The 57310-nt window shown below is 59.5% G+C and carries 49 protein-coding genes, 1 tRNA gene and 1 pseudogene (1 of these 51 cut by a window edge); 28 read left to right on the top strand and 23 right to left on the bottom strand.

Annotated elements, in window-relative coordinates:
* The 3 genes in view from ACR0JF_RS20905 to comE are tightly spaced (at most 51 nt apart) and all read left to right on the top strand, a layout consistent with a single transcriptional unit that may run on beyond the window.
* Positions 1-250 carry the 3' portion of a universal stress protein gene (locus ACR0JF_RS20905; protein ID WP_170662747.1) on the top strand. Its footprint begins 158 nt before the window's first position, so only the last 250 of its 408 coding nucleotides appear in the window; its start codon lies off the left edge, out of view; the stop codon is at positions 248-250.
* Positions 251-301: 51 nt separating this feature from the next.
* On the top strand, positions 302-808 hold the full coding sequence (locus ACR0JF_RS20900) for a sulfopyruvate decarboxylase subunit alpha (RefSeq protein WP_170468582.1): 507 nt from the start codon (positions 302-304) through the stop codon (positions 806-808).
* Positions 805-1359, top strand: coding sequence for a sulfopyruvate decarboxylase subunit beta (gene comE / locus ACR0JF_RS20895; protein WP_170662749.1), 555 nt, complete (start codon positions 805-807; stop codon positions 1357-1359). Before ACR0JF_RS20900 ends, comE begins: the two co-directional genes overlap by 4 nt.
* 68 nt (positions 1360-1427) lie before the next feature.
* Here the strand turns inward: comE and ACR0JF_RS20890 are convergent, their stop codons facing one another.
* Complete coding sequence (locus ACR0JF_RS20890) at positions 1428-2201, bottom strand: FadR/GntR family transcriptional regulator (RefSeq protein WP_170468578.1); 774 nt, start codon at positions 2199-2201, stop codon at positions 1428-1430.
* Positions 2202-2514: 313 nt separating this feature from the next.
* Between ACR0JF_RS20890 and ACR0JF_RS20885 the strand changes: the two genes are divergently transcribed.
* The 4 genes from ACR0JF_RS20885 to dld all read left to right on the top strand — a co-directional run bounded on the left by ACR0JF_RS20885 (position 2515) and on the right by dld (position 8611).
* Complete coding sequence (locus ACR0JF_RS20885; protein ID WP_170380531.1) at positions 2515-3564, top strand: TRAP transporter substrate-binding protein; 1050 nt, start codon at positions 2515-2517, stop codon at positions 3562-3564.
* A 114-nt stretch (positions 3565-3678) separates the two neighbouring features.
* On the top strand, positions 3679-5742 hold the full coding sequence (locus ACR0JF_RS20880; RefSeq protein ID WP_170662751.1) for a TRAP transporter large permease subunit: 2064 nt from the start codon (positions 3679-3681) through the stop codon (positions 5740-5742).
* Positions 5743-5754: 12 nt separating this feature from the next.
* Positions 5755-6906, top strand: coding sequence for an alpha-hydroxy acid oxidase (locus ACR0JF_RS20875; RefSeq protein WP_170662753.1), 1152 nt, complete (start codon positions 5755-5757; stop codon positions 6904-6906).
* Between the two features lie 16 nt (positions 6907-6922).
* On the top strand, positions 6923-8611 hold the full coding sequence (gene dld, locus ACR0JF_RS20870) for a D-lactate dehydrogenase (RefSeq protein ID WP_170662755.1): 1689 nt from the start codon (positions 6923-6925) through the stop codon (positions 8609-8611).
* A 342-nt stretch (positions 8612-8953) separates the two neighbouring features.
* Here the strand turns inward: dld and gph are convergent, their stop codons facing one another.
* The gene (gene gph, locus ACR0JF_RS20865) at positions 8954-9628 is read right to left on the bottom strand and encodes a phosphoglycolate phosphatase (RefSeq protein WP_170662757.1); all 675 of its coding nucleotides are present in this window, start codon (positions 9626-9628) and stop codon (positions 8954-8956) included.
* Positions 9629-9847: 219 nt separating this feature from the next.
* Here gph and hemP point away from each other — a divergent pair, with 219 nt between their 5' ends.
* Positions 9848-10015, top strand: coding sequence for a hemin uptake protein HemP (gene hemP, locus ACR0JF_RS20860; RefSeq protein WP_170468565.1), 168 nt, complete (start codon positions 9848-9850; stop codon positions 10013-10015).
* Positions 10012-10488 (top strand): hypothetical protein, encoded by a 477-nt coding sequence (locus tag ACR0JF_RS20855; protein WP_170662759.1) that lies wholly within the window; start codon positions 10012-10014, stop codon positions 10486-10488. The genes hemP and ACR0JF_RS20855 overlap by 4 nt, the downstream gene beginning before the upstream one ends.
* Positions 10489-10528: 40 nt before the next feature.
* On the opposite strand, the gene ACR0JF_RS20850 is transcribed toward ACR0JF_RS20855, so the two are convergent.
* The 5 genes and pseudogenes from ACR0JF_RS20850 to ACR0JF_RS20830 all read right to left on the bottom strand — a co-directional run bounded on the left by ACR0JF_RS20850 (position 10529) and on the right by ACR0JF_RS20830 (position 17765).
* A complete protein-coding gene (locus ACR0JF_RS20850; protein ID WP_170662829.1) occupies positions 10529-13594 on the bottom strand; it encodes an aminotransferase class III-fold pyridoxal phosphate-dependent enzyme in 3066 nt (1021 codons plus the stop codon).
* 101 nt (positions 13595-13695) lie between these two features.
* A pseudogene (locus ACR0JF_RS20845) lies at positions 13696-14634 on the bottom strand (NAD(P)-dependent oxidoreductase); the annotation flags it as partial.
* A gap of 24 nt (positions 14635-14658) precedes the next feature.
* Complete coding sequence (gene cueR / locus ACR0JF_RS20840) at positions 14659-15048, bottom strand: Cu(I)-responsive transcriptional regulator (RefSeq protein ID WP_170662764.1); 390 nt, start codon at positions 15046-15048, stop codon at positions 14659-14661.
* Positions 15045-17516, bottom strand: coding sequence for a heavy metal translocating P-type ATPase (locus ACR0JF_RS20835; protein WP_480669807.1), 2472 nt, complete (start codon positions 17514-17516; stop codon positions 15045-15047). The genes cueR and ACR0JF_RS20835 overlap by 4 nt, the downstream gene beginning before the upstream one ends.
* 78 nt (positions 17517-17594) lie before the next feature.
* On the bottom strand, positions 17595-17765 hold the full coding sequence (locus tag ACR0JF_RS20830; protein WP_170662768.1) for a hypothetical protein: 171 nt from the start codon (positions 17763-17765) through the stop codon (positions 17595-17597).
* 70 nt (positions 17766-17835) lie between these two features.
* Here ACR0JF_RS20830 and ACR0JF_RS20825 point away from each other — a divergent pair, with 70 nt between their 5' ends.
* The 3 genes from ACR0JF_RS20825 (at position 17836) to ACR0JF_RS20815 (ending at position 19878) form a co-directional block, all read left to right on the top strand.
* Complete coding sequence (locus ACR0JF_RS20825) at positions 17836-17991, top strand: hypothetical protein (protein WP_170747569.1); 156 nt, start codon at positions 17836-17838, stop codon at positions 17989-17991.
* Between the two features lie 64 nt (positions 17992-18055).
* Positions 18056-18640, top strand: a complete 585-nt coding sequence (locus ACR0JF_RS20820) for a TetR/AcrR family transcriptional regulator (protein WP_170662772.1) — start codon at positions 18056-18058, stop codon at positions 18638-18640.
* A gap of 80 nt (positions 18641-18720) precedes the next feature.
* Positions 18721-19878 carry an acyl-CoA dehydrogenase family protein gene (locus ACR0JF_RS20815; RefSeq protein ID WP_170662774.1) on the top strand — a complete coding sequence of 386 codons (1158 nt, stop codon included), beginning with the start codon at positions 18721-18723 and terminating at the stop codon, positions 19876-19878.
* An 88-nt stretch (positions 19879-19966) separates the two neighbouring features.
* On the opposite strand, the gene ACR0JF_RS20810 is transcribed toward ACR0JF_RS20815, so the two are convergent.
* On the bottom strand, positions 19967-20863 hold the full coding sequence (locus tag ACR0JF_RS20810) for a LysR substrate-binding domain-containing protein (RefSeq protein WP_170643889.1): 897 nt from the start codon (positions 20861-20863) through the stop codon (positions 19967-19969).
* Between the two features lie 144 nt (positions 20864-21007).
* Here ACR0JF_RS20810 and ACR0JF_RS20805 point away from each other — a divergent pair, with 144 nt between their 5' ends.
* Complete coding sequence (locus tag ACR0JF_RS20805; RefSeq protein ID WP_170662776.1) at positions 21008-23200, top strand: thiamine pyrophosphate-dependent enzyme; 2193 nt, start codon at positions 21008-21010, stop codon at positions 23198-23200.
* A complete protein-coding gene (locus ACR0JF_RS20800; RefSeq protein WP_170662777.1) occupies positions 23197-24231 on the top strand; it encodes an ACP S-malonyltransferase in 1035 nt (344 codons plus the stop codon). Before ACR0JF_RS20805 ends, ACR0JF_RS20800 begins: the two co-directional genes overlap by 4 nt.
* 8 nt (positions 24232-24239) lie before the next feature.
* Here the strand turns inward: ACR0JF_RS20800 and ACR0JF_RS20795 are convergent, their stop codons facing one another.
* The gene (locus ACR0JF_RS20795; RefSeq protein WP_170662780.1) at positions 24240-25148 is read right to left on the bottom strand and encodes a LysR family transcriptional regulator; all 909 of its coding nucleotides are present in this window, start codon (positions 25146-25148) and stop codon (positions 24240-24242) included.
* Positions 25149-25222: 74 nt separating this feature from the next.
* Here ACR0JF_RS20795 and ACR0JF_RS20790 point away from each other — a divergent pair, with 74 nt between their 5' ends.
* From ACR0JF_RS20790 to ACR0JF_RS20770, 5 genes are all read left to right on the top strand, one after another.
* Entirely contained in the window at positions 25223-28435 is a 3213-nt protein-coding gene (locus ACR0JF_RS20790; protein ID WP_170662782.1) for a 2Fe-2S iron-sulfur cluster-binding protein, read from the top strand.
* A 127-nt stretch (positions 28436-28562) separates the two neighbouring features.
* Positions 28563-29429: an FAD binding domain-containing protein gene (locus ACR0JF_RS20785; RefSeq protein WP_170662784.1), complete on the top strand. Its 867-nt coding sequence runs from the start codon at positions 28563-28565 to the stop codon at positions 29427-29429.
* The gene (locus ACR0JF_RS20780) at positions 29426-29905 is read left to right on the top strand and encodes a (2Fe-2S)-binding protein (RefSeq protein ID WP_170662786.1); all 480 of its coding nucleotides are present in this window, start codon (positions 29426-29428) and stop codon (positions 29903-29905) included. The genes ACR0JF_RS20785 and ACR0JF_RS20780 overlap by 4 nt, the downstream gene beginning before the upstream one ends.
* Positions 29905-32160, top strand: coding sequence for a xanthine dehydrogenase family protein molybdopterin-binding subunit (locus tag ACR0JF_RS20775; RefSeq protein ID WP_170662788.1), 2256 nt, complete (start codon positions 29905-29907; stop codon positions 32158-32160). Before ACR0JF_RS20780 ends, ACR0JF_RS20775 begins: the two co-directional genes overlap by 1 nt.
* A complete protein-coding gene (locus ACR0JF_RS20770) occupies positions 32153-32398 on the top strand; it encodes a MoaD/ThiS family protein (RefSeq protein WP_170468530.1) in 246 nt (81 codons plus the stop codon). Before ACR0JF_RS20775 ends, ACR0JF_RS20770 begins: the two co-directional genes overlap by 8 nt.
* Here ACR0JF_RS20770 and ACR0JF_RS20765 read toward each other — a convergent pair.
* Positions 32395-33102, bottom strand: a complete 708-nt coding sequence (locus tag ACR0JF_RS20765) for a DUF374 domain-containing protein (protein WP_170662790.1) — start codon at positions 33100-33102, stop codon at positions 32395-32397. The two genes, ACR0JF_RS20770 and ACR0JF_RS20765, sit on opposite strands and share 4 nt — an antisense overlap.
* Before the next feature lie 142 nt (positions 33103-33244).
* Between ACR0JF_RS20765 and ACR0JF_RS20760 the strand changes: the two genes are divergently transcribed.
* From ACR0JF_RS20760 to lptF, 3 genes are all read left to right on the top strand, one after another.
* Positions 33245-33320 (top strand) — tRNA-Trp (locus ACR0JF_RS20760).
* 744 nt (positions 33321-34064) lie between these two features.
* Complete coding sequence (locus ACR0JF_RS20755) at positions 34065-34910, top strand: FkbM family methyltransferase (RefSeq protein WP_170662792.1); 846 nt, start codon at positions 34065-34067, stop codon at positions 34908-34910.
* 99 nt (positions 34911-35009) lie between these two features.
* Positions 35010-36134 carry an LPS export ABC transporter permease LptF gene (lptF, locus tag ACR0JF_RS20750; RefSeq protein ID WP_170662794.1) on the top strand — a complete coding sequence of 375 codons (1125 nt, stop codon included), beginning with the start codon at positions 35010-35012 and terminating at the stop codon, positions 36132-36134.
* Here lptF and ACR0JF_RS20745 read toward each other — a convergent pair.
* Positions 36131-36964: a LysR family transcriptional regulator gene (locus ACR0JF_RS20745; protein WP_170662796.1), complete on the bottom strand. Its 834-nt coding sequence runs from the start codon at positions 36962-36964 to the stop codon at positions 36131-36133. The two genes, lptF and ACR0JF_RS20745, sit on opposite strands and share 4 nt — an antisense overlap.
* Positions 36965-37061: 97 nt before the next feature.
* On the opposite strand from ACR0JF_RS20745, the gene ACR0JF_RS20740 reads away from it, so the two are divergent.
* Positions 37062-37652 carry an HD domain-containing protein gene (locus ACR0JF_RS20740; protein ID WP_170556449.1) on the top strand — a complete coding sequence of 197 codons (591 nt, stop codon included), beginning with the start codon at positions 37062-37064 and terminating at the stop codon, positions 37650-37652.
* Here ACR0JF_RS20740 and speB read toward each other — a convergent pair.
* The 10 genes from speB to ACR0JF_RS20690 form a co-directional block, all read right to left on the bottom strand.
* The gene (gene speB, locus ACR0JF_RS20735) at positions 37649-38491 is read right to left on the bottom strand and encodes an agmatinase (protein WP_170662798.1); all 843 of its coding nucleotides are present in this window, start codon (positions 38489-38491) and stop codon (positions 37649-37651) included. The genes ACR0JF_RS20740 and speB overlap by 4 nt on opposite strands.
* On the bottom strand, positions 38488-39657 hold the full coding sequence (gene nspC, locus ACR0JF_RS20730) for a carboxynorspermidine decarboxylase (protein ID WP_170662800.1): 1170 nt from the start codon (positions 39655-39657) through the stop codon (positions 38488-38490). Before nspC ends, speB begins: the two co-directional genes overlap by 4 nt.
* An 84-nt stretch (positions 39658-39741) precedes the next feature.
* Positions 39742-40953: a saccharopine dehydrogenase family protein gene (locus tag ACR0JF_RS20725; RefSeq protein WP_170662802.1), complete on the bottom strand. Its 1212-nt coding sequence runs from the start codon at positions 40951-40953 to the stop codon at positions 39742-39744.
* 14 nt (positions 40954-40967) lie between these two features.
* Positions 40968-42857 carry a biosynthetic arginine decarboxylase gene (gene speA, locus ACR0JF_RS20720; RefSeq protein WP_170662804.1) on the bottom strand — a complete coding sequence of 630 codons (1890 nt, stop codon included), beginning with the start codon at positions 42855-42857 and terminating at the stop codon, positions 40968-40970.
* Positions 42858-42958: 101 nt separating this feature from the next.
* On the bottom strand, positions 42959-44044 hold the full coding sequence (locus ACR0JF_RS20715; RefSeq protein ID WP_170747567.1) for a DUF1513 domain-containing protein: 1086 nt from the start codon (positions 44042-44044) through the stop codon (positions 42959-42961).
* A 3-nt stretch (positions 44045-44047) separates the two neighbouring features.
* Entirely contained in the window at positions 44048-45058 is a 1011-nt protein-coding gene (locus ACR0JF_RS20710) for an imelysin family protein (RefSeq protein ID WP_170662808.1), read from the bottom strand.
* Between the two features lie 3 nt (positions 45059-45061).
* The gene (locus ACR0JF_RS20705) at positions 45062-46609 is read right to left on the bottom strand and encodes a di-heme oxidoredictase family protein (RefSeq protein WP_170662810.1); all 1548 of its coding nucleotides are present in this window, start codon (positions 46607-46609) and stop codon (positions 45062-45064) included.
* On the bottom strand, positions 46569-47054 hold the full coding sequence (gene bfr / locus ACR0JF_RS20700; protein WP_170642156.1) for a bacterioferritin: 486 nt from the start codon (positions 47052-47054) through the stop codon (positions 46569-46571). The genes ACR0JF_RS20705 and bfr overlap by 41 nt, the downstream gene beginning before the upstream one ends.
* Positions 47002-47295: a (2Fe-2S)-binding protein gene (locus ACR0JF_RS20695; protein ID WP_170468500.1), complete on the bottom strand. Its 294-nt coding sequence runs from the start codon at positions 47293-47295 to the stop codon at positions 47002-47004. The genes bfr and ACR0JF_RS20695 overlap by 53 nt, the downstream gene beginning before the upstream one ends.
* Positions 47296-47420: 125 nt before the next feature.
* Complete coding sequence (locus tag ACR0JF_RS20690; protein ID WP_170662831.1) at positions 47421-48692, bottom strand: imelysin family protein; 1272 nt, start codon at positions 48690-48692, stop codon at positions 47421-47423.
* A gap of 237 nt (positions 48693-48929) precedes the next feature.
* On the opposite strand from ACR0JF_RS20690, the gene ACR0JF_RS20685 reads away from it, so the two are divergent.
* On the top strand, positions 48930-49469 hold the full coding sequence (locus tag ACR0JF_RS20685) for a ZrgA family zinc uptake protein (RefSeq protein ID WP_170662812.1): 540 nt from the start codon (positions 48930-48932) through the stop codon (positions 49467-49469).
* Positions 49470-49847: 378 nt separating this feature from the next.
* On the opposite strand, the gene ACR0JF_RS20680 is transcribed toward ACR0JF_RS20685, so the two are convergent.
* Positions 49848-50798: a GlxA family transcriptional regulator gene (locus tag ACR0JF_RS20680; RefSeq protein ID WP_170662814.1), complete on the bottom strand. Its 951-nt coding sequence runs from the start codon at positions 50796-50798 to the stop codon at positions 49848-49850.
* 163 nt (positions 50799-50961) lie between these two features.
* Between ACR0JF_RS20680 and ACR0JF_RS20675 the strand changes: the two genes are divergently transcribed.
* Genes ACR0JF_RS20675 through ACR0JF_RS20660 form a run of 4 tightly spaced genes read left to right on the top strand, consistent with a single transcriptional unit; the run spans position 50962 to position 55446 of the window.
* Positions 50962-51672: a GntR family transcriptional regulator gene (locus ACR0JF_RS20675; RefSeq protein ID WP_170662816.1), complete on the top strand. Its 711-nt coding sequence runs from the start codon at positions 50962-50964 to the stop codon at positions 51670-51672.
* A gap of 7 nt (positions 51673-51679) precedes the next feature.
* A complete protein-coding gene (locus tag ACR0JF_RS20670) occupies positions 51680-52609 on the top strand; it encodes a dihydrodipicolinate synthase family protein (protein WP_170662818.1) in 930 nt (309 codons plus the stop codon).
* 3 nt (positions 52610-52612) lie between these two features.
* Positions 52613-54109, top strand: coding sequence for an aldehyde dehydrogenase (locus ACR0JF_RS20665; RefSeq protein WP_170662820.1), 1497 nt, complete (start codon positions 52613-52615; stop codon positions 54107-54109).
* Complete coding sequence (locus ACR0JF_RS20660) at positions 54106-55446, top strand: NAD(P)/FAD-dependent oxidoreductase (protein ID WP_170662822.1); 1341 nt, start codon at positions 54106-54108, stop codon at positions 55444-55446. The genes ACR0JF_RS20665 and ACR0JF_RS20660 overlap by 4 nt, the downstream gene beginning before the upstream one ends.
* A 135-nt stretch (positions 55447-55581) precedes the next feature.
* Here the strand turns inward: ACR0JF_RS20660 and ACR0JF_RS20655 are convergent, their stop codons facing one another.
* Positions 55582-57129: a trimethylamine methyltransferase family protein gene (locus ACR0JF_RS20655; RefSeq protein ID WP_480669795.1), complete on the bottom strand. Its 1548-nt coding sequence runs from the start codon at positions 57127-57129 to the stop codon at positions 55582-55584.
* Between the last annotated feature and the right edge of the window lie 181 nt (positions 57130-57310).

The following is a 57310-nucleotide window of genomic DNA, read 5'->3' as shown; positions in this document are numbered from 1 at the left end:
TCTGGTGGCAGAAGGATATCGCCGCGCCCGACTGGAACTGTCGCGCAAAGTCGAAGGGCTGGATGGGGTGAGTTCCGAACTCGTGAAGGGCCACACGGCGCGCACGATCATAGATTATGCGGCGGAGAACGGTGTCGATTGCATCGTCATCGGGTCTCACAAGCCCGATCTCAGCGACTATTTCCTGGGCTCAACCGCGTCGCGCGTTGTGCGTCATGCCCCTTGCGCGGTGCATGTGTACCGTAGGTGATAACCGTCAATCACGCCCTTGGGCGACAACAACAGGAATGACAGCCGGAAGATGAATATAGACAAGAAGATCACTGACGATCTGGTGGCGAATGACATTTCGTTCGTGACCACCGTCCCCTGCAAACAACTGGCTGGTGTCATTGATGAGATCGACCAGCGCGAAGGCATCTATCACATCCCTTCGAACAAAGAGGATGAGGGGATGGGCCTGTGCGCAGGCGCATGGATGGGCGGTAAGCGCCCGGCCATTATCATGCAGAACACAGCAATCGGGGTGACGATCAACACGTTGGCGACTCTGATCCAGTACTACCGGATGCCACTGCCGATGCTGATCTCGTATCGCGGTGAGTTGCGCGAGCCGATTGCATGTCAGGTTGAGATGGCGGTCCACACCAAAGCGTTGCTGGCGCAGCTCAATATCCCGACTTACCACTTTCACCATCAGGCGGATGTGGCTGAGCTGGATGCGATCCTGAAATACACATTCATGTGCAACAAGCCGGTTGCCATTCTGACCGATGCCAACTTCTGGGGAGGCTATGGCGACCAATGATCCGTTCTGAAATCCTTAAAGAAATCGCTCCGATCCTGCGGGATCAACTGGTGGTTTGTAACATCGGCATTCCGAGCCAAGAGCTGCACGCGTTTGATGACCAGCCAACGAATTTCTACATGCTGGGCACGATGGGGTTGGCTTCATCCATCGGTCTGGGGTTAGCTCTGTCCCAGCCCAAGCCGGTGATCGTGATTGATGGGGACGGCTCCGTTCTGACCAATCTTGGAACGCTGCCGACCATCGCGAACAACGTGACTGACAATTACATCCTGCTGATCGTCGACAATGGCTCATACGGGTCCACGGGGGATCAGCCGACCTATGCGGGTTTGAAGACGTCGCTGGCGAAAATGGCGGCTGCCGCAGGATGTGAGCGCGTGATTGAATGCGCCGCCGAAGATACAGGGCGTGTGTTGCAGGAGGCGTTGGACGCTCGACAGATGACCATCATTGTCAGCAAATGCGAAAGCGGCAACGCTAAGATGCCGCCGATCACGATGGACCCGGTGGTGATCCGAGATCGGTTTATGAAAGCTGTAGAGGCCTGAACACCTTTTCGGTTTTGCTGAATGCACTGATCAAAGTCGTCCTTGTGGGCGGCTTTGGCACTACATGTCTAGCGCGACAGAAGACGCCGCTTCTCGGCCATGACCTCGCGGCGTTGCTGTTCTATACCCGTCCGGAAGGAGCGCTCGACAAAGTCGATATGGTCCAGTGCGGCCTGTTCGGCGCGCTTTTCGTCTCCGTCAATCACCGCTTGACCCAGGGCAAGGTGCTGATCCAGCAGCTGTTTGCCCGAACCGTCAATCGATTTCAGAAAACTGCGATTGTAGAAAACGCCTCGCTTGGTCAGTTCGTAGATCGAGGCCATCATATGGATCAAAGTGGCGTTCTGGCTGGCGTCGACGATGGCAGCATGCAGGGCGAAATCCGCCTCGCGTGAGGCTTGCGCATCGTTCGCCTCCCACGCCCGCACATTCTCGTCGAGGATTTCGGCGATCCTCTCCTTGTCGGCCTTGGTGGACCTGCGGGCGGCGAGACGGGCGGCAAAGCCTTCTTGTTCGCGGCGGTATTCCAGGTGGTCGAAAAAGGCAGGCTCGTGCCGTTCGTAGAGCGCCAAAAGGGCCGGTAACATCGCTTGCCCAGTCAGGGCGGCGACAAAGGTCCCCTCACCATGCTGAGTGGTGACCAGCCCGCGTTCCTCCAGCACGGCCAGTGCTTCGCGCAGCTTCGGCCGTGAGACCCGAAGCATTTCCGCCAGATCCCGCTCGGACGGCAGCTTGCGCCCCTGTTTCAGAATACCCGACGCGATGAGGTCTTCGATCTGCGCCACCACGGCGTCGGCCAGCGATTCGTGTCCGACCGGTTCAAAAATCGCCTTGGTGTTCATGGGTTTTACCTAAGATAGATGCCGAAGTGAGATATATTGGTAAATAAATGTAACCATATTGGTGCGATTTTCAAGCATTCAGTTCCAGCATGGAAATGCAACTTAACGCGTTCAATAAAATAAGAATTATCGAAAATATTTAGCAATCTATCGAAACTGAGTGTGCCCAGTCAGGGACATTTTCGCAGATCCAGTGGTAAATAAAATTATTGACTGAGTAGCACTGGTAAAGTTAGTGAACCACTAGTGCAAACCCGCAAGGGTCTGCGTTTGTGTTTGAGGCAGATGCCCGACCCACCCAGGAGGAGACATTATGAAAAAGACCCTGACGAGCCTTGCCGTAGCCGCCAGCCTGATGGCCGCACCTGCGGTTGCTAAAGATAAGCTGCTGTTGAAAACCCCGATTGCGTTCTCGACCGAACTGCCTGGTCTTGGTTCGCCAATCCCGCGCGTTGCCGAGCAGTTGGACCTGATGTCGGGTGGTACGCTGAAGATGAAGGTATATGAGCCAGGCAAACTGGTTCCACCGTTCGAAATTCTAGACGCGGTTTCGACTGGCAAGATCAACTCGGGCTACACCACCGCTGGTTACTGGGCGGGTAAAATCCCGGCCGCTCCGCTGTTCTCGGCCGTTCCTTTCGGCCCTGAAGCGGGCGAGTACATGGCGTGGCTCTACTACGGCAACGGCATGACGCTGTACCAAGAGATGTATGATCAGGCCGGTTACAACGTCCACGTGATCCCTTGCGCTGTCATTGCCCCCGAGACCTCGGGCTGGTTCGCCACCGAGATCAACTCACCCGAAGACCTGAGCGGCCTGAAGATGCGTTTCTTCGGTCTGGGCGGCAAGGTTATGCAGAAACTGGGTGTTGCTACCTCTTTGCTGCCCGGTGGTGAGATCTTCCCGGCGCTGGAAAAGGGTGCGATCGACGCGACCGAGTTTTCGATGCCCGCCATCGACGCACGTCTGGGCTTCCACAAGCTGGTCAAGTTCAACTACTTCCCGGGCTGGCACCAGCAAGCGACAGTTTTCGAGCTGATGATCAACAAAGACGTCTGGGCAGAAACCAGCGAGCAGCACAAGGCGATCATCGAAAACGCCTGTAAGGCTTCGATGGCCGACAGCTTTGCCGAAGGTGAAGCGATCCAGCACGCGGCTCTGATCGACAACGTTGAAAACAACGGTGTCACCCTCAAGCAGTGGTCACCCGAGATGCTGGATACCTTCCGCAGCACTTGGGAAGAGGTCGCCGCCGAAGAGGCCGCAAATGACGCTTTCTTTGCCAAGGTACTGGCCGACATGACCGAGTTCCGTGACGGCTACAACCTCTGGAAGACCAACGCCTTCCTCCCACGTCAGTAACTTCCTCACTGACGTTTCTGGGGCAGCGGACACTGCTGCCCCAGTCGATTTCTGATCTTCGGATTTTCCAAACTTTTACCGCCCTTGCACAGGGCTGCCGGGCGAGGAATGACCATGAGCAATTCAAATACCACCAAAGATCCGGTTGAGGCCTATGAAGGCATCCTGGAGCATCCCGATACCGACCGTCAAAAAATCGCCGTTGCCATTGATACCAGCGTCAAAGCTGTCGGTCATGTCGTCATGTGGGCGAATGTGCTGCTGATGGCGGCGATTTTTTCGCAGGTCGCGCTGCGCTATCTGCTCAGCCAGAACTACCCCAAACTGGATGAGATTCAGTGGCACTTCTACGGCATCGTTACGATGATCGGCATCTCATATGCATTGATCACAGACAGCCACGTGCGCGTCGACGTTCTGCATATGCAACTGTCCCGCCGGGCGCAGCGGATCATCGAGGTGATCGGCATTCTGACCCTGCTGACCCCGTTCATCTATCTAATGATTGATCAGGGCTATGACTATTTCTACGAAAGCTTCCGCGTCAACGAACGCTCGGACAGCCCCACCGGTCTGCCTGCGCGTTGGGCCTTCAAGGCGGTCATTCCGATCAGTTTTGTTCTGTTGGCCCTGGCCGCTCTGGCGCGGCTGATCCATGACGGGCACGCACTGATGTACGGACCGGCTTCGGAACGAGAGGGCGCTCCGCTGCGTCGTATCCTGCTGGTGCTGACTGTGTTTGCCGCCGTCTGTGTGGGCCTGACCTTCCTGGTTGAAACGACCGAGGAAAAACTGGTCATCGCGATGTTCCTGACCTTCATCGCGCTGCTCTTCACCGGCTATCCGGTGGCTTGGGTGCTGGCCGGTGTCGGTGTTGCCTACTGTGGTCTCGCATATCTGTTCGACAACGACCTGATGCTGTGGACCGGGTTGGAGAGCACCTTTACCGGACTCGACTACCTGACCCTCGGCGCGGTGGTGAACCGGGTCTACGCGACCATGTCCAACGCGGTTCTGGTCGCGCTGCCGATGTTCATCTTCATGGGCCTGATGCTGGACGAATCCGGTGTGGCCGAGCGTCTGATGACCTCGATGCAGCGCCTGTTCGGCACCGTGCGGGGTGGTCTTGCCATCACCGTGACCCTGATCGGGATCATACTGGCGGCCTCGACCGGCATTATTGGTGCGTCCGTGGTGCTGCTGGGCGTGCTGTCTTTGCCGTCGATGATGCAGCAGAAATATCAGCCGACGTTGGCGGCGGGCGTGGTCTCTGCTTCGGGCACGCTGGGTATCCTGATCCCGCCCTCGATCATGCTGGTGATCATGGCCGACCAGATGGCTCTGTCCGTCGGAGACCTGTTCATGGCCGCCGTCTTCCCCGGTGTGATCATCGGTGGGCTATACCTGACCTACATCTTCATTCTCGCACAAGTGAAGCGCGACGCGGCCCCCGTGCCCGAAGGGGCAAAAGCGCCTGACTGGGATGCTGTCAAAGACGTTCTGATCGCGGTCATTCCAACGCTGCTTCTGATCCTCGCGGTTCTGGGCTCGATCTTCGGAGGTCTGACCACCCCGACCGAGGCCTCGGGCATCGGTGCATTGGGCGCGACGCTGTTGGCGCTGGGATATCGCAAGCTGACCTTTGCGAAACTGTGGAACGTGCTGGTTTCGACCTTCAACACCACCGCCTATATCTTCGCGATCTTCCTTGGCGCGACGGTATTCTCCTATGTTCTGCGGGAACTTGGCGGCGATGAACTGATCGAGCACGTGGTCCAATCCACCGGCTTCGGTGCCAATGGCACGGTCCTGTTCATCCTGTTCATCGTATTCCTGCTGGGCTTTGTTCTGGACTGGATCGAGATCACCCTGATCGTATTGCCCCTGATGCGACCGATCGTGAACGGCCTGGGCATCGACATTCCGGGCTTCGGAGTGCTGGATGAACCCGCACTGGTCTGGTTTGTGATCTTGGTGGCGGTGACGCTTCAAACCAGCTTCCTGACCCCGCCGGTTGGCTTCGCTCTTTTCTACCTGAAAGGCGTCTGCCCGCCCGAGATCAAGCTGATGCATATCTACAAAGGCATCATCCCCTTTGTGCTGCTACAACTGACCGGATTGGCGCTTGTCTTCCTATGGCCGACACTCGCCACCTGGCTGCCCTCTGTGGCGTACTAAGGAGATCACGCTATGCGTCTCAAGCATTGCCACAACTTTCACGACTTCCGGCAGCTGGCCAAGCGCCGCCTGCCGGGGCCGATCTTCAACTATATCGATGGCGGTGCGGATGATGAGGTGACCTATCGCCAGAACACCGCCGCTTTCGACCGCTGCGATTTGCTGCCCTCGGTGCTGCGCGGGGTGAAGGACGTAGACATGTCCGTCACCGTGATGGGCCAAAAGCTGGATATGCCGTTCTACTGCTCGCCAACAGCTCTGCAGCGGCTGTTTCACCATCAGGGGGAACGCGCCGTAGCCGCCGCGGCCGAGAAATATGGCACCATGTTCGGTGTGTCTTCGCTGGGCACCGTCTCGCTTGAAGAGCTACGCAAGAAGCACAAAAATCCGCAGGTCTATCAGTTCTATTTCCACAAGGATCGCGGCCTGAACGCAGCGATGATGCAGCGTGCGAAAGAAGCCGGGGTTGAGGTCATGATGTTGACCGTCGACAGCATCACCGGCGGCAACCGAGAGCGTGACCTGCGCACCGGTTTCTCGATCCCATTCCGCCTGACACTGGGCGGCATGATCCAGTTTGCGATCAAGCCGATGTGGGGGATCAACTATGTCACCCACGAAAAATTCCGTCTGCCGCAATTGGAAGAGCATGTGGATATGGGTGGCGGTGCCAGCTCGATCGGCGGCTATTTCACCGAGATGCTGGACCCGTCGATGAATTGGGATGACGTCGCGCAGATGGTGCGGGATTGGGATGGTCACTTCTGCCTCAAGGGGATCATGACCGTCGAAGATGCCAAACGCGCGGCCGAGATTGGCTGTACTGGTATCATTCTGTCGAACCACGGCGGGCGGCAGCTGGATGGCTCACGCACGCCGTTTGATCAACTGGCCGAGATCGTAGATGCGGTTGGCGACAAGCTGGACGTGATCATGGACAGCGGCATTCAGCGCGGTACCCATGTGCTGAAGGCGCTTTCGATCGGGGCGAAAGCGGTCGGTGTTGGACGTCAGTACCTGTATCCTCTGGCCGCCGCTGGTCAGCCGGGTGTCGAGCGAGCGCTGGGCCTCATGCGGGCCGAGATCGAGCGCGACATGAAGCTGATGGGAGTGACCAGAATCGACCAACTGAGCCGCGAGAATATCCGTTTCCGCGCCGCATAAAGACATGAGGAATGCCATGACCAATGACGCGTTGATTGAACATTTCCGCTCTGTCGTTGGTGCGCGGCATGTCCTGACTGGCGAACGCGCGACGGAACGGTTCCGGCGCGGTTTTCGCTCGGGCGAAGGCGAGGCGTTGTGCGTCATCCAGCCCGGCAGCCTTCTGGAGCAGTGGAAGGTCCTGAAGGCCTGCGTTGCAGCCGACAAGATCGTCATCATGCAGGCGGCCAACACCGGCCTGACCGAGGGGTCGACCCCCTCGGGCCGCTATGACCGGGACGTGGTACTGATCAACACGCGCCGCATGGACACTCTGGTGCCGCTGAACGACGGCGAGCAGATCGTCAGCTTTCCCGGCGCCACCCTGTTTGCGCTGGAAAAACTGTTGGCCCCACTAGGACGAGAGCCGCATTCGGTGATCGGCTCCTCGTGTATCGGCGCGTCGATTGTGGGCGGGGTTTGCAACAACTCGGGCGGGTCACTGGTGGAACGCGGCCCTGTTTATACCGAACTGTCCGTCCATGCGCGGATATCCGAAAAGGGCGAGCTGGAGCTGGTCAACCATCTGGGAATTGATCTGGGCGACACGCCGGAAGAGATCCTGGCAAATCTTGATGCGGGCAGGTTCGACCGGAACCCGGGGGCCACGAACAAACGCGCCTCGGCCAGCGACTACGCGCAGATCGTGCGCGACGTCGACGCAGAAACGCCTGCGCGGTTCAATGCGGACAAGGCGAAGCTGTTCGAATCCGCCGGGTCGGCTGGCAAGCTGGCCGTCTTTGCCGTACGGCTTGATACGTTCCCCAAGAATGAGGCCGAGAAGGTTTTTTACATCGGAACAAACAGCCCCGATGATCTGGCCGCCCTGCGCCGTCACATCCTGTCGGAATTCAAGTCGCTGCCTGTGTCCGCCGAATATATGCAGCGCGAGGTCTTCGACATCACGGCGCGATACGGCAAGGATACGGTCGTGATGATCGACAAGCTGGGCACCGACCGGCTGCCGATGTTCTTTGCGCTCAAAGGCGCAGTGGATGCCCGCCTGCGCCGTATCCCGTTCCTGCGCAACTTTACGGACCGCTTCATGCAGATGGCGGTCTCAATCTGGCCACGTGTCTTGCCGAAACGTATGGTCGCGTTTCGTGACCGTTACGAACACCATCTGATCCTGAAGATGAAGAACGAGGGGATTGCCGAGGCTGCCGAATGGCTGCCCTTATTCCTGAAAGATCGCGACGGCGGTGCCTTCGAATGCACTCCGCGAGAGGCCAAGATCGCAGGGTTGCACCGCTTTGCCGCCGCTGGGGCTGCCGTCAGGTACATGGCGCTGCACGGCAATGAGGTCGAAGACATCATTGCGCTCGACGTAGCCTTGCGGCGCAATGATCAGGACTGGCTTGAGACGCTTCCGCCAGAGATTGAGGACCAACTGGTCCACAAGCTTTACTACGGTCATTTCATGTGCCACGTGATGCATCAGGACTACGTGGTCAAAAAAGGCGCTGACCCAAAGGCTTTGAAAGCCGCGATGTTGGAGTTGTTCGACACGCGCGGCGCGGAATACCCGGCTGAACATAACGTGGGGCATTTGTACAAGGCCAAGCCCGATCTGGCCGCCCACTACAAGTGCTGTGATCCGACGAATTCGTTCAACCCGGGGATCGGCAAAATGTCCAAAGCGCGCTACTACGCGGAGCCCGAATAGTAGGCTCTGGCGTTTTCACCCCTGATCTTGTCAAAGGCCTATTCCCGACCAAGTTGTCGTCTCATGCGGTTCGTCCGGGAGAAGCCCGAATTTGGTGCGTCTGGACCGTTCGGTTAGGGGATTGATTGCCTCTCAAGCCTGAGGTCAAGCGCAGGTTTCACAGCTGGGTTAATGCAAAAAAATCCACCCCTACGGGAATCCCCCAATTTCGCCATCTGTCGCGTCCCGTTAAACAAGGGACAACAACTGGCCTCAAAGGGCCACACAGAGTTTCCCCGATGAGGGGCTGGTCCATACCCCCTCGGCCGGCCCCTCAATAACTTTCGGGGTATACTCTGGCGCCTATTTCAGCTGAGCAGACATCTGCACCATCTGCGCGACCAGGGGCGGAATCTCGTCCGCCTTGTCATAGGCAACGTCGTGCGGAATATCTGTCACGGGCGACTTCCGATAGCCTTGCGTGAACAGGAGAAAGGGGATCTCGGCGCGCTCGGCTGTTTCTGCGTCCACCTCGCTGTCACCCACGAAAACACGCGACCCACGAGCTGGCAATGCGTCGAAGCTTGCAAACAGATGCTGAGGGTCGGGTTTCCTTGTGGTCAGGCTGTCACCGCCCAGAACCACATCGAAATATCGCGACAGGTCCAGTACGTCGAGAATATGCCGGGCAGGGGCCTCGGGCTTGTTGGTGCAGACGCCCAGTATGTGCCCCTGCGATTGCAAGATGGCCAAAGCCTGAGGAATGCCGGGATAGGGCACTGTCGTCTTGCTGGCCCCTGCCGTGTAATGCGCGAGCGTCACTTTCGTCAGTTCGCCATGACGATCCAGAGGCAGCTCGCAGTGCCGGATCATGCGCTCGACCAGCTTGGGGAGACCGTTGCCTACGAATCGCCCGATCACTTCGCGCGGCAGGGGGGGCAGGTCGAGATCGCTCAGCGTCTGGTTCGCGGCTGCAACGATGTCACCTAGGCTGTCGACCAGAGTTCCGTCCAGATCAAATACAATTGCCGCGCCCATTGTGACCTCAGTGTTTTACCTATGAGTTCAGGCCTAACCTGCCCGTCAAGAAGGCGCAATATTGCATCTTTCGGCAACCGCAAATGCGCGGCTTGACAATCCTTACTAAAATTATCAGAATAAGAACAGAAGCCGACAGCCACCCCGAACTCGGGTCAGCCAGGTCATTGAGAAAGCGAACAGATCAGGCCCTTGCCTGAGATACTCCGGAGTTGTCAAATGAACGCGCAGACCCCTATCGCCACCCAGTCCTTTGCCGTATCCGTGCTGCCTTCGCACAAGGCTGAAGAGCTGACCAAAGGCGGCAATCTCGCCCATATCGAACTGGGTGATCAGCTTTATACGCTGCGCATTACCCGTGCAGGCAAACTGATCCTGACGAAATGAGCAGCCCGTCGTCCCGGGGTGGCGCAGCGGTTGGCCGCCTGACAGACCTTGCCCCAATCGAAGCAGGTGCGGTGATGTATCTGCGCCTATGGAGCGAAGGCGCCAAAGGCCGCGCAGACGCTGCCAGTGATTTCGACATCGCGCTTGGCGCAAATCAAGGGCGCGCCGCGATGCTGACCTTAGATCGTCTATGCTCGCTGTGTGCCAGCTATGGCCGCCGCCCATTGATCCGTCATGGATTGGGATGTGCCTGTCTGGGCGCGGATGAGAATTGTTTTGCCCAGATGATTGCGGCCGCATCTGAGGGCGCGCGGGAAGACGCGATGATGATGGCCTCATTGATCGTGCGCCCGGATTTTGCGCCGGCCCTTGCCTCACTGTCAGAAGAGCTGGGGATGGCCCTGCGCCGCATGACAGCCACCATTCCAATGCCGACAACAGGTCATCAGACCCCCTCGGCCGTGTTGCATTGATCGGCAAATCAAGCCCCGGCGGTTGCGCCGGGGTTTCTACTTAGCAGCAGCCACATCCCGCGTGGTGGTGATCGTGGTCGCAAACCGGGGCAGGGGTATAGTCGCCTACGCCTTTTAGAACATCCCGCAGCGCCCATAGGATCATGTCCACATCCTCGGCTTCGATGGTCAGAGGCGGGCGGATCTTAAGGATGTTGTCTTTCGGACCTTCGCTGCCGATCAGGATACGATGATCGCGCATCCGGTTCTTTACAAAGCTGCAGATCTCGGTCCCTTCCGAGCCATCCGGGTTGATCAGCTCTACCCCCAGAAACAGACCCATCCCGCGCACGTCACCAACGCAGCCGAACTCGGATTCGATCTGACGCAGACCCGCCATCAGACGGTCGCCCATGACGCGGGCATTGTCCTGCAGACCTTCGTCATCGACGATGTCCAGAACCTCTTTCCCGATGCGGCATGACAGGGTGGAGCCGCCGAACGTCGAGAAGAACTCGATCCCGTTGTCAAAGCTTTGGGCGATTTCCTTGGTGGTGACCAGCACGCCCAACGGATGACCGTTGCCGATTGGTTTGCCCATGACAACGATATCGGGCAGCGCGCCTTGGTGTTCAAAGCCGAAATAGTATTCGCCCAGCCGCCCAAGTCCGGTTTGCACCTCATCAGCGATGCAGACACCGCCCGCCGCCCGGATTTTCTCATACACTGCGGGTAGATAGCCTTTCGGCGGAATGATCTGCCCACCGACCGAAGGGAAGGTCTCGGCGATGAAACCGGCCACGCCCTCACCTTTCTCTTGCAAAGCAGCAATCGCAGGGTCCACGAGATCTGCGTATCTTTGCGCGCGGTCGGTGTCGTCACGTTTAAACGTGCCACGGTAGTCATCCGCGACTTCGACCAGCTCGACCCAGTCGGCCTGACCGATCCCGCCGGGTTTGTTGAACTTGTAGGCCGACATGGCAACTGCCGCGTTCGTGTTGCCGTGATAGCCGTGATCGGGGGTCACGATCCCCTTGGCGCCGGTATGGGCGCGGGCCAGACGCAGGGCCAATTCGTTGGCTTCGGTGCCTGAATTGACGAAGAAACAGACCTCAAAGTGATCCGGCAGCTTCGACAACACCTTGTCGGCAAATGCGGTCTGCGCCGGGTGCAGATATCGGGTGTTGGAGTTCATCCGCTTCAGCTGATCCGCCGCGACGGCTTGAATGCGCGGGTGGGCATGTCCCACATGAGGAACGTTGTTATAGGCGTCCAGATAGGGGCGACCCCATTCGTCGAACAGGTGGTGTTTCCAACCGCGCACCAACATGACCGGGTCATTGTAGGTAAGGCTCAGATTGCCGCCGAAATGGTCGTGCCGCCCTTGCAGAACTGCCTGTTTGTTAGTCGGCTGATAGCAAACCTTGTCATCGGCGAGGTTCAGCAAGGTCGCCGGGTTCGGACAGACCGCGTTCCACAGCTCCAGCTCATCCGGGTCGGCGACACCGGGCCAGTCGGCCTCCATGCCCTCGGTTGTCAGGGCAAGCTGGAAATGCACATGCGGGGCCCATCCACCGTTTTGCGAGGCATCCCCAAGGCGCACGAAAGCAGCGCCCTGCGCCACCGGATCGCCCGGTTTCAGGCGGTCACAAACCTCTGGGTCCAGATGGCCGTAGAGTGTATAGAACGGATCCCCCTCGGGCGTTTCATGATGCAGGATCACCACGCCGCCATAGTCAAGATGGCTGTCGCGGTTCTCGACCACTTCGACCCGGCCGCTCATCGGGGCGTGCAAAACAGTGCCAGCGGGCGCAAACACGTCCACGGCCAGATGCACCGTGCGCCGGTCCGAGGCTTTCCACGGCCCCTTGCGGAACCCTGGCTCCGCGTAGATCAGACGGGGTTCGTTGTAGTAACCCAGCCAAAGGCCCTCGCCGAATTCCTCACCCACCCGCGCGGCTTCTTCGAGCGGCATATGGAACGGGTTCTGCGGCCAGGTGGAGTTCTCAACGGAGAGAGAGCCCATTGGCACATCGCTCAGGTCCTGGCCAAACATCTCGGCAAAGTGGCCGCGATGGTCGGAGAGGTAGGCGTGAATGCGCTCGGCCCTATCGACCACCGGTAAGCCGCAGGCACAGCGCAAGCGGGCGGACATCAGGCCGCCATTGACGGCTTCGTTCTCTAGGAACCGCCAGGCCGGGGTCTGACTGATGGTCACATAAGGGTCGTCTGGGTTTTCAGCGGCCATCAGGGTCGAGTTCACCACGGACACCGCAAGTCGCATGCGCAGTAGAGGCCAGATCAGATCGACCTCCTCGGCGCTCAGCCGATTGGCGGCGTGATAGCCTCGGACCAGAGCGGTCAGCGCGCGTTCGGGTTTCGGGTGATCCAGAACGATATAGGCCCCGGCAATGGCCAACTCGCATACGCGCGGCGCGGCGCACATGTCGCCCAGGTCGATCAGGCCGGATACGGTACGCCGTTCGCTCAGCTCTCCTTCGACGAGAATGTTGTAGTCATTGGCGTCGTTGTGAATGGCTTGCGTGGGCAGGCTGTTCAGCGCATCTGAGATCGCAGTGAAACCCTGTACAATTTCGTCCAAAAGCGCGCGGCGGCACGGGTCACTGACCGCATCCAGTTGATCCGCAATCCAACCGCCTTTCACCAGGTCCCATTTGAAATCGTCCCGCTGCAGGTTGCCATGCGCAAACCCAGTCAGAGCCCGATCGGTCGCGCCAAGAACGCGTCCGAGTTTCAGGATCAAGTCTTCGGATTTCGGTTCGACCTTGGCGTAGCACTGGCCCGGAAGGCGCTCCAACAACCAAGCCAGGCGCGGTTGGCCGTCCTGATCTTCGATCTCGGGCAGGACAGCACCATCCAGCGAGGGGAATACCTTGGGGAAGGGCAGCCCCGGCGCCCCAGCCGCGATATGTTCGAGCGCTTTGACTTGAAGGTCGACGAACTCTGGCTCGCACCCCGCGCGCATGACTTTCAGGACATAATCCTGACCGTTCTTCGCTTCGACCAGAAAGTTTAGGTCATACTCTCCGTCCAGCCGTGTCAGCCGGGCGTCCAGCCCCCAATACTTGCGCAGGGCATCTGCCCAGAAATCACTCATGTCTTTCATTCCCATCCCTATCCGCCGCGCAACGCGGATCTCTTCATCTGGCTAAAAATATCCTCGGGGGTGAATTGGCCCACAGGGCCAAGAGGGGGCAGACAGCCCCCTTAATCCAACGCCCGCAACCGCTTGATCAGCGACGAGGTATCCCACCGTCCACCGCCAAGTTTTTGCACATCCTTGTAGAATTGATCGACCAGCGCGGTGACAGGCAAGGACGCGCCCGTCTCATTGGCTGTGTCCAGGCAGATGCCCAGATCCTTGCGCATCCAGTCTACCGCAAAGCCGTGGTCGAAATGGTCGTCCAGCATGGTCTCGTACCGGTTTGCCATCTGCCAGCTGCCTGCCGCACCTTGGCTGATCACTTCAACCACCGCGTGCCCGTTCAGACCGGCCTTTTCAGCAAAATGCAGCGCTTCGCTGAGGCCCTGCACCAGACCGGCAATCGCGATCTGGTTGCACATCTTGGTCATCTGACCGGCACCGCTTTCGCCAATCCGGCGGCAGATTTTCGAATAGACCTGCATGATCGGCTCTGCCGCTTCAAATACCACCTGATCGCCGCCGCACATGATCGACAGCACGCCATTCTCGGCCCCGGCTTGGCCGCCCGAGATCGGCGCGTCGACAAAAGAGATCCCTTGCCCTTTAGCCGCCTCGTAAAGCTCACGCGTCACCTTGGCGGAAACGGTGGTGTGATCCACAAAGATCGCGCCATCCGACATCCCGGCAAAAGCGCCATCCGCGCCGGTGCAGACCATCCGCAGGTCGTCATCATTGCCAACGCAGGACATGACGAATTCGGCCCCCTCCGCAGCACCTTTGGGGGTCGTCGCCTTTGCGCCGCCATGTTCGGCCACCCAGGCCTCGGCCTTGGAGGCGGTCCGATTGTAAACGGTGACCTGATGCCCTGCAGCCTGAAGGTGCCCAGCCATGGGATAACCCATAACACCCAAACCAAGAAACGCGACTTTTGCCATGGGATGATCCTCTCCGCTGACCGGCATTGCTTGATTGCCGGAGTGTTTGGCACTGACAAAGCAAAGCCTGCGCGAAAGGGCAACCCCGTGTTAGCTGTTCCCGCCTAGATCCTTCAGGATCGGGCAGTCCGGTCGGTCGTCTCCGGCGCAGGCCTCGATCAAATGACTCAGCGTGTCGCGCATCGCCTTGAGGTCGGTGATTTTTGCGTCGATCTGCGCCAGATGATCCCGTGCAACTTGCTTTACATCCGCGCTCGCCCGGCTTTCATCTTCATATAGCGCCAGCAGTGTGCGGCAGTCTTCGATGGTAAACCCCAAGGCGCGGGCGCGCCCTAGAAAGGTTAGCTTGTGAATGTCCTGTTCGCGAAACCGGCGATAGCCGTTGTCATCGCGCAGAGGTTTGATCAGCGCGATATCCTCATAGTAGCGGATCGTTTTCGCAGGCAGTCCGGTGCGGGTTGAGACATCGCCAATATTCATGCGTGGGCCTCCTTCGTGGTTTTTTGCGCACCTTCCGCGACGTTGGGGCGGACCCACCGCAGACGCAGCGCATTTGTGACGACAAAGACACTGGACAGGGCCATCGCGCCCGCCGCAAGCACCGGGGACAGCAATGGCCCGCCAAAGGGGTACAGCACTCCGGCGGCCACAGGGATCAGCAAAGTGTTATAGCCAAACGCCCATCCGAGGTTCTGACGGATATTGCGCATCGTCCGATGGCTGATGTCGATTGCGTTCACGACGCCGCGCAGATCGCCGGACATCAGAACCACATCTGCAGCCTCGATCGCGACATCCGTTCCGGTGCCGATGGCGACGCCAACATCAGCTGCCGCCAGAGCAGGTGCGTCGTTGATCCCATCGCCCACAAAGGCGAGCGCGCCGAATTCGCGGCCCAAGCCCTCTAGCGTTTTCTGTTTGTCACCGGGCAGCAGGTCGGCGGCCACGTGATCAAGGCCCAACCTGTTTGCCATCGCTTGCGCCGTTTGCGCGTTGTCTCCGGTCACCATGGCAAGCGTCAGGCCCATATCGTGTAGCTTGGCCAGCGCCTCGGCCGTGCCCGGCTTCACAGGGTCCGAGACAGCCAGACTGGCTGCCGCTACCCCATCAATGGCCAAGAACAGCGGGGTCGCCCCCTGCGCAGCCCGTGCATCGGCGTCCGGCTTCAGATCCGAGATATCCACGCCTTTCTGATGCATCAATTTGTATGAGCCAATCAGCAGGTCATGCCCCTCTGCGCGGCCCTGAAGGCCAAGGCCGGTGAGGGACTGAACCTGAGAAACCTCGGGCAGATCAGAGGGTCCGGCGCGGGTAATCGCAGTGGCGATAGGGTGTTCCGAGCGCGCCTCGATTGCTGCGGCCAGTCGCAGGACCTGATCCCGCTCAAAGCCGTTGGTGGTTGTCACGTGATCTAGTTCGGGGCGCCCGAGGGTCAGCGTACCGGTTTTGTCGAAGGCAATCACCTTGGTCTGCTGCAAGTGTTGCAGCGCATCGCCCTTGCGGAACAAAACACCCAGCTCCGCCGCACGGCCCGTCCCCACCATGATTGAGGTCGGCGTGGCCAGACCCATGGCGCAGGGGCAGGCGATGATCAGGACCGATACCCCGGCCACCAGCGCCAGCGGCAGTGACGGAGAAGGCCCGAAGATCAGCCAAGCAGTGATGGTCAAAACCGCAACCAGCATCACCGCTGGAACAAAGCGATAGGTCAGCCGGTCGACCAGGCTTTGGATGGGCAGCTTGGCCCCCTGCGCTTGTTCTACCATCGAGATGACTTGGGCCAGAACCGTATCCCCACCAACGCGAGTCGCCTGCACACGCAGCGCGCCGGTTCCGTTTACGGTACCGCCCACCACCGGGTCGCCAGCGGATTTGCCAACCGGTACCGGTTCCCCCGTGATCATGCTTTCATCGACGTAAGAGGTTCCTTCGAGGATATCTCCATCCACCGGAACGCGTTCTCCGGGACGGATTTGCAGCACGTCACCCACCGCTATTTCGGTAATAGGGCGATCTTCTGCTGCTCCGTTTCGTTCGACGCGCGCGGTTTTGGGCTGAAGCCCGATCAGCGCTCGGATTGCCGCGCCGGTTTTGCCTTTGGCGCGCGCCTCCATCATGCGGCCGAGAAGGATCAGTACTATGATCACGGCTGCGGCCTCAAAATACACATTTGCCGTGCCCTGCGGTAGCAGGCCTGGCGCGAAGGTCGAGATGATGGAGAACAGATAGGCCGCTCCGGTCCCCAAAGCGACCAGAGCGTTCATGTCCGGCATCCCGCGCAGCAGGGTCGGAATACCCTTGGCGTAGAACACGCGTCCCGGGCCAATCAACAGGGCCGTGGTCAGGGCAAACTGGATCAGATAGCTGGTCTGCTGTCCGAGGGTTGCGTGAACCCAATGGTGGAAGGCGGGAACCATATGCCCGCCCATCTCGAGAACAAATACGGGCAGGGCCAAAAGGGCAGCCAATACTGTCGCGCGTTTCAAATCGCGTGCCTCTTCCGGCGTGTCATCGGACCTCGTTTCCGACCTCGGAGATGCCTTAAGCTGCGCGGGAAATCCAAGCTGAGTTGTGATCTGTGCCAGCGCCTGCGGCGTGGTCGCGCCCTCGATGTAGGTGACCGATGCGCTTTGGTTGGCGAGGTTCACGCTTGCCTCAAGAACGCCAGGGCTGGCCTGTAGAGTACGTTCGATCTTCGCCACACAAGACGCGCAATTCATCCCGGTGATCTGCAAAAAGGTCTGATGCGTTGCCGCGGGATAGCCAGCGGCCTGTAGTGCATCGCTGAGGTCGGAGACTGGGCCGTCAAACGTGACCTGAGCCGTCTGTGTCGCAAAATTGACCGATGCGTCCTGCACGCCGGGCACAGCCTGCAATGCAGCCTCGGCGCGCCCAACGCAAGAGGCACAGTTCATGCCCGTGATTTTCAATTGAGTGCTTTGGGTCATGCGACTCATCCCGACAGATATCTTGCTATCCACATGGGGGTTCCAGTGACAGGAAGGTCAAGAGGTGTTGCGTGATTTTTAGCGGCCCTCGCGCTGAAATAGGCTTTCAAGCAAGGATTGGCCATTGGCGCTCTCGGGGGTCGACCGCACCGCATCAGGTGAGGCAAAAAAGCCAAACAGTACCACAAGCAACAAAAAGGCAGACCCGATGATCAAGGCCGAGACGATCTGCAAAGCTGTGCGTATCATACTATCGCCTGTTCATGTGGCCACCGCCGCAGTCAGTAAAGCGAGCACCAAAATGATTGGGACATATTGCGTGGCAACAAAGCTGGAGTGGTGTTTCATCGTCACATCCTTGGGTGTACTGATCGGTAACCCTTTAAAAAGTGTTCTCACTGGCTATGATTTGCAAGAGCTCACGTTGCAAAAAAGTGAAGTCGTTGTGATGCTTTGGGTTCACGACGTGCAGTGACGTGAAGAAACCGCAATGGAAGTGGGATAGAAATGTACAGCCCGGTACACTCAGGTGCTTTCTGATGCGTCCTAACAAACGCGATGAACTGGTGCGCAAAGCGATGGAGGTCTTCTACCGAGACGGGTTTCACGCGACCGGCATGGATAAACTGGTGGTGGAAACCGGAGTGTCCAAGACCTCGATGTACAAACACTTCCGCACCAAGGAAGATCTGATCCTGGCCGTTCTACGCCTAAGGGATGAGAGTTTCCGCAATCGGATCCTGCGACGGGTTGAGCAGCTGGCGGACACGCCAGCCGGGCAATTGATTGCCACTTTTGATGCTTTTAAAGAATGGTTCGAAGAGGACGATTTCCGCGGATGCATGTTTCTGAAAGCCGCGGCCGAGTATCAGGATGCCAGCCATCCGATCCACGTGCAGGCAGCAGAACATAAACGGGTTATTTTGGAACACTTGACCTCATTGGCGCGCCAATCCGGCGCACATGCGCCAGAGCTTCTGGCCCGTCAGATTGTTTTGCTGCAAGAGGGCGCGATCGTCTCGGCCGTTCTGTTGAAAAACGGGAATCCGGCTGAAGACGCCAAGGTCGCAGCGCAATTGCTGCTGGATGCTGCCCTAACCCGAAAGAACGCTGCGTTGCATTGACGGAACGCGGCGTTACGTGGATTGGCCTATCTACGGTGCCGCGATAGCCTTTCAGGTAACACCTGATCGGAGAATACCACATGTCGCTTTTTATCTCGACCGCAGCCTGGGTCACTGACGAACACCGGATGTTTGCCGAAATGGCAGGGCGGTTTCTGGATGATGAGTTGGTTCCCAATGCCGAAACCTGGGCCGCGAATGGCATCGTAGACCGTGCATTCTGGCACAAGGCCGGGGAAACAGGTCTGATGGCGGGTGCGATCCCGGAAGAATATGGCGGCGCCGGTGGGGACATGGGGTTTGACTCGGTCACTCTATACGAGCAGACGGCGCGCGGGGATGCCGGATGGGGATATGGGATCCAGTCGATCGTGACGCACTATATCACAGCCTACGGCAGCGAAGACCAAAAGCAGCGTTGGTTGCCCAAGCTGGCTTCGGGCGAGATGGTTGGGGCTTTGGCGATGACCGAACCGGGCACGGGTTCGGATGTGCAGGCGGTGCGGACCTCGGCTGAGAAAGACGGCAACTCCTATCGCCTGAACGGGTCGAAGATCTTCATCACCAACGGTCAGAGCGCGGATCTGATCATCGTTGCCGCCAAGACAGACAAGAGTTTGGGGGCCAAGGGCGTGTCTTTGATCGTTGTCGAGACGAATGGGGCCGAGGGTTTCCGGCGCGGGCGCAACCTCAAGAAGCTGGGTATGAAGGGCAATGACACCGCCGAACTGTTCTTTGAAGATGTCAAAGTGCCGATGACCAATCTGCTCGGCCCGGATGAGGGGCAGGGGTTCTACCAGCTGATGAAACAACTTCCGTGGGAGCGTTTGACCATCGGCATCATGGCGCTGGGCGCGATTGATTTCGCCATAACTGAGACGGTGAAATATGTGCAGGAGCGCAAGGCCTTTGGACAGCGTGTCATGGATTTCCAGAACACGCGGTTCAAACTGGCCGAGTGCAAAACCAAAGCGGAAGTGCTGCGCAGTTTCGTGAATGATTGCATTGGCAAGCTGGAGGCGGGTGAATTGGATGCCGCCACCGCATCCATGGTCAAATACTGGGGGTCAGAGGTCCAGAACGAGATCATGCATGAGTGCCTGCAGCTTTTTGGCGGCTATGGCTTCATGATGGAATACCCGATCGCCCGCCTTTATGCCGATGCCCGTGTGCAGATGATCTATGGCGGTACGAATGAGGTCATGAAGGAACTCATCGCGCGTTCGATTGACGTCTGAGGCCCTCCCGCCCGTCGTCGAAGTTCCTTTTGGAACATCTCCTCCCGTTGGGCCGGGCAGATTTTCGGGTGGCGGTCTGTTCAGAACTCTATGTGATCTCCGGGTCCAGCTGCCGTTCGAGCCATGCTCGAAATGACTTCAACGGTTCAGACTCAATCCTGTTCTTAGGCCATACCAGATAGTACGCGCCCAAGCTGACCTCCGGCCCATCCCACGCCAAGGCAAGGCGGCCGGTTTTGAGGTGCTCTTCGACGAGATAGCTTGGGAACAAACCAACGCCTAACCCATGGATCGTGGCCTGTATCATCGTTGAAAACTGGTCGAACAGCATCCCACGCGACCCGCTGACAGGATGGTCCTGCGCGGCAAACCAGCGCTCCCACCCGTCGGGGCGCGTTTCCATGTGCAAGAGGGGTGCCTGCTCCAGCCAGTCGATTTGATCGCTCTGGTCGGGCAGAAGGTCAGGGGCGCAGACGGGCACGACATACTCTGTCATGATCTTCAGGTAATTCACGCCGCTCCAATTCTGGCGACCAAAGTGAAAACCTGCGTCGAAAGCCTCGGTTTCGAAATCGAAGGGTCGCAGCCTTGTGTTCAGGTTGACCGTCACCTCAGGGTGATTGCGGGCGAAGTCCTGAAGGCGCGGGGCCAACCAATGCATCCCGAATGCCGGCAGGATGGAAAGGTTGAGGGAACCTCCGGTCGGGTTGGCCTTCAGTTTAAGCGAGGCCTGCGCCAGTTGATGCAGCGCTGTGCGGGCCGTCTGGACATACTCTTGCGCGGCCGGTGTCAGGTGCAGCCGCATTTGGGTGCGTTGGATCAGTTCGATGCCCAACTGCTCCTCCATCGTTTTCAGCTGGCGGCTGATGGCGCTTTGGGTCAGCGATAGCTCCTCGGCCGCAGCCGAGGCGCTGCCCAGCCTGTCCACAGCCTCAAGCGCGAGCAGGGATGAAATCGACGGAAGAAAGCGGCGGGGCGCGATCATATTACATTTCCTCATACCTTTGGGTTTGATTATCACTGGCTTTTTCCCGACACCAGCCGGATATACTGGTCTTTGACGCGCGCGCCCGCGCCGTTCGAAAACAAGACCCGCGGACAGCCCCGCAACATTTGAGAAGGCCGAGCTATGGATCGCGCGCAGATCGTCCATGAGAATTTCCTGTCCCGCGTGGCAAACCGGGATTTTCCCGAAGGTGTGCCTCCAGTCGGTGGGCTGAGCCATGCAGATGCGGTGTCACTTTACCGCTCGCAGGTCCTCAGCCGGGCGCTGGATCGCACCAGCCGGGCGATGCAGAAGGCGGGGCAGGGGTTCTATACCATTGGCTCATCGGGTCATGAGGGCATGGCTGCGGTGGCCCACGCCCTGCGCCCGACGGATATCGCCTTTTTGCACTACCGCGATGCGGCGTTCCAGATCGCTCGTTCCGAGCAGGTTCCGGGCCAGCAGATCGCCTGGGATATGCTGCTGAGCTTTGCGTGCTCGAAAGAGGACCCGACCTCGGGTGGGCGTCATAAGGTGCTTGGCTCCAAGGCTCTGATGATCCCGCCTCAGACCTCGACCATTGCCAGCCACCTGCCCAAGGCGGTCGGCGCGGCCTATGCGTTGGGGGCAGCGCGGCGGCATGACCCCGAGCATCGGGTGTTGCCCGAGGATGGCATCGCCATGTGTTCGTTCGGGGACGCCTCGGCCAACCATTCGACCGCGCAAGGGGCGATCAACACGGCGGGTTGGACCAGTGTGCAATCCACGCCACTGCCCTTGCTGTTCGTATGCGAGGACAATGGCATCGGGATCTCGGTGAAAACACCCAAAGGCTGGATCGAGGCGTCGATGGCGCATCGCCCAGGCATCAAGTATTTTCAGGCCAACGGGCTGGACATCTACGAGACCTACGCCGTGGCTCAGGAAGCCGCGCATTATGTCCGCACGCGCCGTAAGCCCGCCTTCCTGCACCTGAGGACCGTGCGCCTCTATGGCCATGCGGGGGCGGATGTGCCGACAACATATCTCAGCAAGGCCGAGGTCGAGGCGGATGAGGCAAATGATCCGCTTCTCCATTCCGTTCGGCTGTTGCATCAGGCGGGGACGTTGGCTCCGGAAGAGGCGTTGAAAATCTATCAGGACAGCTGCGCCCGGACGGATCGTGTTGCTGCCGAGGCTGCCACGCGCCCGCATTTGTCGACCGCGCAGGATGTTATGGCCAGCCTGATCCCGCCCAAACGCACCTGCAAGCCGACGAACGGCCCCAGTGCGGATGAGCGCGCAAAGGCGTTCGGGGGCGACATGCGCGCGATGTCCGACCCGCAGCCCATGAGCCGCCTGATCAACTGGGCGCTGACCGATCTAATGCTGGAACATGGCGAGATCGTCTGCATGGGCGAGGATGTGGGCCGCAAAGGTGGCGTTTATGGCGTGACGCAGAAGCTGCAGCAGCGGTTCGGACAGGACCGTGTGATCGACACTCTGCTGGACGAACAATCCATCCTCGGTCTTGCCATTGGCATGGGCCACAACGGGTTTGTGCCGATCCCCGAAATCCAGTTCCTCGCCTATCTGCACAATGCCGAGGATCAGATCCGCGGTGAGGCTGCCACACTGCCCTTCTTTTCGAATGGGCAATTCACCAACCCGATGGTGCTACGGATCGCTGGGCTTGGGTATCAGAAAGGCTTTGGAGGGCATTTCCACAACGACAACTCTCTGGCCGTTTTGCGCGACATTCCGGGTGTGATCATTGCCTGCCCCTCGACCGGGGAAGACGCGGCGCAGATGCTGCGCGAATGCGTGCGACTGGCGCGGGAAGAGCAGCGGGTTGTTGTATTCCTCGAACCGATAGCGCTCTATCCCATGCGGGATTTGAATACGGCGCAGGACGGGGGCTGGATGACGACCTACCCCTCTCCTGACCGGCGGATTGCGCTGGGCGAGGTTGGGGTAAATGGCGATGGCACCGATCTGGCCATCGTAACCTACGGCAACGGCCACTACTTGTCGCGTCAGGCGCTACCTGAGTTGCAGGCGGCCGGGGTGAACGCTCGTATCGTCGATTTACGCTGGCTGGCCCCATTGCCGACCGAGGCGCTGCTGAAGGCGGCCAAGGACTGCAAGCACGTCCTGATCGTGGATGAATGTCGCCGCACAGGCAGCCAGTCCGAGGGGCTGATGACCCTCTTCCGCGAAGAAAGCGCCCAGACGCGGGTCGCCCGCGTTGTGGCTGAGGATTGCTTTATCGCGACTGGCCCGGCCTATGCCGCACCCCTGCCGTCCAAGGACGGTATCGTCGCTGCAGCCCTGACCCTGACCGGAGTGCGGAAATGACCCGAACAGCTGTCGTGATCTGCCCCGGTCGGGGCACCTACAACAAGCCCGAGCTGGGCTATCTGCACCGCCACCATGCGGACGAGATGCCGATGTTCCAGCGCTTTGACGCCATGCGCGCCGAGGCCGGGCAAGAGGGGGTAACCGCTCTGGACGGGGCCGCGCGCTTTGCGGTCAGTACCTATTCGCGCGGCGATGTGGCCTCGCCCCTGATCTATGCCGCCGCGCTGGCGGATGCGCAGTCGCTGGCGGATGATATCGAGGTGGTGGCTGTGACGGGCAACTCGATGGGTTGGTATATCGCTCTCGCCGCCGCTGGCGCACTGAGCGCTGAGAACGGGTTCCGCGTTGTGAACACCATGGGCACTCTGATGCAGGAACATCTGATCGGGGGGCAGTCGGTCTATCCCTTCACCGATGACAGCTGGGTCGACAGCGCGCAACAAAAACAGGCGTTGTTGCAGGACGTCTCTGACATCAACGCGGTCGAGGGGCAGGATCTGGCGCTGTCGATTGATCTGGGCGGTATGCTGGTGCTGGCCGGGAATGAGGCTGGTCTGGCCGCGTTCGAGGCATCTCATCCCACCGTTCAGGACCGCTTTCCCATGCGGCTGCCGAACCATGCGGCGTTCCATACTTCTCTGCAGGCCCCGATTGCCGCCGAAGGTCGGGCGCGGCTGAAAGCTGATCTGTTCGGCCAACCCCGTCACCCGATGATCGACGGGCGCGGCAAGATCTGGTGGCCGGGCGCCACCGATACCGAGGCGCTTTGGGATTATACGCTGGGCCATCAGGTGACCGAGACTTACGATTTCACCCGAGCCATTCAAACCGCCGCGCGAGAGTTCGCACCCGACCTGTTCATCGTGACCGGGCCGGGGGCGACACTGGGCGGCGCGGTGGCGCAGTCTCTGACCATGGCGGGGTGGAGCGGCATGACCGACAAGGTCTCATTCGCTGCGCGGCAAGAGGACTCGCCGATTCTGGTGGCCATGGGGCGTGAGGATCAAAGGGCTCTGGCGACAGGCTAGGCTCTGCTTCAGGTCTTGGCCTGAATAGTGCTGGCGATGTTTTCGATCCGGCCGCGCAACCAGCGATGGGCCGGGTCATTGGCTGAGCGTTGGTGCCAGACCATGTAGATCGAGACAGGCTCGCAGTCGAACGGCAAGGGCGCGCAATCCAGCGCGGCCAGCGGTCCGTTTTTCATCAGCGCCGTGTCGGTGGAAATCAGCGGGCTGCCCGCGATGAAAGACGGGATGGCGTTGAAATGCGGCAGTACGACGGTTGGCGGACGGATCTGGCTTTGATCCACACCGCGCATCACCGCGCGCGCATTCCGGCCGTCGGGAAAGCGAACCTCGACATGCTCACTCTGACAGTAGGCCTCCCACGTCTCGGGCGCGGAGCGTTGGCATCGGTCAAAAAACACCATCAACGGGCTTGTGATCAGCCGCTTTTGAAAGATGTCCGGCCCGTCCGGAGGCAGCGGCGTCAGCATCAGCTGGCACCGGTCGCTGCGCAGCAGGTCCGGCCCCGGTACGCCGGATGAGATGAATTCCAACTGCAGCTTAATACCCTCGGCACGGGTCGCGCGTAGAAGGTCGGGAAAGATCAGCTCTCGCGGCATGTCATTGGTGGCGATGCGGATTTCCATCTGCTCTGACAGTGGATCAAAGGGGCGTTCATCCGTCAGCGCGCGCATACCATCCAGCACGTTGCGAACCGGCTCTTGCAAGGCCAGCGCGCGTTCGGTCGGTGTCAGGCCCTGGCCAGATCGCACGAATAGCGGATCGCCCAGCACCTGCCGTAGCTTGGCCAATGTGTGGCTGATTGCCGACTGTGTGACCCCCAGCCGATCCGCCGCTTTCGAGACCGAGCTTTCCTCGAGTATCGTCAGAAATATGCGCAGGACCTTCCCGTCCAGATCAATGAAATCGATTTTGCTCATACAATCTATGATTAAGTATGAATGGTTTTGCTGTCGAGAGGGCGCTAGTTCAGGCGCAAACAAGGGACATGCACATGGGACTTCGCTTTTTCTCGGATAAGAACCGACCCGTTCACTTGGGGTCGTACCCTCTTGAGCGTCTGGCGCGTCAGCAGGCAATGCCCGATTTTTCCCAGCTGCCCCCGATGCCCGAGCTTAACTTTCACCTGCCTGACCGGCCCGAGAGCATCGTGAATGCGATGGGCGAGTTTCAGGCCATGCTGGACACGATCCGGGATGGGCTGGTGAACCCTGTCGCCTCGGATATCCCGCAGGACCCGCAGGCAAGGGCAGATCACCTCAAGGCGTTTGGCTATTTCAACGATGCCTCGATGATGGGCTGCGGGCCGTTGCCGCCCGAGGCGCTGTTGGACCAGCCGCGCCGCAACCCCGATATCGACCGTCTGGCGCATGCGCTGAAAACCCGCCAGACCAAAACACTGGCCTCGGGGATCGACGTTATCATGGCCGATCTCAAGGAAAGCATGGAGGCCGCGCCGCGTCCGATGGCCTCGCATAGTCATGCTCTGGTGTTCCTGTATGAACATAACCGCGACCCTAACCCGGACGAGCCGGGGTCCGATTGGATCATGGATGCGCAGGACCACCGGGCGTGCCTACTGGCGACTGAGAATGCCGTTGTGATCGCAAACTACATCCGGCTGCTGGGGTTCGATGCGCGGGCGCATACGGCGATGTCGTCCGAGGTGGATCTGGGCAAGCTGGCGGTGGCGGCGGGTTTGGCCTCGGTCGAAGACGGCACGCTTGTTGCCCCTTGGCTGGGCCGCCGGTTTGGTCTGGCCGCTGTCACGACCGAGATGGAGATTGCCCACGATCAGCCCCTGCAGCCCATGGCGCAACAACCGTGGTTCCGGACCCAAGGCCCTGCGTGGTGGCTTGGCACCGGGTTCGCCAAGAACGCTCTGAACCGCGATGCCTATGCCAAACGCCGCTACGTGGATGGGGCGTATCCGTTTGAACGGCTCAAGCGGGTCGAGACGCCCACCACCTATATTGATGAGGCCAACGTCGCGCGCGTCCCCAAGCGGGCCGACATGTTCGCGCGGGCGCAGTTCGGCGATATGGGCAAACACCTGCAGGACGCGGCCAAGGGCGGATATTACGTGCGCAAATCGGCCCCCAGTTTCGCGCAACGCCGGGCGCTGGGCGCGTTTGTTCTGTTGCAGGATGGTGAAAGCGCTAAGGTCTCGCCTCCGACGGATGCGCAGCGCAATGCCGCCAATATCAAGGCCGCCAGTTATTTTTTGGGGGTCGATGCGGTCGGCCTCAGCCGTTGTCCGGACTGGGCGTGGTATTCCCACGATGCGACGGGGGAAGAGATCACGCCCCCGCATGATCAGGCCATCAGCATGATCATCGATCAGGGCTATGAGACGATGGAGGGCGCAAGCGGTGATGATTGGATCAGCGTCGCGCAATCCATGCGCGCCTATCTGCGGTTTTCACTGCTGGGTGGTGTGATCGCGCAGCAGATCCGTAACCTCGGCTACAAGGCCAAGGCCCATACGGTGATGGATGGCGAGGTGCTGCAACCTCCGCTATTGCTGTTGTCGGGGTTGGGCGAGGTCAGCCGGATTGGCGAGGTCATTCTGAACCCCTATCTCGGCCCGCGTCTGAAATCCGGCGCGGTGACGAGTGATATGCCGATGGTGCATGACACGCCGATTGATTTCGGCCTGCAGAGTTTCTGCGAAAGCTGCAACAAATGTGCCCGCGAATGCCCTTCGGGCGCGATCACCGCCGGGCCAAAGCTGATGTTCAACGGCTATGAGATCTGGAAATCCGACAGTCAGAAATGCGCTACCTATCGCGTGACAACGCCCGGGGGGTCGATGTGCGGACGCTGCATGAAGACCTGCCCGTGGAACCTCGAAGGGATTTTCAAAGAACGCCCCTTCCGTTGGGCCGCGATGAATATCCCTCAGGCGGCCCCGGCATTGGCGAAACTGGATGATGCGGTGGGCAATGGTGGCCTGAATGACGTTAAAAAATGGTGGTGGGATATCGAGCTGCAGTCGGATGGCGCCTACCGCCCCTCGGTGCATCCGCTGAACCGGCGCGATCTGCAGCCCGATCTTGATCTGAAATACGAAGATCAGACGTTGGCCGTTTATCCCGCCTATCTGGCCCCACATCCGTGGCCCTATCCCTTTGCCATGGACCGCGAGGCCGGGATTGTCGCCTATGAGGCGATGGTGAGCGCCGAGGAATACAAGGAACGCAAAGCGGCGGGCGACATTTCAGTCGTTCACCGCTATGACATCGCAGGCGATGCACCGGTCATGCGGGTCGAATTGACCAAGGTCGACAAGATGACAGCCGATGTGACCAAGTATGAGTTCTCGACACTGGACGGTTCCCCTTTACCCAAATGGACAGCGGGCGCGCATCTGGACGTGTTGGTCGCGCCCGAATTTCTGCGCCAGTATTCGATGTCCGGTGACCCTTCGGACCGGGCGAGCTATCAGATCGGTGTCTTGCGTGAAGATGATGGGCGCGGTGGTTCGGCTCTGCTGCATCGCATCTTCAACGAAGGCCGCAAGGTTTTCATCTCGAAGCCGATCAATCATTTCGAGCTGGATGAGACTGCGACCAAAACCTTCCTAATGGGCGGTGGGATAGGCATCACCCCGATGATCGCCTTTGCCCATCGTCTGTACGCGCTGGGTAAACCGTTCAAGCTGCACTACTCGGCCAGTACCCGCGCTGGGGCCGGGTATTTGGATGATCTGGCCGCGATGCAGTGGGCGGATCACGTGCACTTCCATTTCTCGGATGAAGGCACGCGGGCCGATCTGGATGCGATCCTCTCAGGCTATCAGGACGGCTGGCACGTCTATACCTGCGGGCCAGATCGCTTCATGGAGGGGGTCATGCAAGCGGCCAAACGGCAGGGTTTCCCGCACGAAGCGCGGCATCTGGAGTATTTCTCGGTCCCCGAGCAACCGGACTATGAAAACTACCCATTCACCTTGAAGCTGGCGAAATCAGGCCAGCAACTGATCGTGCCGGAAGACAAGGACGCCGCGCAGGTGTTGAATGAGGCGGGCATTCACGTGGATGTGAAATGCGCCGATGGCATCTGCGGCGTCTGCAAATGCGGTGTTGTTTCCGGCGAAATCGAACATCGCGATTTTGTCCTGTCCAACAAACAACGCGAGAGCGCTATCATTTTGTGTCAAAGCCGCGCCGCGCAACCGGATGGCGTGATCGAGATCGACCTCTGACCCAAGGTCGAAAAACGACATGAAGTTGTAGAAAAATTGGTCGCTCCGGCCATGGACGCCGCTGAGGCACTGCATTACCTTCCCCGAGAACCCAGTGAATCCTGATTGACAGGTGCGAGGTATTTTCATGGATTATCACAGCCCCGCCAGCTTTGCCGAGGCGTCGGCTCTGGCTGCAAACGCGACGGGCACGACACGGTTTCTGGCAGGCGGCACCGATGTGTTGGTGCAGCTGCGCTCGGAATTGGTGACGCCCGATACGCTGATCGACATCAAGAAAATCAACGGTGTAGATCAGATCACGCAAAATGCCGATGGCAGCTGGACCCTTGGCGTCGCTGTCACCGGCGCTGAAATGAGCGAGCATTCCGAGCTGGGCCGCGACTGGCCTGGTGTGGTCGAGGCGATGGACCTGATCGGCTCGACTCAGGTGCAGGGCCGCGCGACGTTGACGGGTAACCTGTGCAACGGGTCTCCGGCGGCGGATTCGGTGCCCGCGATGGTTGCGGCGGGTGTGACGGTCACTGTGACCGGCCCAGATGGCGCGCGCGAGGTTGCTGTTGAGGACATCCCCACCGGACCGGGCAAGACCTCGCTGGCGAAGGGTGAAGTGATCTCGGCCGTCAACCTCCCCGCGCGGGGCGAAAATGGCGGTGACGCCTATCTGCGCTTTATCCCGCGCACCGAAATGGACATCGCCGTGGTCGGCGTGGGCGTCAGCCTGCGTCTGGACGGCGACATGATCACCGAAGCGCGCGTGTCTCTGGGCGCTGTCGCCCCGACCGTTTTGCTGGTTGAAGACTGCGCCAAAGCAATCATCGGCAGCACGCTGGATGACACCGCTTTAGACGCGTTGGCCGCGGCCGCTTCGGCCGCCTGTAACCCGATTGACGACAAACGCGGTACGATCGAATTCCGCACCGAGGTCGCTGGTGTTCTGGCCAAGCGCGCCGCGAAAATCGCCTATGCCCGCGCCAAGGGAGAAGACGCATGAGCAAGCTCCACGTATCCACTACCGTGAACGGGGACACGGTCGAATACCTGTGCGACCCGCGCGAAACGCTGTTGGACTGTCTGCGCGACAAGCTGAACCTGACCGGCGCGAAAGAAGGTTGTGGCACCGGCGATTGCGGCGCGTGCTCCGTCACCGTAGATGGCCGTCTGGTCTGTTCCTGCCTGATGCTGGGCGTTGAGGCTGATGGTAAGGCCATCGAAACTGTCGAAGGCATCGCGGATGGCGACGTTCTGCACCCGCTGCAGAAGAAGTTCATCGAACACGCGGCGCTTCAGTGCGGCATTTGCACGCCGGGCATTCTGGTGGCGGCCAAGTCGCTGCTCGAGAAGAACCCAAACCCGACCGAAGAGGAAACCCGGTATTGGCTGGCAGGCAACCTCTGCCGCTGCACCGGTTATGACAAGATCATTCGCGCCGTGATGGAAACGGCGGAAGAGCTGCGGGAGGCTTCGTAATGGCACTCGACGATCGCAAATCTGTATTCACTTTCGTTGGCACGCGACCGGATCGCCCGGATGGCTTGGACAAGGTCACGGGCCGCGCCAAATTCGGGGCTGATGCCTATGCGCCCGGCATGTTGCACGGAGCGGTTCTGCGCTCGCCCCATGCCCACGCGCGGATCGTGAAGATCGACACCTCGAAAGCCGAGGCGCATAAGGACGTCAAAGCCGTCGTCACCCGCGCGGACTTTGCCGATGTCCCGTTCAAACCGGGTCTCGAGGGCGAGTTCTGGAACGTTTTGGAAAACGTCATGGCAGGCGAAAAGGCCCTCTATGACGGTCATGCCGTGGCAGCGGTTGCCGCGACTTCGGCGCTGGCAGCCCGCGATGCGCTGAAGCTGATTGAGGTCGAATACGAGGTGCTGCCGCACGTCACGGACGTGGACAAAGCGATGGCGTCGGATGCGCCTGTTATTCGGGAAGGCGCGGCGGACTATTCGGTACCCGAAGGGCTGCACCCCAACGTCGTACGTTACCACGAAAGCGGTCACGGAGATGTCGAGGCCGGGTTTGCCGAAGCGGATCTGGTCATCGAAGACAGCTTTGTCACGGAAGCGACCCATCAGGGCTATATCGAACCGCACGCCTGTCTGGGCATGCTGGGCAATGACGGCAAGGGTGAGCTGTGGTGCACCACGCAAGGCCACTGGATAGCGCAAAAGACCTGCGCCGCGCTGCTGGGTATTGAGACCTCGCAACTGCGCGTCACCGCGTCCGAGATTGGCGGTGGTTTCGGCGGCAAGACCACTGTCTTTATCGAACCCGTTGCGCTTGCATTGAGCCGCAAAGCCAACCGTCCGGTCAAGATCGTTATGACCCGGTCCGAGGTTTTCCGGGCGACCGGCCCAACGGCGTCGGCGTCGATGGACGTCAAGATCGGCATGAAGAAGGACGGGACCATCTCGGCAGCACAAGGCGTATTCCGCTTGCAGGGCGGGGCCTTCCCCGGTGCGCCGGGCGATATGACTGCCATGTGCGCCTTCGCGCCGTACAACCTGACCAACGTCAAGCAGATCGGCTATGACGTGATGTCGAACCGTCCGAAACAGGCCGCTTACCGCGCGCCGGGCGCACCCATGGGTGCCTTTGCGGTTGAGTCGGTGATTGATGAGCTGTGCAACAAGCTGGGCCTCGACCCCGTTGATGTCCGCCTGACAAACGCCGCGCATGAAGGGACCAAGGCCAGCTATGGCCCGACCTACGAACGCATTGGTCTGGTCGAAACGCTGGAGGCCGCCAAGGCGCACCCGCACTATTCGGCCCCGCTGAAGCCGGGGCAGGGGCGCGGGATTTCCTGTGGCTTCTGGTTCAACCACGGCGGTGAGACCTCAGTATCCCTGGCCCTGTCTGAAGATGGCTCGGCCCAGCTGATGGTCGGAACGCCGGATATCGGCGGTTCTCGTGCGTCTATGGCGCTGATGGCGGCCGAAGTTCTGGGCATCCCATACGAGAACATCCGCGTCACCATCGCGGATACGGCGACGCTGGGTTATAACGACGTCTCACACGGCTCGCGTGTGACCTACGCGTCGGGTCTGGCGACCATCAAGGCGGCCAAACACGCGGTCGAAAAACTGTGCGAACGTGCGGCAGCCAAGTGGGGTATCCCGGTCGAGGCCGTGAAATGGGAAAACGGCTGCGCCGTGCCCTCAGGCCCCAATGCAGGCGATTTCGACCCGCTGGCCCTGTCCGACATCACGGCGGATATGGGGCGCACCGGTGGCCCGATCTCGGGCCATTTCGAGGCAACTCCGGAAGGTGCGGGCGTGTCCTTTGGCACCCATATTGTCGATGCTGAGGTCGACCCGGAAACCGGCAAGACCAGCGTCACACGCTACACGGTCATTCAAGACGCCGGCAAGGCGATCCACCCGACCTATGTGGAAGGCCAGTTCCAGGGTGGTGCCGCGCAAGGCATCGGCTGGGCGCTGAACGAGGAATATATCTACGGCGAGGACGGACGGTTGCAGAACTCGATCTTCCTCGACTACCGGATTCCCGTTGCTAGTGACCTGCCAATGATCGACACGGTGATTGTCGAAGTGCCCAATCCCGGCCACCCGTTTGGGGTACGCGGTGTGGGCGAGACCGGCATCGTGCCGCCGCTTGCCGCCATCGCCAACGCGGTTTCCAACGCAGCGGGTGTGCGGATGAAGCAACTGCCGATGTCGCCTCCGCGCATTCTGGCCGCGCTCAAGGACAATGGTTGAGGTTCACCTCTGGTCCGGCCTCCGGTCTCTGACCGGGGGCTTGGCCGTTGTCGAGGTCGAGGCCAAAACAACCGGAGAGTTGTTGCGCGCCCTGGTGCGCGCGCATCCGCAATTGCAGGCCCCCATTGACGCGGGCGTCTCTATTGCGATCGACGGGCGCGTGATTGCAACGGGCCTGACGGAACCCATCCCGGAAGGCAGCGAAGTCTATCTGATGCAGAGACTACGCGGTGGTTAAGGTTTAGGCGACCACGGTTCGCGCCCGACCATCCGGTCAGCCTCGGCCGTGATGTCGTTCATGTGCTGCTCAAGGTTTTGGCGCAGGGTTTCGATCTGCTCTTTACTGGCTTTTCGGGGTACGGTTTCGGTCCATTCGCGGCATAAAAATACACCTTCGTTGCGCCAGGGGCGGGGCATGAGTAAGCGGTCCCATGTACCGGCCTCTCTGCCGTGACGGGCCGAGAAGGTGATTCCGAACACCCGTTTGCCCGATGTGCGCGCCCAGACCAAAGGTACGGTCGACAGCACCCGCTCCGGCCCGCGGGGTCCGTCGGCGGCAATGCCAATAGAAATCCCCTGCTTCATCTTCCCCAGTACTTCACGCGACACAGCAACGTTACTTTTGTGTTTGCTAGCCATGGCGATCGTGTCCATGCCGAACAGCTTTTGCACGCGGCCCACCATGCTGCCCGCCCGGGCCGAGGACGTGATCGAGCAGATCTGCGCCTTGTCCAGCGGGAAGAAATAGGGTGACTGCGCCAGCCGCTGATGCCAAAGAACAACGATGACCGGTTCGCCCTGTTCGGCCAGCTGGTCCAGTTCTTCATAGCCGATGCGCTGCCATTTGGTGTTGCGGTTGACCATCCGAATATAGCTCGCAATACGGCGCGCCGCCCAGTTTAACAAGGCTTCGCTGTCGGCGATCTTTTTGCGGATACTCACGGATGGGTCCCTCATACTGACCAAACCGTGTCTTATAGAACTCAACGCCGCGTGCAACTTGTTTGTCTTGTCGAGAAGTGGTCGAGAAACTGAAAAAGCCTCTTGAGTCCGCCGCGCGGCTGGCATATCTGAGGCTCAGCCTAGGGGTATAGCTCAGTTGGTAGAGCGACGGTCTCCAAAACCGTAGGTCGCGGGTTCGAACCCTGCTGCCCCTGCCATTCAAAACTTCCCAAAACTTGAATATTCGCTTTTGTGGCTGCGTCGAATCCTATTTTCGCCGCGCGAAATTCCCTTCGATGTTCCTCTGGGGCCGTTAAGGCGGCAGCCAAATGGCGCAATAGGTCGGGATTTGACGTAGCGTCCCGAAATTTCTTCCGCGTCGGCGTAGTTGACGTAAACGTAAGATGCTGCTCAATTTTTTATTTTGCATGCACAAAAGTGACGTAAACCGGGGTTTTCTTCCCCCTTACGTCTCAAAATGAAATCCCTAAATGCACCTCGTCGCTGCGGGGTGCCACTCACGGACTGTGATCCTTGAGCTTCGGCCAACCACTGAGGTTCGGATCGGCCCCGCAGTGACAAGATTTGCGCAGTTCATTGGGAGGGAAGGAATTTGATACAGAGTTTTTGGTCGATCTTTCGCGACTCTCGCTCGCACGCGACACGACTGACGCAGCCTCGGCCCGAAGAAACCCCTGCTGCGGATGAAGAACCAAGCGAACCCGCGATAAAAGAGGCCGAGTTCCGAAGCCTGTTTCAAATGACTCTTTTGGAAATGAAACAGCCGCAAACAGGCGATGATGGCTCTGACACTTGGCGAATGTGAGCCTGCCGAAAACCTGCCTAGCCCGATAGGGCGCAAATGCACCATGTTTCCTATCAATTCGATCCCGATGTTGCTGACCGGTGAACGTGGAGATATGCACTGAAGACTATATTTGGTTTGTATTCGAAGGTGTTGAATGGGATTGCGAAGCCTGATTGCCGAAAAGATTGCCTTGAGTGTTCTTGGCAACGGTAAAACCCGGCGCGCCGTCATGAATGAGCTGCTTGATCAGGATACTCTGTTGTTTCGGGACTTGGGCGATCATGCCTTTGCCTTCTTTCCAACGGATGCAATCGGACGTTCACTTTTCCAGAACGGTGAATTCGCCCGCGGCTCAGTCACGGATCTGCGGACGTTTCTTCAACAGAACAATGCCTATAGGTCCGGCATGTCCGTTCTGGAGGTCGGGGCCAACATCGGCACCCAAACCGTCTATTTCTTCCTCGATCTTCAGTGTGAGGCCGTCGTAGCGATCGAGCCAGACCCGGACAACATGAACCTGCTGCGTCACAATCTTGCGTTAAATGGGCTGACAGACAAAGTGAAGATTTTGGGTGTCGCGGCTTCGGAAACGACTGGAACGGCGGAGTTTACCCGAGATCTGTTCAACCGCGGCGGCTCACGTCTGGCGGCCAAACGCAAAAGCGGCAAAACCCGAGAGAGTTTTTTAGTCGAGATCGTTCGGATTGACGACCTGGTGCAGTCAGGCACCCTTCAGGCTGATCAAATTGGGCTGGTCTGGATGGATGTTGAGGGCCATGAGCTATCCGCCCTGAAGGGGATGAAGCAACTCATCGCAGAGTACAGGCCACCGATATTTTTGGAATTCACCCCGGACGGACAGCACAGCACCCAGCAAGAGCTGTGTGACCTGCTATTTGACAACTACCAGAGCGTTTATCGTCATGCTGGGGGCTTTCATCCCGTGTCACGTGAAGCGTTCGCGCAGATCAAACATCAGGTCGATCTTCTGGTCATCTGAAACCCCACCCGATCTCAAAGCAGGGCGGTGACCGTCTTTCCTCTGCTTGCGGGATAGCCTAAAGTCCCCGCAAATCGCAGACACCGGGAATGAGGGTACATGTCGCGTTTCGATGGTTACTTCCTGCGGCAGTTGCTGGTGCTGTTCGGCTTTTTCACTCTGGTTCTGGTCGGTGTTTTCTGGATCACGCGGTCTGTCAGCCTGTTTGATCGGGTGATCAGTGGCGGCCAGTCGGCGGTTGTTTTCCTCGAATTCACCGCTCTTACGCTACCGACCCTGATCCGGACAGTGATGCCGATGGCTGTGTTCGCTGCGGCCGTTTACGCCACGAACCGCCTCAGCCGGGAAAGTGAGATGACGGTCATGCTGGCGACCGGCTCTAGCCCTTGGCGCCTCGCGCGGGCTGTGGTGCAGTTCGGTCTTGTCACAGGGATGATGATGGCGGCGATCAGCGTTTTCCTGCGTCCTGCCTCGGTCGAGCAGCTCGAGATCCGGCAGGCCGAAGTTGCAGGTGACGTGACCGCCCAATTGCTGAACGAAGGTGAGTTTCTGCACCCCGCCGACGGTGTTACGGTCTATATCGGTCGGATTGATCTGGACGGGACCCTGCACGAGGTCTTTGTCTCAGACCGGCGGGACCCGGCGAATTCCGTCAGCTATTCGAGCTCGACGGCGTATCTGGTGAACAACGCGGCAGGCATCAACCTTGTCATGCTGGATGGAGTGGCGCTGCGTCTGGACAAGGACGGGCGCACCCTGTCATCGACCCTGTTTCAGGACGCCTCTTATGATATCTCGGCGCTGACCAGTACCGGCGGTATGAGTACCCGCAGCCTTGAAGCAATCCCTACGATGGAATTGATCCGAGACAGCGAGGCTATCGCCAGCGCCGAAGGGTTCAGCCCGGGTGAACTGACGGATGAGTTGCACCAGCGATTCTCGTGGATCGCGATTTGCGTGGCAGTTGGGCTGGTCGGATATGCCACCCTGATGCTGGGCAGTTTCTCGCGGTTCGGGTTATGGCCGCAGATTCTGGGGGCGTTTACCATTCTGGTTCTGCTGGAAGGCGTTCGGGGGTTTGTTTCTCCGGTCGTGATAGATGAGCCGGGTCTTTGGATCGTTCTCTATGCACCGGCGGTCATTGGTATCCTGATCTCGTGCCTGTTCCTGGCGGTTGCGGGACGCCCAATCTGGCGCCGTTCCAGGGCCGAGGTCGCTGTCTAGGCAGGGTCTCGCAAACCCTGCAGGCAGTCTAGGATATCCTCGAACGCAGAGCTGTCGGGGCGGGTTACGAGATAGAGCGGCAACATCAGGTCTGGACTCGACTCAACCTGCACCAGCGCGCCAGAGCGAATATGCTCTGCGGCCAAATAGGCGGGAAAAAACCCGCGCCCCCCTCGTTTGAGGACATAGCGCAGGGCCATCATGCAATTACCCAAAAAGACAGTCTGCCCTGCTGCCTGGCGGGCCGTTGTCCGCACATGGTCCTGGTAGGCGGTTCCAAGTTCGAGATTGACGAATACCGAGTTGTCGACCAAAGCCTCCGCGGTTTCGACCAGAACCAATCGCTCTGGTGGCAGGGTTTCAAACATCACCCGCCTGTCTGAGGGCTTTTCGTGGGTCAGCGCGGCGTCCAGCACATGTGTTGCGACCGCGTCCACCATATCCAGATCATGATCGTAGTTCAGCGTCAGCAGCAATTGGCCAAAGTGCTGTTCGAAACGTATGGCAAGATCGACCAGCAAGGGATCCCAAACGCTGAGCTGCGCCCCCAGCCTCAATGCCGGGCGATTCTGGTTTTGCGTAGGCAAATCAGTCGAAGCATAAGACCAGAGTGAGAGCATCTGCTCGGCGTAAGGGCGAAATTGGCGGCCGAAGTCCGTTAGTGACGTGCCGCCGGCCCCGCGAGTGAAAAGGGGTTTTCCAGTGGCGTCCTCGATCTGCCGTATGCGCGCGCTGACAGCTGTTTGGGTCACATTCAGCTTGCGCGCTGCTGCGTGAAACCCTCCGGTCTCGGCAACGCACACAAAAGTTTCAAAAGCCTTGATTTGCATGGTGACAGTATTTTTTGATCGATATGATAAAATCAATTCATTTTTTTTAGCACGCAAGTCGAGATATCCTATTCTCAATCAAGTCAGAGGACATGCCATGCTGGACAAAAGCCACAAGCCGACCTGGACCAGTTTTGAAGAGGCCACAAAGGCCGATTGGGACGCCGTTATGGACTATGAAGAGGCCTATAATGCCGCTTTGCCAGACCGAATTCTGGACGCGATCCGTTCTTTGGATGAGGAGTGGACGCCGTATCCTGTGAACCGCTATCAACACTCTTTGCAAGCCGCGACGCGGGCCTATGAAGATGGCGCGGATGAGGAGCTTGTGGTCGCCGCGCTGATCCATGACACGGGCGATATCCTGTCGCCATACAACCATGGCGAGCTTTCAGCGGCGATGATGAAGCCCTATGTCAGCGAGAAAACCCATTGGATTCTCAAGCATCACTGTGTGTTTCAGGGCTACTACTACAACCACCATCTTGGCGGAGATCGCAACGCGCGCGACAAGTATCGCGACAGCCCCTATTGGGAGGACTGCCGCTATTTCTGCCATGAATACGATCAGAAGGCGTTTGACCCGAACTACCCGACCAAACCGCTGGAGTTCTTCGAGCCCATGTTACGCCGCGTGTTGAACAAGGGCGAAGGTCACATGGAGCTGAACGAAACCTCTGAGAGTTAACAGGCCGCCATCAGGCGATAGACGATCTGCGCGGCGGTGAAATCCCAGGCAGCATTGCCGTCGGGGGCCAGTTCGACAACGTCGAAGCCCACGCATTTGCGGCCCTTCAGGGCGTGTTCGACCAGCCGCAGCGCCTGATAGTATCCCAAACCGCCCGGCACGGGTGTTCCTGTGGCAGGCATTTGGGACGGGTCCAGACCGTCCACGTCAAAGCTGACATAGACCAGCTCGGGGAAGTCCTCGGGCAGGTCGACGGCGTGGATGTTGTCGGTGACCAGTTCCTCGGCGTCGACGTGGAAGACATGGTGTTTCAGACGGCTTTTGGCCTCTTCGGTTGAAAACGCGCGCACGCCGAACTGCGTCAGCCGCACGCCTTCTTCAGCCAGCAGATGCATGACCGAGGCGTGAGAGTGTTTCTCGCCCTGATACGCGTTGCGCAAATCAGCATGGGCGTCGATCTGGACGATCCCGATCGGTTGGTTCAGCGCCCGCGCCACGCCCATCACCGCGCCGTAGCTGAGCGAGTGTTCTCCGCCCAGAGTCACGGGCACCTTGCCCGCACGAATGGCGGCTTCGGTCCGTTGGGCGAGGCGTTCCATCACCTCGGGCAAGGGGCCGTCACAATCCAGGTGGGCTTCGGTATAGATACCCTCGACGCAGGGTTCTGCATGGCCGGTGATGCGTTCCAGCTCATTGCTGGCTTCGATGATAGCCTCGGGGCCTTTGGCGGTTCCGGAACCATAAGAAACCGTGCGTTCCAGCGGCACCGGGATCACGCGAAAGCGCGCGTCTTCCAAACGCTCAGCTTCGGTCAGTTCACTGTCGAGGAAAATGCTCATGAGAGGCGGTCCTTAAAGTCGTCATAGCCGAACTGTTTGATGATCTTCAGCTCGTTCGTTTCGCTGTTCCATAGGGCGATGGTCGGCAGGGGAACACCGTTGAAGGTGTTGGTTTTGACCATCGAGTAATGCGCCTGATCGAGGAAGGCAAAGCGTTGCCCGATCTCCAGCGGCTTGTCCCATGTGTAGTCGCCGATCACATCGCCTGCCAGGCATGATGGCCCGCCCAGACGGTAAGTGTGACCCGCCTCGGTCTCGTCCATCAGGGCGGGGCGATAGGGGGCCTCGATCACGTCGGGCATATGGCAGGTGGCCGAGATATCGGTGATCGCAAGGGTCATGCCATTGGTTGGCAGGTCGAGGATTTCTCCGACCAGAATGCCCGCGTCCAACGCGACGGCCTCGCCGGGTTCGAGGTAGACGTCGACATTGTATTTCGCGCGGATGGATTTGATGAATTCCACCAACCCGTCACGGTCGTAGTCATCGCGGGTGATGTGGTGACCGCCACCGAAGTTCAGCCATTTGAGCTGACCGAGGAAAGGTTTGAGTTTCGGCTCAACGGCAGCCCATGTGCGTTTCAGGGGTTCGAATCCCTGTTCGCAGAGCGTGTGCATGTGCAATCCGTCCACGCCGGTCAGGGTCTCGGCAGCTAGTTGGCTGACAGGAGTGCCGAGGCGCGAGCAGGGTGCGCACGGGTCGTATTTCGGAATCTCGCCTTCGGAGTGTTCGGGGTTGATGCGCAGGCCGATCTGCACATTGGCCGCTTGGGCTTTGGCGAGGAACCGGTCTTTTTGAGCGGGCGAGTTGAAGATGATGTGGTCGGACAGCGACAGGATTTCATCGATATCCGTATCCTTGTACCCGGCGCAGAAGGTTGCGACCTCGCCGCCATATTCCTCGCGGCCCAGACGTGCTTCATAGATGCCAGAGGCGCAGGTGCCTCCGAGGTGTTGGCGCACCAGCGGGGCCAGTGAGAACATGGAAAACGCCTTGAGCGCGCTCAGGACATTTGCGCCGGACCGGGTGCCGATATCTGACAAAATTGTCAGGTTCCGCTCGACAGCTTTTTCGTCGACCACGAAGCAGGGGCTGGGGACGCGGCTGAAGTCGAATTTGCGGAAGGCGCCGGCGTCACCGGCTTGGGTCGTCATCATGTCGGACATGTCCGGCGTCTCCGATTGTGGTGAGGCCGGGGGGCCAGCCCCCCGGACCCCCCGGGATGTTTTTGGCCAGATGAAGTTCTGGATCTAGAACTCGATGGGGCCGTCGAGTTCGTGCACCTGCCATGGGAGGCCTTGGGTGTTCAGCATGTCCATGAAGTCGTCCGGGTCGAGCTGTTCCATGTTCCACACGCCCGGCTCGCGCCAGTTGCCTTTCAGAACCTGAGCCGCACCGATCATTGCTGGGACGCCGGTGGTGTAGCTGACGGCCTGAGAACCGACCTCGGCGTAGCATTCCTCGTGGTCGCAGATGTTGTAGATGTAGTAGGTCTTTTCGCCCGAGCCGTCCTTGGCCTGACCCGTGGCGATGTCGCCGATGCAGGCTTTGCCCTTGGTTTCCGCGCCCAGATCGCCGGGGTCAGGCAGCAGGGTTTTCAGGAACTGGATCGGGATGATTTCCTTACCGTCATGCATCACCGGATCGATGCGGGTCATGCCCACGTTTTCCAGCACCTTGGCGTGCATGATGTACGCGTCACCGAAGGTCATCCAGAAGCGGGCGCGCTCGATCTCGGGGAAGTGGGTGCTGAGCGACTCCAGTTCCTCGTGATACATCAGGTACATGTTCTTGGGGCCAATGGCGGGGAAGTCGAACTCGACCTTGTGGGTCATGGCAGGGGAGTGTTTCCACTCCCCACCTTCCCAGTGGCGGACCTCGGCCAGCACTTCGCGCAGGTTGATCTCGGGGTTGAAGTTGGTGGCGAATTCCTGATCGTTGCTACCACCATTGGCGTCCAGCACGTCGATCTGGCGAATGGTGTCGAGCTTGTGCTTTTTGAGCCATTTCGCGAAGACGGACGTCACACCCGGATCGAAACCCGAGCCGAGGATGGCGGTCAGGCCGGCCGCTTTGAAGCGTTCCTGATAAGCCCACTGCCAATGGTATTCGAACTTGGCCTCATCCTCGGGCTCGTAATTCGCGGTGTCGAGGTAGTGGATCCCGGCCTCAAGGCAGGCATCCATCAGCACCAGATCCTGATAGGGCAGGGCAAGGTTGACGAGAATCTCGGCCCCGGTCTCCTTGATCAGCTTGACCGTGTCTTCGACCTTGTAGGCGTCCAGTTCAGCGGTCTTGATGTCTACACCGACGCGATCTTTAACGGCTGCCGCGATAGCGTCGCATTTCGATTTCGTGCGGCTGGCCAGAGTGATCTCGGTGAAGATATCCGAGTTCATCGCCATCTTATGCACAGCTGCGTGGGATACGCCGCCCGCGCCGACAACCAGTGTTTTGCCCATGGTCTGTCTCCTTCTTATTCGTAATAGGTGTAGCCGTTGATCGAGTCGCGATAGGCGCCCATCAGGGTTTTGCGGTCCTTGGCTTGCAGAGTACCGGTCGAGATCGCCTCGTCCACCATTTTGCGGAAGGCGGCGACACAGTCTTGGGGGTCGAATTCAACGTAGGACAGCACCTGACTGATCGTGTCGCCCTCTTGCTCGTGCAGCAGGTCGAACCCGCCATCGGCGCGTAGGTCGATGGTGACGACATTGGTATCGCCAAACAGGTTATGCAGATCGCCTAGCGTTTCCTGGTAGGCACCGACGAAGAAGACGCCCATGAAGTATTCGCCCTCATCCGGGAGCGAATGCACCGGCAGGCTAGGCGAGACCCCGTCGGCCAGAATGAACTGGTCGATCTTGCCGTCGCTGTCGCAAGTGATATCGGACAGCACGGCACGGCGGTCGGGTGTTGAGTTCAGACCTTGCAGCGGGACGATCGGGTGCAGTTGGTCGATGGCCCAGACATCGGGCAGGGATTGGAACAGCGAGAAGTTGCAGTGATAGATATCGGCCACTTTCTCAAGCTGGTCATCGACATCCGTTTCCAGATCATCACTGGCGGCAAGCGCCTTGAGGCGGGCCATCAGTGACAGATAGATGCGTTCGGCCCGGGCCATCTGGCGCAGATCTACGTATCCACGGCGGAACAGGGCGCGCAGCTCGTTGCGGTAGAATGTGGCGTCGTTCCAGCATTCCTGCAGGCGGTCTTTGCTGAGGTACCCGTGTACCGCAGCAAGGTCCGAGACCAGATGGTTGTCATCAGGCTCTACATCCGGCGCGGTGGGCGCATCGTAAAGCGTAGTCTCCAGCACGTTGAAGACCAGCATAGATGAGGTCGCCACCACGGCGCGGCCGCTTTCGGTGACAAGCGTAGGGTGCGCAATTTCGGCCTCGTCCATGGCATAGGCCACGGTTTCGACTACGTTGGCGCAGTATTCCTCGATCGTGTAGTTGATCGAGTTCTCGGCCGCCTTTTTCTCGCCCGTATAGTCCACGCCCATGCCGCCGCCGAGGTCCAGATGGGTCAGCGGCACGCCTTCGCGCGTGAGTTCGGTGTAGTAGCGACAGGCCTCGCCCACGGCGCGGCGGACGTCGTTCACGTCCTGCACCTGGCTGCCAAGATGCGAGTGCTGCAGCTTGAGGCAATGCAACAGACCCGCTTCGCGCAGTTTGTCCACAGTGGCGACCAACTGATCGGTGTTCATGCCAAAGGCCGAGCGATCGCCCGAGCTTTCTTCCCACTTGCCGCTGATCTGGTTTGTCAGTTTGACCCGCACGCCGATAAGAGGTTCGATGCAAAGTTCCTTGTAGACCTCGATCACCGTGTCCGCCTCTTTCGGGCTTTCCAGAACGATGACGGTATTGAACCCGATCTTGCGGGACAGGATCGCCAATTGGATGAACTCGGCATCCTTGACGCCATTGCAGACGATCAGCGCCTCAGGGGCCAGACGATGCGCAAGAGCCACGACCAGTTCGGGCTTTGATCCGGCCTCGAGGCCATAGTTGTATTTCTTACCGAACTCGACGATGCGGTCGACCACCTGCGCCTGCTGGTTCACCTTGATAGGAAACACGCCGCGATAGGGGCCTTTGTAGCCCACCCGCGCGATGGCGTCGGCAAAGCTCTCGTTCAGATGCGCGATCTCGTGTTCCAGATACGAACTGACGCGCAGGAGCATCGGCGCCTTGATCCCACGGTCATCCAGATCGCTGAGGATACCGGGCAGGCTGATCGCCGCTGTGTCCGGAGACATCGGATTGCGCAGACCGATCTCGCCCTGCTCCGTCACCTCGATGAGGCCTTTGCCCCATTTCTCAACTCCGTAGATGGTATGCGGTGCGTCGGGCGTGTGTTTCAATCAAGTCAGTCCTTAACTCAGAGGTGCCGGTTTCGCGCCCGCCAATACGGCAGCATCTTGATTCGTCCAAGTGTAAACTATGTGACAGCGATTGCCGAATGTTACACGTGCGCGCGGATCGGGATCAGGTGATTGTCCCATTGGCAATCGGGGCGGGCCAGAACCCGCGCGCGGAGCCCGTCTACAGCGCCAAACGTGCCCGTGCCGGTGGTGAAGACCAGCCCGTCCGGACCTGCGCCCAGACCGCAGACATCCTCCAGTTCGAAAGCTCTTGTGAAGCTGCCACCTACTACATCGAACAGATGCAGCGCATTTCCGCGTGGGCAGGTTATGGCGACCTCGGTCCCGCTGGCTGAGAAGGCGATGCTGCCAGCATAGCCTTGCAAGGTGTTTTGGAAGTCTTCCGGTGCGGACAGAAGTTGCGGAGGCGCGCCCCGACGGTGCAGGCCCAACAGGGGCGGGTGCTTGGTCTGGCTGCCCTGCCACTGCATCGCGAACCCGACCAGCCCGTCGTTGCGCACGCTGAGATGGCGGATGGAGTTCTTGTGCGAGTCGCCCGGCAACTCGACCCGTTCAAGCAGGTTCCCGGACAGGTCAAGATAGGTTAGGTTCGGCTGCATGACGGGCAGGTTCAGCTTGGTCCGCCCGGTCTCGGGGTGGGTCTCGATCCCGCCATTGGCGATCACAAGGCTTTTGCCATCCGGCATCAGGCGCATGTCATGTGGACCAACGCCGCCCGACGACACCTCTCCCAGACGTTCAAAGCTGGTGGCATCCCATACGCTGATGCGGCCTTCGCCAGCCTCATAGTCGTTTTCGGTAGCAAAGAACCGGGTGCCGTCCGCCGTGAACGTTCCGTGACCGTAGAAATGCCGCCCCTCGGGGGCCTGTAGCCGTGCAAGCTCCCGCCCGGTGGCGCAGTCGATGACCAGAGCAAACGTGCCGGGACGACGGGCAAAGGCCACGGCCTGCGCTTTGCGGGGGTGTGCGGCGGCGGCGTGGCCTCTTGCAGGCAGGGGCAGCGAGAACAGGATGTCTCCTCCCTCATCCAGACCGGCCAGACGGAACGAGCCATCCGGAAACAGCCCGGCGGCCAGAAAGGCGGGCGCCCCGACCGAGGCCCACCCCGTTGCGGGCGCAAGGCTTGCAGCCGCAAGACCGGCCAGGAAGTGGCGGCGGTTGGTCATGGTTCAATCCCCGTCGAGAGAGTTGAACCCGGCGCTGATGCCGAGGGTTGGGCCAAGCTCGGTCGTGGCGATGGTGCGGATGTCATTCACCGCCTGTTGCAGCGCTTCGACCCGGAACCGGCCTGCGGGATCTGCTACGCCAGCGAAGGCGGGGTCGTCGATGGACCGGGCGCTTTTGATTGCGCGATTGAAGGCCACGTCCAGATCCTGCGCAATCTCGGGATGGTCGGCGGACAGACGCGCCGCAAGATCCTGCAGCGCAATCAGAGACAGCTCGACATGACGCAAGGCGCGTTCCGAGCGGCGGGCTTCGGCCCTGTTGGGGCGAGGGCGGTCGAAAGTGCCAAGAGGGCGGCCCAATCGGGTCTCGGCGGTGAATTGCAGCCCGGTTGAGAGCGCTTTGAACAGCTCCTGCATCGCCTCATCCTGCGTGCGGTACGGGCTGTCGCCCCCCGGCTGTTCTAGCTTCACCGCATAGCTTTGCCATTCTTCCGCCATCGCGTCGGCATTTGCGTCGATATCGGCCGTGATGGCCCGGATCAGAGCGCATCGGTAGGCGGCACTGCCCTGATCAGCGAATTTGGGGTCGTATAGCATTTGCTCCAGCGCAAAGAACCCGCGCCCCGCGACCGAGGTTTCGGCATAGGCGGCCGTGTCGTTCACCGCAGGGTCTTCGGCCGCGATATGTTGCGAGAGGGCCTTGGGCGTGAAGCCTTTCGTGTCCGGCCAAAAGGCCATGGCAAAGGCGCGGTCGTCGGCCTCGGTGGGGCCAAAGCGCATATGGCTGGCCGATATCCACGCGTCAAATGCGGTGCCATAGGTCGCGCGCAGAGCCTCTGATTGAGGGGCGCAATCGGATTGGGATGCGGCGGACAAAGCCTCGGTCGCGTCTGCCAATTCAGCAAAGCGCGGCAGAATATGCGCGGCAGGCACATCCGTCAGGATCGCTGTACGGTCTTGGGCTGACGCCGCCAGAGGGGCAGTGAGGGCAATGGCAAAAGCAAATATTCGCATGGGTCAAAGACTTTCGAGAAAACGGATAAGGGCGTCGCGGTCGGCTTTGGGCATGGTCACGACAGTATCGTGGGCAGATTGCGCCTCGCCCCCGTGCCAAAGCACGGCCTCCAGCAGGGTGCGGGCACGCCCGTCATGCAGGAATTCGGTATGGCCGGACACACGCTGTGTCAGGCCAATCCCCCAGAGGGGCGGCGTGCGCCATTCACGGCCTGTGGCGCGGGCTTCGGGGCGATTGTCGGCCAGACCGTCGCCCATGTCATGCAGCAGCAGGTCGGTATAGGGCCAGATCAGCTGAAAACTATGCTCGGGCCGGTCTTCCAGGCGATGGGTGACATGGGCCGGGGTATGGCAGGCGGCGCAGCCTGTGGTGTGGAACACCTCTTTCCCGCGCAGCACTTGCGGGTCATCCACATCCCGGCGACCCGGAACGCCCAGATTGCGGCTGTAGAAGGCCACGAGGTCCATGCCGACCTGATCAACCTCGAAAACGCGCACATCGCCGTCGCCATGCGGGGCCTTTACGCAATTGACCTGCGCATCGGTGCAATCTCCGTAAGGGGCGGGAAACAGCGGGGTCGAGATGCCGATATCACCTGCAAACGCCGCCGCCGATTGCTCCATGACCGTGGGCATACCGGCTTTGTGGCCAAAGCGGCCCATCATCGGGGCGCCAAACTCGGTCGACCAGACAATGTTCGCGCGGCCCGAGATGCCATCGCCATCCGCATCATCGGGGTCGGCATTGGCCAGCAGGTCTTCGACCGGGATCGCCTCAAGCAGACCGAGGCCGATCATCTGCGGCGCAACGCGCGGGCTAAGCATGGCGTCGGGGTGCAACGGGCCGTATCCCAGATCGGCAGCCGTGTAGGTGGGACGGCGGAGCGAGGCGGTTTCGCCCTCTGACAGCGCAACCGGGATCTCTTCGTAGGTAACCTCTAAACGGTATTCTGCAGGATGCCCGGCCAGCGCGAAATCCTGCATCTGGCCGCCATAATTAGGCTCGGGCAGGGTAGCGAGATAGTCTTCGATCCCTTCCGGCGCGTCCTGAGGGCTGCCGGGAATGGACACGCGCAGGAACATCGAGATGGCGTTGTCATCCGGCCCGTTCGGTGTATGCCCGCGCCCATCCTTGATGTGACAGCGCTGGCATGAACGCGCGTTGTACAGCGGCCCAAGGCCATCAGACGCGAGAGTCGAAGAGGGCGACGAGACCCAGATTTTCTTGAACAATCCGTTGCCGACCTTGAAGTCCAGCTCTTGTTCAAAGCTCAGGTTCTTGGACGGTTGCGAAAACGCATCCGCGTTGTTGCGCACACGCACGGTTGCGGCCCCGGTAGGCAACTCTTCGAACCTTTGCGGCGCGCTAAAATCCTGCGGCGGTGCAGTGACACCGGCAATGCGGGCGCGTTCGTCTTCGGTACGTGGGGTGAAGTTGAGGTGAAGGTCCTGCAGCTCGGCTGACAGGGAAGGGGTGGCCGCAGTTGCGACCACCAAGAGGGCGAGAATACTATTCTTCGGCGTCCATTTTCGCGGCGTTGAGTTGCGCATAATTGGCGTCGCCAATCCGTTCGTACAGATCGAGTTGCGTTTCGAGGAAGTCGATATGACCTTCTTCATCGCTGATCAGTTCCTCAAACAGCGACATAGAGACATAGTCTCCCGCCTCGCGGCAATATTCCCGCGCTTCGACATACAATGTGCGGGCATCGTGTTCGGCGGCCAGATCGCATTCCAGCGTTTCCTTGGGATTCTGCCCGATCCGCAGAGGGTCGAGCTTTTGCAGGTTCGGGTGGCCTTCCAGAAAGATGATCCGTTCGATCAGCTTGTCCGCATGCCCCATTTCTTCGATGCTTTCTTCGCGGCTTTTCTTGGCCATATGGACCAGGCCCCAGTCCTCCTGAAGCCGGTAGTGCAGCCAATACTGGCTGACAGCTGTCAGTTCATGCCGCAGGGATTTGTTGAGATACTCTATGACCTTGGGATCGCCCTTCATCTGCCTTCTCCTGTGATAGGCCGGTGCGTAACGCACGCAGCTGCATGGGGACTTCCAGATTATCGTCGGTTCGCATCGTGTCTAGGAAAAGCGGCATGCACCCGCCACAGTCGGCAGATTTCCCGAGCGCGTGGTAGATCTTGCCCGGGGTTATGATCGCTTGCGGGTCAGAGGTCCGCATCCAGTCGATAGCGGCCCGGATGTCGTGGTCGGAGATGTTTGTGCAGTGGCAGACGATCATGGCGAATCGAGGCTCGTTGGGTTTCTTACTTAATTAGTAAGGTAATTCTTTCAAGTCCAGTCACCTTGTAGTGGCCGGGTTGCCGGAGGCGTCGTTTTGCCGACGCCTCCGGCCCCTTAACACGTCTAGTGGAAAACCGCGTCAGGGTTGTCCAAGCTGTCCGATCCTTCGAACTCGATACCATCGAGGTCGAGGGTCGATACGATACGCTCGATGGTTTTGGTCTGGTCGACCAGACCGTTGACCCCACCCATGATCAGCGCTTCGCCACCGGCGTTGCCGCGTTCCAGCATCTGGTCGTAGGCGAAACCGGCCTCGGCGGTCGATTTGATCCGGCCCAGAGCTTGCATGGTGGTCGACAGTTTTGCCTTCATCTCGGTGTCCAGAGCCGGGTCAGCAGAGATCACCAGATCCGACAGAGATGCGCCCGAGATCGGGGTGCCGTCGATGCGGGTATAGCTGCCCAGATAGACGTTCTGGATGCCAAGGCCATCGTAGTAGTGGCTGTTGTGGGTGTTGTCGGCAAAGCAATCATGCTCTTCCTCGGGGTCGTTCAGCATCAGGCCTAGGCGCATACGCTCACCCGCCTGTTCGCCGTAGGACAGCGAGCCCATGCCGGTCAGAATGGCACTGATGCCTGCGGATTCGTTCTCGGTCAGGGCGGCGCGTGCATCGCCACCTTCGGCCCACTGGGCGGTCATCCATTCCAGATCGCTGACCAGAAGGTCGGTTGCGGCGCTCAGGTATTGCGCACGACGGTCGCAGTTGCCGTTGGTGCAGTCGTCGCCTTTGGCATAGTCGGTGGCCGGGCGGTTGCCTGCGCCTGCGCCGTGGCCGTTCAGGTCCTGACCCCACAGCAGGAATTCGATGGCGTGGTAGCCGGTGGCGACGTTGGCCTCGATCCCGTCGGCTTCGTGCAGGGTATCTGCCAGCAATTCGGGGGTGATCTCGTTCGCGTCAATCGCGGTTCCCGAAAGCTCGAAGTTCGGGTTTGCGATGACATTGAGAACGGCGAATTCGTTCTCGTCAGTGGCGCCGCCGTAGGAGGCGTCGACATAGTCGATCAGGCCTTCGTCCAGCGGCCACGCATTTACTTTGCCTTCCCAAGCATCGACGATGGCGTTGCCAAAGCGGTAGACCTCGGTCTGCTGATAGGGGACGCGGGCGGCAATCCAGGCCGCGCGGGCGGCATTCAGCGTGGCGTCCGACGGGTCGGCGATCAGTGCGTTGACGGCGTTTTGCAGCGCTTTGGCGGCGATCAGGCTGTCATCATATTTGGCTTCTGCAATATCGGCGTAAGTGTCCAGCACGTCCGCTTTTGCAGGAGCGTCACCGGCCGATGCGGCGGTGGCCACGCATAGGGTCAGAGTGCTGGCGGCAGCAAAGAATTTCGTCATTGGGTTCAGGTCTTTCATGTCAGAAATCTCGTTCAGGTGCGTCCAAAAGGGGCTGCACTTGCACGCGTATAGCTGAGTGAAATAGTCGGCAATGTCAACCTGAGTTTTATTGTCGGATTTACTGCAGGGGCGCTACATCCCCATATCTGGTGGGTCTGATACACACCGTCGCGATTGCGCCATGTTCGTATAAAGTTAGACTAATCCATGTGATTCTATTGCGAGTGGTGTGAGTTCATGAAGTGGTTGAGTGCTTCGATCGGTTTGTGTGCAGCAACCGTCCAGGCATGGGCAGGGGATCAGGTGCCCGCGCAGAGTGCTGTTGCGGGGTCGTTGGATATTTCCTTTGAGGAAACACAGTTCAGCGTGTCTTTGGCGGTCCCGAGCGAGGATATACTGGGATTTGACCATCGCGCTGCAGATGACGCGGATCGGTCCGCGGTCGCGGATGCCATTTCGTCCTTGTCAAAACCGTTAACCCTTTTCGTTGTTCCTGAACAGGCTGGGTGCGCCACGGCGTCGGCCAATGTGTCGTTAACGGGCGAAGGGCTTGGGTCGGATGCAGACGCGGTGGGTGCACCCGAGTTTCTGGCCGAGTATGTTATTCAGTGTTCGGACATGGCCGCTCTGGACACGATTGAGTTCGCGTATTTTGAGCGTTTTGATCAAGTTTCGACGCTCGATATCACCGCATCGTCGCAAGGCGTTACGCGGCGCGTCCATGTGAACTCGCAATCGCCGGTCCTTGATGTCTCGGCGTTGCAAGGCGCGGACTAACACTGCCTCCACGCTTATTGAAAAGGGTTTCGGCAGGATGGGTCTACCAGCAAAGTAGACAAGCTCGAAAGTCGGATCGGAATCACCTGGGGCCTGAGTGGGTACATGGGTGCTTATGCGTGCACAAAACACTCAACTCTGACCCGGATTCTGATCAAATTCCGCAAAATTAATGTTTGTGTCGGAAAGAAACCAAGATCTGACACGAATTGGCAATAGTTGTGCCAACATTCGTCGGTACCACCACACTATCCTACCGAGGTGTTGACTAGTCCGATTTTAATGAGGGGGTTCTCGAAGGGATCGGGGGATGAGTGTGGATGTGCCCAGTATCGGGCGGATCAGGACGCTCTCCCCCAGTGGTGGGTTTGCTTGATTTCAGTCAATCTTGTTGCGCTGTGCGTGAGGTGTGACGCCAAAACTCAGGCGAAACACGCGTGAGAAATGGCCCGGATTCTCGAATCCACAGGCCATGGCGACCTCGGTCACAGAGGCCTCGGTTTGCAACAGCAGCTTTTGCGCGCGTTCCAGACGCATCTCCATAAAGTACTTTTTGGGCGAGGTATTCAGGTATTTCCCGAAAAGCCGTTCGAGCTGCCGTGTCGAAATACCGAGCTCATCTGCAATCGCAGAGGGCGAGACTGGCGTTTCGATGTTGTTTCGCATGACCTCAATCGCTTTGGACAGATGGATGTTGCGCATGCCGTTGCGCGACTGCAGAGAAACCCGCTGTTTGGCCGTTGCGTTGCGCACGGCGTTGTAGACCATCTGATCGGCCACATCCATGGCCAGCTCGACCCCGTGGTCTCGTTCGATCAAGTGCAACATCAGGTCGGCGGTCGCCGTTCCGCCCGATGCGGTGATGTGCTTTTCGTCGGCTACAAATACGCTGCGTACCAGGTTCACATCGGGAAACGCTTCGGTGAAGGCGTCATGGTATTCCCAGTGAATGGCGGCCTGCATTTCGTTCAGAAAACCGGCCTCGGCCAAAAGCCAAGCGCCCGAACAGAGCGCGCCGATCGCCGTTCCTCTTGCCCGTTCACGCCGCAGCAAAGCCAGCAGAGGTTTGGAGGCGTGGTTCCGCATGTGGATGCCAGACAGCACGAAAATCTGATCAGATTTGGGCAGGCTATCGAATCCGCCATGCACTAGTGTCACCGACCCGTTGGAGCAGACAGCGTGCTCACCATGCTCAGACACAAAAGACCAGCTGTAGAGATCCTGCCCGCTGACCAGGTTGGCGATCCGCAAGGGCTCGACCGCGCAGGAAAACGCGAGGTGCGAGAACTCCTCGATCAGAATGAAAGTGATGTGGCTGGGATCGGGCATGGCGGTCTTTGCGCTTCCGGGCTGCTGGTTGGTTTCGATATTATTCGCAGGTCGCCTATGCTGCACGAAAATTAATTGTATACAAGTTGTATTTTAATCGCATACAACACCCTTGGCTTGGCGATCTCGATTCGCCAAGCGGCTGCAACAATGGGATAGGCGGATGAAGGACGAAGCGCGTTCGCGCAAATCTGAGCTTGCAGAACACCTCAAGGTTTCGATTCTGACCTTGCGGCTACAGCCTGGCGCCGATCTGGATGAGGCGCATCTGTCCGAAGCATTCGGCCTGTCGCGAACCCCGCTGCGCGAAGTGTTTCGGCAATTGGCCGGTGAGGGATATTTGGACCAGCGCGCCAACCGCAGCACGCGCGTATCCGAGATGTCGCATACCACGCTGAGGGATTTCTTTCTGGCGGCTCCGATGGTGTATGGCGCCATCCTGAGGCTGGCCGCGCGCAACGCTCTGCCGGATCAGCTTGACGCCTTGAAGGATGCACAACGGTCTTTTTGTTCGGCTCTGCAGTCGGGCTCGGCCGAGGATCGCGCGCTGGCCAATAACCGGTTTCACGATGTCACGGGGCAGATGTCCGGCAATGTATATCTGTTGCCCTCCTTCAATCGCCTTTTGATAGACCATGCCCGGATCGGGATGACCTTTTACAGACCGCGCAACACGGGTCTGACCGAAAACCTGACTGAAGCCAGCCGTCAGCACGACGCCATCATCGCCGCCATCGAGGCGGGCGATGAGGCGGCTGCTGCGCAACTGGCCGAGGACCATTGGAACCTGTCTCGCGATCAGATTGAGCTGTTCGTGATGCCTGATGCGCTGGATGTCCCGATGGGAATCCCGCCTCTTTCGAAACCTGTATGAGGACGGAATGAACCCGATTTTCAAGTTTGAGGGGATCTATACCCCTGTGGTCACGCCCTATCACGAGGATGGCAGCGTGAATTGGGACGCTTTTTCCGACGTGATCGAATACCTGATCGCCAGTGGCGTTCATGGGCTGATCTCGGGCGGCTCGACCGGCGAAAACTATGCCCAGACCGTGGAAGAGCGGCTGGAATTGGCCAAGTTCACGCATGCGCAGTTGAAAGGTCGTCTGCCTCTGGTCGTCGGGACCGGGGCGATGCTGACGCCGGACTCGATTGCGCTGGCCTCGGGGGCGCGTGAGATCGGAGCAGATTCGATCCTACTGGCAAGCCCGCCCTATTCGGTGCCCACAGATCGTGAGAATGCGCTAAACGCGCTGGCCATCGACAAGGCCGCTGACCTGCCGGTGATGCTGTACAATTACCCGCACCGCACCGGGACGATGATGGGAGAAGAGTTCCTCGACCGTGTGGGTCGCAGCCGGAATTTCTGTGGCATCAAGGAAAGCTCGGGCGATATCAACCGGGTGCATCTGCTGGCGCGCGACTATCCACATATCCAACTGGGATGTGGCATGGACGATCAGGCGCTGGAGTTCTTCGCCTGGGGCGCGCCGTTCTGGGTGTGCGGCGGGTCGAACTTCCTGCCGGAAGAACATGTGGCGCTGTACAACGCCTGCGTGATCGAAGGAGATTTCGCAAAAGGCCGCAGGATCATGAGCGCGATGATGCCGCTGATGCGGGTGCTGGAGCAGGGCGGCAAGTTCATTCAGACCATTAAACATGGTGTCACCATGAACGGCATAGATGCGGGCGCAATGCGGGCTCCGCTGAAGGGGCTGAACAAGGATGACAAGCGCGCGCTGGAACAGGTGACGCGCGTGTTGAAGAAAACAATCGCTGATATCGTAGCTGAAAAGAAGATTGGGGGCTAAGGCATGGAATTGCTGACACAGGACGAATACAAATCCATCGCCGCAGACCTGACTCTGCCGACCGGAGCATTCATTGACGGCGCGTACCGCCCGGCGATCTCGGGCGAGACGTTCGAAACGGTGAACCCCGCGACCGGAGAGAAGCTGGCCGATATTGCCGCTTGCGGCGCTGCGGATGTTGATTTCGCGGTCGAAAAAGCGCGCGAAGCCTTTGACGATGGGCGGTGGTCTAAACTGCATCCCTCGGACCGCAAGGACGTGTTGATCCGGCTCTGCAAACTGATGACCCGCAACGCCCGTGAACTTGCGGTGATGGAGAGCATCGACAGCGGCAAGACCATCTATGACTGCGAAACCGTGGACGTGCCCGAAACGATTCACTGTCTGAAATGGCACGCGGAAGCAATCGACAAGATCTACGATCAGGTCTCACCCGCCAGCGATGACCATATCGCCATGGTTGTACGTGAGCCGATTGGCGTGGTGGGTCTGGTGCTGCCGTGGAACTTCCCGCTGCTCATGCTGGCCTGGAAAATCGGACCGGCTCTGGCGGCAGGTTGCTCGGTCGTTGTGAAGCCCGCAGCCGAGACCACATTGACCGCGCTGCGTCTGGCCGAACTGGCAATGGAAGCGGGCCTGCCGCGGGGCGTTCTGAACATAGTCCCCGGTGGCGGCGCCGCTGTGGGTGAGCCGATTGGGCGGCATATGGATGTCGACATGGTCTCGTTCACCGGCTCGACCGTGACCGGCAAACGGTTCTTGACCTACTCGGCTGAAAGCAACGCCAAAGAGGTGGTGCTGGAGATGGGAGGTAAGAACCCGGCCATCGTAATGGACGACGCCGAAAACCTGGATCGCGTGGCCGCGCATATCGTCAATGGTGCGTTCTGGAACATGGGCGAGAACTGCTCGGCCTCATCACGGCTGATCGTGCACAAGGACGTAAAGGCTGAGCTGCTGGAGCGCATCGCCCATCACGCCAAGCAGTGGAACATTGGCGACCCGCTGGACCCGGAAACCCGTATGGGCGCGCTGGTCAGCGAAGGGCACTACAACAAAGTGTGTGGCTATCTGGATCAGGCCGAGAACGTAGTGATTGGCGGCAAAGCCAAAAAAGGGTTTGTCGAAGCCACCGTCGTCGAAGTCTCTGGCAATGACGCCACTCTGGCGCGTGAGGAGATCTTTGGCCCCGTCCTGTCGGTAATTGAGGTCTCGGGCTTTGATGAGGCCATCAAGATCGCCAATGATACGGAATATGGTCTCTGCGCCTCGATTTTCACGGCCAACGCGAAACGCGCGATCCGAGGCGCTCGGGCGATCCGGGCAGGGACAGTGACCGTGAACAGCTTTGGCGAAGGGGATATCACCACGCCCTTTGGCGGCTACAAGCAGTCCGGCTTCGGCGGGCGCGACAACTCCGTCCATGCGCATGATCAGTACACCCAGTTGAAAACCATCTGGATTGATCTGGCCGATGATGCGGATGAGGCCGTCGATTGAGCGCATACTCAGCACGCAAACTGCCAACCCATCGCGGCCCTGCGGCCTGGAGCGCCATCCTCGGCGCCCAGCCGCCCGCGGTGGAGTTGGACAAGGACATGACGGCTGATGTCGTAGTCGTCGGTGCCGGCTTTGCCGGTTTGTCGGCGGCGCGGCGTCTGACCCAGTTGGACCCCAAGGCGCGTGTGGTCGTGCTTGAGGCCGGTCGCGTGGCCGAAGGGGCCGCAGGGCGAAACTCGGGCTTCATGATCGATCTGCCGCATGACCTTGCATCGGATGACTATGCAGGTGCGGGGGACGACAAGACCATGATCGCGCTCAACCGGCAGGCCATCGCATTCGCGCGCTCCGCGGTTGAGCAATACCAGATCGACCGCAACTTTTTCGACGAAGTGGGCAAGGTCAACGGAGCGTTTGGCGACACGGGCCATGCGCACAATGTCAGCTATGCGCGGCATTTGGAAACTCTAGGCGAAACCAGCGAGATGCTGAACCCCGCGCAGATGCACGAGCTCACCGGATCACGGCACTATCAATCGGGCCTTTTCACGCCCGGAACGGTCATGCTGCAACCGGCGGGCTATGTTCGTGGGTTGGCTGCTGGGTTGGCCGGGGATGGGGTTGCCATTTTCGAAAACTCGCCCGTTTTGGGGTTTGAAAAACGCTCTAGCGACTGGGTGGTGCGGACTGGGAAAGGCACCGTCAGCACAGGCAACATCATCCTGACGGTCAATGGTCATCTGGAAAGCTTCGGGATCGAACGTGACCGGTTGATGCAGCTGTTCCTCTTTGCCTCCATGACGCCCGAGTTGGACGCCGATGCGCTGGCCCGTTTGGGCGGGCAGCCGCGCTGGGGTGTGACGCCCTCTGACCCGATGGGAACGACCATGCGCAGGATCGACACCGGGCAGGGCGGCAATCGCATTGTCACCCGGACCTGCGCGGCGTTGCGCCCCGGCATGGCTGCAACCTCCCGCGATCTGGCGCGCGCCGCCAAAGTGATGCAGCGCAAGTTCGATCACCGGTGCCCGCAACTGGCGGGGCTGAGGATGGAGCATCAATGGGCCGGTCACCTGTGCCTCAGCCTTAATGGTGTCTCCGTCGCCCGAGAGATCGAGCCGGGCGTATATTCCGGTTGTGTCCAGAACGGACTAGGCACTGCACGCGGGACCCTGACCGGGATCGCCGCAGCCGAGAGCGTCTGTGGCCACAGTTCCGACATCACAAGTTTTTTCGAAGCTGAAGACACCCCCAAACGCCTGCCGCCCCAGCCGTTTCGGGAAATCGGGGCGAATGCAGTGTTGCGTTGGAAAGAATGGCGCGCGCGGGATGAATAGGCTTGGTGGGCTCAACTGAGCCTGCCGCCACCTAGCGGCCTGAGACATGCACGTTCTCTCGCCTGTTGCAGCACTAGCAAATTTGCAAAAAAAGGCCCGCCCTGAATGGTGGGCGGGCCCGTAGGGGAGTTGGTATCAGTAGGTTTGGTTCAACTCATCCGCTGCCGGAATTTCCCGTTCCCGGCGCGCGATATAGTCCAGAAGTTCTTCGTTTTTGGCCTCGTCCAGCTTTGGCTCCTGATACTCGGCCAGCAGTTTCTTGGCGTGTTTGAGGGCGCGTTCCGTGATCTCAACGCTGCCTTCGGCCTGCCATTGTTCGATCGAGTTGTTGTCGAAGAGCTCGGGCATGAAGAACGCTGTCTGGAAGTTGTCCTGCGTGTGCGGATGGCCCAGATAGTGGCCGCCCGGGCCGACATCCGGAACGGCGGCCAAGGCCTGATCGAAATCGCCCCATTTGGGACCTTCCGCCATGCGATAGGCCATCGCGCATTGTTCCGAATCCACAATGAACTTGGCGACCGAGCAATGCATGCCGGCCTCGTTCCAGCCCGCCGAGTGCCAGATGTAATTGGCCCCGGCATGCAGAACCGCGCTGAGCGTCGTGGCAGATTCGTAGCCAGCCTGTGCGTCAAACGTTTTGGCACCGCCCAGCGTGTTCGAGGTGCGCCAGGGAACATCATAGAACCGCGCCATCTGACCGATCATGAAGTTCATCAAGCTGATCTCGGGCGTACCCGCCATCGGCGCGCCGGATTTCATCGACACGGTCGACAGGTAGTGACCCCAGATCGCGGGCGCCCCTTTGCGAACCACCTGCGTATAGGCCAGCGCAGACAGCGCCTCGGCTGTCAATTGGGCTACAGTGGCAGGCACAGAGGCAGGCGTGTTCGCGCCACCCAGAACGAAGGGTGAGCAGAGGACTGGCTGATTGCGGCGGCAGAAGGCACGCATCGCACCCAGCATCGTTTCATCCCAGACCAGAGGGCTGTTGCCGTTGCAGTTGCCGGTGGTCACGGGGTGGCTATCGATGAACTCATCCCCAAACAGGATCGCGCACATATCCATCACGTCCTCGGCATTCTTGGGCGAGGTGGTCATGCCCATGAACATCTTGTCCGAGTATTTCATCGACGAGTAGGTGATGCGCAGGTGGCGTTGGCTGATCGGATGATCATAAGGCTCGACGATGTGGTGGGCTGAGCTATGCAGCGCGGGCATCATATGGCTGAGCTTGTGGAACATCGCCAAATCTTCCAGCAGCGGGTTGCGGCGCACATCGTCCAGATCGCGCAGGAAAGGCGCGCCGGTCATCGGTACAAAGACCGAGTGCTTGCCGCCCAGCTTGACGTTATTGGCTGGGTTGCGCGCGTGATAGGTAAACTGTGCCGGAATAGTCGAGATAAGCTCGCGCACCATGTTGCGGTCCAGATAGACTAATTCGCCGTCAACCTTGGCACCGGCTTTCTTCCAGTCTTCCAGCGCAATCGGGTCGCGGAACTGAACGCCGACATTTTCCAGAATGTCCATGGCGGCATTGTCGATCATCTCGACCTGGCTGCCGTCCATCACCTCGCATTCGGGGATCGCGCGGGTCAGGCCCGGCAGCATTTCAAAGTTCGGAGCTGTGCGTTGCGCGCGCCTCGCCGCGCGGCCTCCGGAACGTGATTGGGTTCGAATATTCAAAGGGCAATCCTCCATCTTGGAACCAAAATGACGGATTCGCTGCGCGCTGACCTCTCTGATAGCGATATGTGCTTGCAGGATGCGACACGCAAAAGCGCCGCCCTGTGTTTGGGCGGCGCTTGGCTTGTTTGTGTTTTGGTGGGTTTATTCTGCGGCCTGTGGTGCCTCGGCGTGTTTGTCA

This window comes from Ruegeria sp. BG11, from assembly GCF_056538565.1.
This window is presented reverse-complemented; position numbering and strand designations above follow the sequence as displayed.

What these genes read in the sequence shown, in the direction of transcription:
- ACR0JF_RS20900 (WP_170468582.1), top strand. Translation starts at nt 302, where the DNA reads ATGAATATAGACAAGAAGATCACTGACGATCTGGTGGCGAATGACATT.
- comE (WP_170662749.1), top strand. Translation starts at nt 805, where the DNA reads ATGATCCGTTCTGAAATCCTTAAAGAAATCGCTCCGATCCTGCGGGAT.
- ACR0JF_RS20890 (WP_170468578.1), bottom strand. Translation starts at nt 2,201, where the DNA reads ATGAACACCAAGGCGATTTTTGAACCGGTCGGACACGAATCGCTGGCC.
- ACR0JF_RS20885 (WP_170380531.1), top strand. Translation starts at nt 2,515, where the DNA reads ATGAAAAAGACCCTGACGAGCCTTGCCGTAGCCGCCAGCCTGATGGCC.
- ACR0JF_RS20880 (WP_170662751.1), top strand. Translation starts at nt 3,679, where the DNA reads ATGAGCAATTCAAATACCACCAAAGATCCGGTTGAGGCCTATGAAGGC.
- ACR0JF_RS20875 (WP_170662753.1), top strand. Translation starts at nt 5,755, where the DNA reads ATGCGTCTCAAGCATTGCCACAACTTTCACGACTTCCGGCAGCTGGCC.
- dld (WP_170662755.1), top strand. Translation starts at nt 6,923, where the DNA reads ATGACCAATGACGCGTTGATTGAACATTTCCGCTCTGTCGTTGGTGCG.
- gph (WP_170662757.1), bottom strand. Translation starts at nt 9,628, where the DNA reads ATGGGCGCGGCAATTGTATTTGATCTGGACGGAACTCTGGTCGACAGC.
- hemP (WP_170468565.1), top strand. Translation starts at nt 9,848, where the DNA reads ATGAACGCGCAGACCCCTATCGCCACCCAGTCCTTTGCCGTATCCGTG.
- ACR0JF_RS20855 (WP_170662759.1), top strand. Translation starts at nt 10,012, where the DNA reads ATGAGCAGCCCGTCGTCCCGGGGTGGCGCAGCGGTTGGCCGCCTGACA.
- ACR0JF_RS20850 (WP_170662829.1), bottom strand. Translation starts at nt 13,594, where the DNA reads ATGAAAGACATGAGTGATTTCTGGGCAGATGCCCTGCGCAAGTATTGG.
- cueR (WP_170662764.1), bottom strand. Translation starts at nt 15,048, where the DNA reads ATGAATATTGGCGATGTCTCAACCCGCACCGGACTGCCTGCGAAAACG.
- ACR0JF_RS20835 (WP_480669807.1), bottom strand. Translation starts at nt 17,516, where the DNA reads ATGACCCAAAGCACTCAATTGAAAATCACGGGCATGAACTGTGCCTCT.
- ACR0JF_RS20830 (WP_170662768.1), bottom strand. Translation starts at nt 17,765, where the DNA reads ATGATACGCACAGCTTTGCAGATCGTCTCGGCCTTGATCATCGGGTCT.
- ACR0JF_RS20820 (WP_170662772.1), top strand. Translation starts at nt 18,056, where the DNA reads ATGCGTCCTAACAAACGCGATGAACTGGTGCGCAAAGCGATGGAGGTC.
- ACR0JF_RS20815 (WP_170662774.1), top strand. Translation starts at nt 18,721, where the DNA reads ATGTCGCTTTTTATCTCGACCGCAGCCTGGGTCACTGACGAACACCGG.
- ACR0JF_RS20810 (WP_170643889.1), bottom strand. Translation starts at nt 20,863, where the DNA reads ATGATCGCGCCCCGCCGCTTTCTTCCGTCGATTTCATCCCTGCTCGCG.
- ACR0JF_RS20805 (WP_170662776.1), top strand. Translation starts at nt 21,008, where the DNA reads ATGGATCGCGCGCAGATCGTCCATGAGAATTTCCTGTCCCGCGTGGCA.
- ACR0JF_RS20800 (WP_170662777.1), top strand. Translation starts at nt 23,197, where the DNA reads ATGACCCGAACAGCTGTCGTGATCTGCCCCGGTCGGGGCACCTACAAC.
- ACR0JF_RS20795 (WP_170662780.1), bottom strand. Translation starts at nt 25,148, where the DNA reads ATGAGCAAAATCGATTTCATTGATCTGGACGGGAAGGTCCTGCGCATA.
- ACR0JF_RS20790 (WP_170662782.1), top strand. Translation starts at nt 25,223, where the DNA reads ATGGGACTTCGCTTTTTCTCGGATAAGAACCGACCCGTTCACTTGGGG.
- ACR0JF_RS20785 (WP_170662784.1), top strand. Translation starts at nt 28,563, where the DNA reads ATGGATTATCACAGCCCCGCCAGCTTTGCCGAGGCGTCGGCTCTGGCT.
- ACR0JF_RS20780 (WP_170662786.1), top strand. Translation starts at nt 29,426, where the DNA reads ATGAGCAAGCTCCACGTATCCACTACCGTGAACGGGGACACGGTCGAA.
- ACR0JF_RS20775 (WP_170662788.1), top strand. Translation starts at nt 29,905, where the DNA reads ATGGCACTCGACGATCGCAAATCTGTATTCACTTTCGTTGGCACGCGA.
- ACR0JF_RS20770 (WP_170468530.1), top strand. Translation starts at nt 32,153, where the DNA reads ATGGTTGAGGTTCACCTCTGGTCCGGCCTCCGGTCTCTGACCGGGGGC.
- ACR0JF_RS20755 (WP_170662792.1), top strand. Translation starts at nt 34,065, where the DNA reads ATGGGATTGCGAAGCCTGATTGCCGAAAAGATTGCCTTGAGTGTTCTT.
- lptF (WP_170662794.1), top strand. Translation starts at nt 35,010, where the DNA reads ATGTCGCGTTTCGATGGTTACTTCCTGCGGCAGTTGCTGGTGCTGTTC.
- ACR0JF_RS20745 (WP_170662796.1), bottom strand. Translation starts at nt 36,964, where the DNA reads ATGCAAATCAAGGCTTTTGAAACTTTTGTGTGCGTTGCCGAGACCGGA.
- ACR0JF_RS20740 (WP_170556449.1), top strand. Translation starts at nt 37,062, where the DNA reads ATGCTGGACAAAAGCCACAAGCCGACCTGGACCAGTTTTGAAGAGGCC.
- speB (WP_170662798.1), bottom strand. Translation starts at nt 38,491, where the DNA reads ATGAGCATTTTCCTCGACAGTGAACTGACCGAAGCTGAGCGTTTGGAA.
- nspC (WP_170662800.1), bottom strand. Translation starts at nt 39,657, where the DNA reads ATGTCCGACATGATGACGACCCAAGCCGGTGACGCCGGCGCCTTCCGC.
- ACR0JF_RS20725 (WP_170662802.1), bottom strand. Translation starts at nt 40,953, where the DNA reads ATGGGCAAAACACTGGTTGTCGGCGCGGGCGGCGTATCCCACGCAGCT.
- ACR0JF_RS20715 (WP_170747567.1), bottom strand. Translation starts at nt 44,044, where the DNA reads ATGACCAACCGCCGCCACTTCCTGGCCGGTCTTGCGGCTGCAAGCCTT.
- ACR0JF_RS20710 (WP_170662808.1), bottom strand. Translation starts at nt 45,058, where the DNA reads ATGCGAATATTTGCTTTTGCCATTGCCCTCACTGCCCCTCTGGCGGCG.
- ACR0JF_RS20705 (WP_170662810.1), bottom strand. Translation starts at nt 46,609, where the DNA reads ATGCGCAACTCAACGCCGCGAAAATGGACGCCGAAGAATAGTATTCTC.
- bfr (WP_170642156.1), bottom strand. Translation starts at nt 47,054, where the DNA reads ATGAAGGGCGATCCCAAGGTCATAGAGTATCTCAACAAATCCCTGCGG.
- ACR0JF_RS20695 (WP_170468500.1), bottom strand. Translation starts at nt 47,295, where the DNA reads ATGATCGTCTGCCACTGCACAAACATCTCCGACCACGACATCCGGGCC.
- ACR0JF_RS20690 (WP_170662831.1), bottom strand. Translation starts at nt 48,692, where the DNA reads ATGACGAAATTCTTTGCTGCCGCCAGCACTCTGACCCTATGCGTGGCC.
- ACR0JF_RS20685 (WP_170662812.1), top strand. Translation starts at nt 48,930, where the DNA reads ATGAAGTGGTTGAGTGCTTCGATCGGTTTGTGTGCAGCAACCGTCCAG.
- ACR0JF_RS20680 (WP_170662814.1), bottom strand. Translation starts at nt 50,798, where the DNA reads ATGCCCGATCCCAGCCACATCACTTTCATTCTGATCGAGGAGTTCTCG.
- ACR0JF_RS20675 (WP_170662816.1), top strand. Translation starts at nt 50,962, where the DNA reads ATGAAGGACGAAGCGCGTTCGCGCAAATCTGAGCTTGCAGAACACCTC.
- ACR0JF_RS20670 (WP_170662818.1), top strand. Translation starts at nt 51,680, where the DNA reads ATGAACCCGATTTTCAAGTTTGAGGGGATCTATACCCCTGTGGTCACG.
- ACR0JF_RS20665 (WP_170662820.1), top strand. Translation starts at nt 52,613, where the DNA reads ATGGAATTGCTGACACAGGACGAATACAAATCCATCGCCGCAGACCTG.